The 57,671-nt window shown below is 65.7% G+C and carries 52 protein-coding genes and 2 tRNA genes (1 of these 54 running past the window's edge); 33 read left to right on the forward strand and 21 right to left on the reverse strand.

What is annotated here, in order from left to right; translation table 11 throughout:
- Positions 1-330: hypothetical protein (locus tag IHE46_RS17155; protein WP_255430902.1), on the reverse strand; the 330-nt coding region annotated here is incomplete at its 3' end.
- Between the two features lie 19 nt (positions 331-349).
- Here IHE46_RS17155 and IHE46_RS17230 point away from each other — a divergent pair.
- Positions 350-3,289 (forward strand): amino acid adenylation domain-containing protein, encoded by a 2,940-nt coding sequence (locus IHE46_RS17230; RefSeq protein ID WP_192165302.1) that lies wholly within the window; start codon positions 350-352, stop codon positions 3,287-3,289.
- Between the two features lie 582 nt (positions 3,290-3,871).
- Here the strand turns inward: IHE46_RS17230 and IHE46_RS14095 are convergent.
- Both IHE46_RS14095 and uvrB read right to left on the reverse strand, forming a co-directional pair.
- Positions 3,872-3,946: transfer RNA gene (locus IHE46_RS14095), tRNA-Val, on the reverse strand.
- A gap of 64 nt (positions 3,947-4,010) precedes the next feature.
- On the reverse strand, positions 4,011-6,026 hold the full coding sequence (gene uvrB / locus IHE46_RS14100; RefSeq protein WP_192165412.1) for an excinuclease ABC subunit UvrB: 2,016 nt from the start codon (positions 6,024-6,026) through the stop codon (positions 4,011-4,013).
- Positions 6,027-6,097: 71 nt separating this feature from the next.
- Here uvrB and IHE46_RS14105 point away from each other — a divergent pair, with 71 nt between their 5' ends.
- Complete coding sequence (locus IHE46_RS14105) at positions 6,098-6,736, forward strand: GspH/FimT family pseudopilin (RefSeq protein WP_225563071.1); 639 nt, start codon at positions 6,098-6,100, stop codon at positions 6,734-6,736.
- A gap of 62 nt (positions 6,737-6,798) precedes the next feature.
- Positions 6,799-6,875, forward strand: a tRNA-Asn gene (locus tag IHE46_RS14110).
- Positions 6,876-6,936: 61 nt separating this feature from the next.
- Here IHE46_RS14110 and ppnN read toward each other — a convergent pair.
- The 6 genes from ppnN to grxD all read right to left on the reverse strand — a co-directional run bounded on the left by ppnN (position 6,937) and on the right by grxD (position 16,748).
- Positions 6,937-8,349 (reverse strand): nucleotide 5'-monophosphate nucleosidase PpnN, encoded by a 1,413-nt coding sequence (ppnN, locus tag IHE46_RS14115; protein ID WP_192165303.1) that lies wholly within the window; start codon positions 8,347-8,349, stop codon positions 6,937-6,939.
- 237 nt (positions 8,350-8,586) lie between these two features.
- Positions 8,587-11,949: a carboxypeptidase regulatory-like domain-containing protein gene (locus IHE46_RS14120; protein WP_192165304.1), complete on the reverse strand. Its 3,363-nt coding sequence runs from the start codon at positions 11,947-11,949 to the stop codon at positions 8,587-8,589.
- Between the two features lie 315 nt (positions 11,950-12,264).
- Positions 12,265-14,763 carry a TonB-dependent receptor gene (locus IHE46_RS14125; RefSeq protein WP_192165305.1) on the reverse strand — a complete coding sequence of 833 codons (2,499 nt, stop codon included), beginning with the start codon at positions 14,761-14,763 and terminating at the stop codon, positions 12,265-12,267.
- 280 nt (positions 14,764-15,043) lie between these two features.
- Positions 15,044-15,643 (reverse strand): MarC family protein, encoded by a 600-nt coding sequence (locus IHE46_RS14130; RefSeq protein ID WP_192165414.1) that lies wholly within the window; start codon positions 15,641-15,643, stop codon positions 15,044-15,046.
- An 11-nt stretch (positions 15,644-15,654) separates the two neighbouring features.
- Positions 15,655-16,425 carry an SDR family NAD(P)-dependent oxidoreductase gene (locus tag IHE46_RS14135; RefSeq protein ID WP_192165306.1) on the reverse strand — a complete coding sequence of 257 codons (771 nt, stop codon included), beginning with the start codon at positions 16,423-16,425 and terminating at the stop codon, positions 15,655-15,657.
- Complete coding sequence (gene grxD / locus IHE46_RS14140) at positions 16,422-16,748, reverse strand: Grx4 family monothiol glutaredoxin (RefSeq protein ID WP_192165415.1); 327 nt, start codon at positions 16,746-16,748, stop codon at positions 16,422-16,424. Before grxD ends, IHE46_RS14135 begins: the two co-directional genes overlap by 4 nt.
- 109 nt (positions 16,749-16,857) lie before the next feature.
- Here grxD and IHE46_RS14145 point away from each other — a divergent pair, with 109 nt between their 5' ends.
- The 12 genes from IHE46_RS14145 (at position 16,858) to lpxB (ending at position 29,704) form a co-directional block, all read left to right on the forward strand.
- Positions 16,858-17,439, forward strand: a complete 582-nt coding sequence (locus IHE46_RS14145; RefSeq protein ID WP_192165307.1) for a Fe-Mn family superoxide dismutase — start codon at positions 16,858-16,860, stop codon at positions 17,437-17,439.
- Between the two features lie 208 nt (positions 17,440-17,647).
- Positions 17,648-18,367, forward strand: a complete 720-nt coding sequence (gene pyrH / locus IHE46_RS14150) for a UMP kinase (RefSeq protein ID WP_192165308.1) — start codon at positions 17,648-17,650, stop codon at positions 18,365-18,367.
- 81 nt (positions 18,368-18,448) lie between these two features.
- Positions 18,449-19,006, forward strand: a complete 558-nt coding sequence (gene frr, locus IHE46_RS14155; protein ID WP_192165309.1) for a ribosome recycling factor — start codon at positions 18,449-18,451, stop codon at positions 19,004-19,006.
- Between the two features lie 233 nt (positions 19,007-19,239).
- Positions 19,240-19,977 (forward strand): polyprenyl diphosphate synthase, encoded by a 738-nt coding sequence (uppS, locus tag IHE46_RS14160; protein WP_192165310.1) that lies wholly within the window; start codon positions 19,240-19,242, stop codon positions 19,975-19,977.
- 6 nt (positions 19,978-19,983) lie between these two features.
- Entirely contained in the window at positions 19,984-20,799 is an 816-nt protein-coding gene (locus IHE46_RS14165; RefSeq protein WP_192165311.1) for a phosphatidate cytidylyltransferase, read from the forward strand.
- 15 nt (positions 20,800-20,814) lie between these two features.
- The gene (locus IHE46_RS14170; RefSeq protein ID WP_192165312.1) at positions 20,815-21,990 is read left to right on the forward strand and encodes a 1-deoxy-D-xylulose-5-phosphate reductoisomerase; all 1,176 of its coding nucleotides are present in this window, start codon (positions 20,815-20,817) and stop codon (positions 21,988-21,990) included.
- A 36-nt stretch (positions 21,991-22,026) separates the two neighbouring features.
- Positions 22,027-23,364 (forward strand): RIP metalloprotease RseP, encoded by a 1,338-nt coding sequence (rseP, locus tag IHE46_RS14175; protein WP_192165313.1) that lies wholly within the window; start codon positions 22,027-22,029, stop codon positions 23,362-23,364.
- 186 nt (positions 23,365-23,550) lie between these two features.
- Positions 23,551-25,986, forward strand: coding sequence for an outer membrane protein assembly factor BamA (gene bamA, locus IHE46_RS14180; protein WP_192165314.1), 2,436 nt, complete (start codon positions 23,551-23,553; stop codon positions 25,984-25,986).
- 177 nt (positions 25,987-26,163) lie between these two features.
- On the forward strand, positions 26,164-27,195 hold the full coding sequence (gene lpxD / locus IHE46_RS14185) for a UDP-3-O-(3-hydroxymyristoyl)glucosamine N-acyltransferase (protein ID WP_192165315.1): 1,032 nt from the start codon (positions 26,164-26,166) through the stop codon (positions 27,193-27,195).
- Positions 27,188-27,661: a 3-hydroxyacyl-ACP dehydratase FabZ gene (fabZ, locus tag IHE46_RS14190; RefSeq protein WP_192165316.1), complete on the forward strand. Its 474-nt coding sequence runs from the start codon at positions 27,188-27,190 to the stop codon at positions 27,659-27,661. The genes lpxD and fabZ overlap by 8 nt, the downstream gene beginning before the upstream one ends.
- Positions 27,658-28,431: an acyl-ACP--UDP-N-acetylglucosamine O-acyltransferase gene (lpxA, locus tag IHE46_RS14195; protein WP_192165317.1), complete on the forward strand. Its 774-nt coding sequence runs from the start codon at positions 27,658-27,660 to the stop codon at positions 28,429-28,431. The genes fabZ and lpxA overlap by 4 nt, the downstream gene beginning before the upstream one ends.
- Positions 28,432-28,495: 64 nt before the next feature.
- On the forward strand, positions 28,496-29,704 hold the full coding sequence (lpxB, locus tag IHE46_RS14200) for a lipid-A-disaccharide synthase (protein ID WP_192165318.1): 1,209 nt from the start codon (positions 28,496-28,498) through the stop codon (positions 29,702-29,704).
- Positions 29,705-29,707: 3 nt separating this feature from the next.
- On the opposite strand, the gene radA is transcribed toward lpxB, so the two are convergent.
- The 7 genes from radA to IHE46_RS14235 all read right to left on the reverse strand — a co-directional run bounded on the left by radA (position 29,708) and on the right by IHE46_RS14235 (position 35,698).
- Positions 29,708-31,084, reverse strand: a complete 1,377-nt coding sequence (gene radA / locus IHE46_RS14205; protein ID WP_192165319.1) for a DNA repair protein RadA — start codon at positions 31,082-31,084, stop codon at positions 29,708-29,710.
- Positions 31,085-31,222: 138 nt separating this feature from the next.
- Positions 31,223-32,311: an alanine racemase gene (gene alr, locus IHE46_RS14210; protein ID WP_192165320.1), complete on the reverse strand. Its 1,089-nt coding sequence runs from the start codon at positions 32,309-32,311 to the stop codon at positions 31,223-31,225.
- A gap of 13 nt (positions 32,312-32,324) precedes the next feature.
- The gene (locus IHE46_RS14215; RefSeq protein WP_192165321.1) at positions 32,325-33,719 is read right to left on the reverse strand and encodes a replicative DNA helicase; all 1,395 of its coding nucleotides are present in this window, start codon (positions 33,717-33,719) and stop codon (positions 32,325-32,327) included.
- Between the two features lie 228 nt (positions 33,720-33,947).
- On the reverse strand, positions 33,948-34,400 hold the full coding sequence (gene rplI / locus IHE46_RS14220; RefSeq protein WP_192165322.1) for a 50S ribosomal protein L9: 453 nt from the start codon (positions 34,398-34,400) through the stop codon (positions 33,948-33,950).
- Between the two features lie 103 nt (positions 34,401-34,503).
- Positions 34,504-34,734, reverse strand: a complete 231-nt coding sequence (rpsR, locus tag IHE46_RS14225) for a 30S ribosomal protein S18 (protein ID WP_077483437.1) — start codon at positions 34,732-34,734, stop codon at positions 34,504-34,506.
- Positions 34,735-34,748: 14 nt separating this feature from the next.
- Entirely contained in the window at positions 34,749-35,153 is a 405-nt protein-coding gene (gene rpsF, locus IHE46_RS14230; RefSeq protein WP_192165323.1) for a 30S ribosomal protein S6, read from the reverse strand.
- Between the two features lie 218 nt (positions 35,154-35,371).
- Complete coding sequence (locus IHE46_RS14235; protein WP_192165324.1) at positions 35,372-35,698, reverse strand: iron-sulfur cluster assembly accessory protein; 327 nt, start codon at positions 35,696-35,698, stop codon at positions 35,372-35,374.
- A 162-nt stretch (positions 35,699-35,860) separates the two neighbouring features.
- On the opposite strand from IHE46_RS14235, the gene asnS reads away from it, so the two are divergent.
- From asnS to IHE46_RS14270, 7 genes are read left to right on the forward strand one after another with little or no spacing between them, the layout of a single operon-like run.
- Positions 35,861-37,261, forward strand: a complete 1,401-nt coding sequence (gene asnS / locus IHE46_RS14240; protein WP_192165325.1) for an asparagine--tRNA ligase — start codon at positions 35,861-35,863, stop codon at positions 37,259-37,261.
- 14 nt (positions 37,262-37,275) lie between these two features.
- The gene (locus IHE46_RS14245) at positions 37,276-38,148 is read left to right on the forward strand and encodes a MalM family protein (protein WP_192165416.1); all 873 of its coding nucleotides are present in this window, start codon (positions 37,276-37,278) and stop codon (positions 38,146-38,148) included.
- Positions 38,149-38,150: 2 nt separating this feature from the next.
- Complete coding sequence (locus IHE46_RS14250) at positions 38,151-38,465, forward strand: hypothetical protein (RefSeq protein ID WP_192165326.1); 315 nt, start codon at positions 38,151-38,153, stop codon at positions 38,463-38,465.
- A gap of 24 nt (positions 38,466-38,489) precedes the next feature.
- A complete protein-coding gene (locus IHE46_RS14255; RefSeq protein WP_192165327.1) occupies positions 38,490-39,278 on the forward strand; it encodes an SDR family oxidoreductase in 789 nt (262 codons plus the stop codon).
- A gap of 57 nt (positions 39,279-39,335) precedes the next feature.
- Complete coding sequence (locus IHE46_RS14260; RefSeq protein ID WP_192165328.1) at positions 39,336-40,787, forward strand: aldehyde dehydrogenase; 1,452 nt, start codon at positions 39,336-39,338, stop codon at positions 40,785-40,787.
- Between the two features lie 11 nt (positions 40,788-40,798).
- Complete coding sequence (can, locus tag IHE46_RS14265) at positions 40,799-41,470, forward strand: carbonate dehydratase (RefSeq protein WP_192165329.1); 672 nt, start codon at positions 40,799-40,801, stop codon at positions 41,468-41,470.
- A complete protein-coding gene (locus IHE46_RS14270; RefSeq protein ID WP_192165417.1) occupies positions 41,460-41,894 on the forward strand; it encodes a Rid family hydrolase in 435 nt (144 codons plus the stop codon). Before can ends, IHE46_RS14270 begins: the two co-directional genes overlap by 11 nt.
- A 116-nt stretch (positions 41,895-42,010) precedes the next feature.
- Here the strand turns inward: IHE46_RS14270 and IHE46_RS14275 are convergent, their stop codons facing one another.
- Both IHE46_RS14275 and IHE46_RS14280 read right to left on the reverse strand, forming a co-directional pair.
- Positions 42,011-42,274, reverse strand: coding sequence for a hypothetical protein (locus IHE46_RS14275; RefSeq protein WP_192165330.1), 264 nt, complete (start codon positions 42,272-42,274; stop codon positions 42,011-42,013).
- 165 nt (positions 42,275-42,439) lie between these two features.
- The gene (locus IHE46_RS14280) at positions 42,440-43,705 is read right to left on the reverse strand and encodes an FAD-dependent oxidoreductase (RefSeq protein WP_192165331.1); all 1,266 of its coding nucleotides are present in this window, start codon (positions 43,703-43,705) and stop codon (positions 42,440-42,442) included.
- A 91-nt stretch (positions 43,706-43,796) separates the two neighbouring features.
- On the opposite strand from IHE46_RS14280, the gene IHE46_RS14285 reads away from it, so the two are divergent.
- From IHE46_RS14285 to IHE46_RS14320, 8 genes are all read left to right on the forward strand, one after another.
- Complete coding sequence (locus tag IHE46_RS14285; protein WP_192165332.1) at positions 43,797-45,125, forward strand: hypothetical protein; 1,329 nt, start codon at positions 43,797-43,799, stop codon at positions 45,123-45,125.
- A 71-nt stretch (positions 45,126-45,196) separates the two neighbouring features.
- Entirely contained in the window at positions 45,197-45,583 is a 387-nt protein-coding gene (locus IHE46_RS14290; RefSeq protein WP_192165333.1) for a BlaI/MecI/CopY family transcriptional regulator, read from the forward strand.
- A 1-nt stretch (position 45,584) separates the two neighbouring features.
- Positions 45,585-46,817: a M56 family metallopeptidase gene (locus IHE46_RS14295; RefSeq protein ID WP_192165334.1), complete on the forward strand. Its 1,233-nt coding sequence runs from the start codon at positions 45,585-45,587 to the stop codon at positions 46,815-46,817.
- 91 nt (positions 46,818-46,908) lie between these two features.
- Positions 46,909-47,472 carry a C40 family peptidase gene (locus tag IHE46_RS14300; RefSeq protein WP_192165335.1) on the forward strand — a complete coding sequence of 188 codons (564 nt, stop codon included), beginning with the start codon at positions 46,909-46,911 and terminating at the stop codon, positions 47,470-47,472.
- A 58-nt stretch (positions 47,473-47,530) separates the two neighbouring features.
- Positions 47,531-48,310 carry a phosphatase PAP2 family protein gene (locus tag IHE46_RS14305; RefSeq protein WP_192165336.1) on the forward strand — a complete coding sequence of 260 codons (780 nt, stop codon included), beginning with the start codon at positions 47,531-47,533 and terminating at the stop codon, positions 48,308-48,310.
- Positions 48,311-48,350: 40 nt separating this feature from the next.
- Positions 48,351-48,767, forward strand: a complete 417-nt coding sequence (locus tag IHE46_RS14310; protein WP_192165337.1) for a ribonuclease domain-containing protein — start codon at positions 48,351-48,353, stop codon at positions 48,765-48,767.
- A gap of 262 nt (positions 48,768-49,029) precedes the next feature.
- Positions 49,030-49,461: a barstar family protein gene (locus tag IHE46_RS14315; RefSeq protein WP_192165338.1), complete on the forward strand. Its 432-nt coding sequence runs from the start codon at positions 49,030-49,032 to the stop codon at positions 49,459-49,461.
- Between the two features lie 28 nt (positions 49,462-49,489).
- The gene (locus IHE46_RS14320) at positions 49,490-49,729 is read left to right on the forward strand and encodes an RNA-binding S4 domain-containing protein (RefSeq protein ID WP_192165339.1); all 240 of its coding nucleotides are present in this window, start codon (positions 49,490-49,492) and stop codon (positions 49,727-49,729) included.
- A gap of 166 nt (positions 49,730-49,895) precedes the next feature.
- Here IHE46_RS14320 and IHE46_RS14325 read toward each other — a convergent pair whose 3' ends face one another.
- Positions 49,896-50,711, reverse strand: a complete 816-nt coding sequence (locus IHE46_RS14325) for an arylamine N-acetyltransferase (protein WP_192165340.1) — start codon at positions 50,709-50,711, stop codon at positions 49,896-49,898.
- 110 nt (positions 50,712-50,821) lie between these two features.
- On the opposite strand from IHE46_RS14325, the gene msrA reads away from it, so the two are divergent.
- Positions 50,822-51,499: a peptide-methionine (S)-S-oxide reductase MsrA gene (msrA, locus tag IHE46_RS14330; protein WP_192165341.1), complete on the forward strand. Its 678-nt coding sequence runs from the start codon at positions 50,822-50,824 to the stop codon at positions 51,497-51,499.
- A gap of 9 nt (positions 51,500-51,508) precedes the next feature.
- Here the strand turns inward: msrA and IHE46_RS14335 are convergent, their stop codons facing one another.
- Together IHE46_RS14335 and IHE46_RS14340 are read right to left on the reverse strand one after the other, a co-directional pair.
- Entirely contained in the window at positions 51,509-54,259 is a 2,751-nt protein-coding gene (locus IHE46_RS14335; RefSeq protein ID WP_225563072.1) for an EAL domain-containing protein, read from the reverse strand.
- Positions 54,260-54,451: 192 nt separating this feature from the next.
- Positions 54,452-55,228 carry an iron-containing redox enzyme family protein gene (locus IHE46_RS14340; protein WP_192165342.1) on the reverse strand — a complete coding sequence of 259 codons (777 nt, stop codon included), beginning with the start codon at positions 55,226-55,228 and terminating at the stop codon, positions 54,452-54,454.
- Positions 55,229-55,698: 470 nt separating this feature from the next.
- Between IHE46_RS14340 and IHE46_RS14345 the strand changes: the two genes are divergently transcribed.
- A complete protein-coding gene (locus IHE46_RS14345; protein ID WP_192165343.1) occupies positions 55,699-56,556 on the forward strand; it encodes a YXWGXW repeat-containing protein in 858 nt (285 codons plus the stop codon).
- A gap of 135 nt (positions 56,557-56,691) precedes the next feature.
- Positions 56,692-57,671, forward strand: partial view of a penicillin acylase family protein gene (locus IHE46_RS14350; protein WP_192165419.1) — the start only. Its footprint extends 1,225 nt past the window's final position; 980 of the gene's 2,205 nt are visible here — the first part of the coding sequence; its start codon is at positions 56,692-56,694; the stop codon falls past the right edge of the window.

Below are 57,671 nucleotides of genomic sequence, written 5' to 3' on the forward strand. Positions count from 1 at the left end.
GATGAGCGCACCTTGCTGCTGGAGACCTGGAATCAGACCGACGCACCCTACCCCGATCAGCTGTGCATCCACCAGTTGTTCGAGCAACAAGTACAGCAGCACCCCGAGGCCACCGCCCTCGTCTTCGAGGATCAGTCCCTCTCCTACGCCGAGCTCAACATCCAGGCCAATCGCCTCGCCCATCATCTGATCGATCGCGGAGTAAAGCCGGGCGAATGTGTCGTCACCCTCCTCGAACGCAGTGCCGCCCTGGTCATCACTCAGCTGGCCATCCTCAAGGCCGGTGGCACCTATGTGCCCATTGACCCGGAAGTACCGGTAGAACGCCAACAGTGGATCATCGCCGACTGTGCCGCCCGCCACNGTAAAGCCGGGCGAATGTGTCGTCACCCTCCTCGAACGCAGTGCCGCCCTGGTCATCACTCAGCTGGCCATCCTCAAGGCCGGCGGCACCTATGTGCCCATTGACCCGGAAGTACCGGTAGAACGCCAACAGTGGATCATCGCCGACTGTGCCGCCCGCCACCTTCTCACCACGGCATCTTTTGCCCTAAACGCTACTGTCTCGCCCGTACTCATCGAGCCGCTGTTGACCGAGGGTCTCGAGTCCAACCCCTCACTGCACCTATCCAGCGACAGTCCCGCTTATGTGATGTATACCTCCGGATCGACCGGCATTCCTAAGGGCGTGGTGGTGCCTCATCGGGCCGTCAATCGATTAGTTATCAATAATAGGTATGCCGAATTTGATGCTAGCTCTCGCGTAGCCTTCGCAGCCAATCCCGCCTTTGATGCCGCCACCATGGAGATCTGGGGGCCTCTGCTTAATGGGGGCGTCCTGGTTGTTATAAACCGCGCGACTTTGCTGTCACCTCAATCTTTCGTGCATGCACTACAAATCGACCAGGTCAATGTGATGTGGCTGACCGTCGGCCTGTTCAATCAAATAGCTTCCACACTTGCTCCTGTGTTGCCGAATCTCAAGGTGCTACTGGTTGGTGGAGACGTGCTCGACCCAGCCCTCATGCGAAGTGCATTGCAAGATCATCCACCGCAGCGATTAATTAATGGCTACGGTCCGACCGAAACTACGACCTTCGCGACGACCTATACGCTTCAAGGAACCGAGAATGAGGTCGCCACTGTCCCCATTGGCCGTCCGATTGCCAACACGCGCATCTACCTGCTCGATGCCCACGGCCAGCCCGTTCCTCTCGGGGTCGCCGGTGAGCTGTACATCGGCGGTGCCGGTGTCGCCCGCGGTTACTTGAACCGCCCTGACCTCACTACCGAACGTTTCCTGCCCGACCCGTTCAACGCCCTGCCCGGCGCGCGCATGTACAAGACCGGCGACCTGGCCCGCTACCTGCCCGATGGCAATCTCGTCTTCTTGGGCCGCAACGATCACCAGGTCAAGATTCGTGGCTTCCGCNTTCCTCTCGGGGTCGCCGGTGAGCTGTACATCGGCGGTGCCGGTGTCGCCCGCGGTTACTTGAACCGCCCTGACCTCACTACCGAACGTTTCCTGCCCGACCCGTTCAACGCCCTGCCCGGCGCGCGCATGTACAAGACCGGCGACCTGGCCCGCTACCTGCCCGATGGCAATCTCGTCTTTTTGGGCCGCAATGATCACCAGGTCAAGATTCGTGGCTTCCGCATCGAGCCCGGCGAGATCGAAGCGCGCCTGATGGAACATCCGGCGGTGCGTGAGGCTGTCGTCCTCGCCCGCGAAGACGTCCCCGGCGACAAACGCCTCGTCGCCTATCTCACCGTCACTCCGGAAGACACGACCGCCTCCGGTGNGTACAAGACCGGCGACCTGGCCCGCTACCTGCCCGATGGCAATCTCGTCTTCTTGGGCCGCAATGATCACCAGGTCAAGATTCGTGGCTTCCGCATCGAGCCCGGCGAGATCGAAGCGCGCCTGATGGAACATCCGGCGGTGCGTGAGGCTGTCGTCCTCGCCCGCGAAGACGTCCCCGGTGACAAACGCCTCGTCGCCTATCTCACCGTCACTCCGGAAGACACGACCGCCTCCGGTGAGCTGCCTGCGACTTTGCGCGCCCACCTCGGTGCCTGCCTACCCGACTACATGGTCCCGGCGGCCTTCGTGCCGTTGGACGCGTTGCCCCTGACACCCAACGGCAAACTCGACCGCAAGGCCTTGCCCGCACCGGGCGACACGGCCTACGCCCGTCGGGCCTACGAGCCACCCCAGGGCGAGATCGAGCAGACCCTCGCCACCCTCTGGACGGAGCTGCTCGGCCTCCAGCAGGTCAGCCGCCACGACAACTTCTTCGAGGTCGGTGGCCATTCCCTGATCGCCGTGCAACTTGTCAGCCAAGCCAAGAGCAATGGCCTCAAGCTCAGCGTAAACCAGATATTCCAAAGCCCTCAACTAAAAAATCTAGCAAAAATAATTAAAGAGGGTCCTTCGCATCCCAATGAGATTGATGCGATCCCAATTCGAACAACTGGCACTCAATCACCACTCTTCTTCTTACCAGCGGGCACAGGCGACTATTCCTACGCCTTCGAATTGACACGAGATCTCAGCATAGATCTCCCCGTCTATGCGCTGCCATGGCAGTCCATACATGAAGCGCCCCCACTTACCATGGAGGCCATGGCTGTCCGAATGGTGGCTATGATCCGAGTAATTCAACCACAAGGCCCATACCGACTAGCTGGCTACTCATCTGGTGGAATACTGACATATGCCGTGGCCCAGCATTTGCTAAGCATTGATCAGGCAGTATCATTTATAGGCTTGATCGATGTCACCCTGCCTCCCGAGAAGCTCGCTCAATCGCCAACAACAGCCGAGAAAATGGTATTCATTCAGAATGAATCAATCGAGCATCTTGACGCCCTCCATAAGTCAACCGATGATTCGCCACTCACGCAATTGACCGAAGAAACCCAACGACTGAATGCAGCTCTATCACCAAAATTTCACAACGCACAAGACGAAGCCATGTTTTGGGAACGAGCTGGTCATTTCAATTTGAACATAGTTCCATCCTATCAAGCACCCGCTCTACCTTTAATGATTCACCAATTTTATGCAATTGAAATTCCCCCATTACCGCCTGAAAGAAACCCTCACGGAGAAGAGATCACCGTGCCAGCAGCACCACAATCACCCACGAAGGGATGGGGACGCGTACTACCAATATCCAGCATTCACCTAATCCCCATTCCTGGCAACCACTTCACGATTATGACGAAACCCGGCAACCGAGCTTTTTTAGGTCATCACCTCTTCAAAATACTTAAGACGTGTTGAGCCATGGATAACTTCGACGCGAAGATCAGTAGTAATCCGCGCGACCGATGGCGAATGACCAAGATCGAGACATATTTCTACTCGATTTCGTACATGCGTGGCCATGCATGATGGAGTAGCCAGATCTCCGTAGGCCCGCACGGCCCACTCGCGTCGGGGTCCCTGACGTACATCACATGCAGATTTCGCGGGCCCAACTCTGATCATCCCCGTCCTGCAGGCCCTCTAAATAAGCTGGCTTAGCGTTTCCAGCCGACTCATCCTCACACCAGCCTCCCTCAGAAGGTCACGGCGAACGGGGCTTCAGGGTCGCACAGGCGGCCAAGAGCCCCCGCAGGGTGCAGCGTGGCCGAGCCTCGCAGAGACGAGCCCAGCCCCGTCCGTCCGACCCGTGAGCGGCAAAGCTTGTAATTCTAGGCCACAGCTTATTAGGTGCACGCCCAGATACAGCGCCGCCGTAACACGGCGAAACATCAAGAAATGCGGGCACATATTTGGGTACAGAGCAGCCCTCACAAGCACAAAAAAAGCCGACCCGCGAGGATCAGCCTTTTTCGTAATCGCCTGATTTCCAGACAAAGTTGGTGGGCGGTACAAGGATCGAACTTGTGACCCCTACCATGTCAAGGTAGTGCTCTACCGCTGAGCTAACCGCCCGATTCGCGTGGCAGCAAGCCTCGCGAGCCGCGCAGTATAGGCGACTCCCTGTCCCGCGACAAGCTCAGCGCAGCGCCTGCTCGCGCAACTGGTGGATCTGGTCGCGCAGCCGAGCCGCCGCTTCGAACTCCAGATTCTGGGCATGCTTGTACATCTGCGCTTCCAGTTTCTTGATGGCGGTGGCGGCTTTGGCGGGGTCCATCGCTTCGTAGCTAGCCGGCGATTCGGCCACAGCACGCGCTTTGGACTTGCCACCGCGACTGCGTGACGACTCGCTGCGCGCGCCTTCCATGATGTCGGCGATGCGCCGCTCCACCGTCCTGGGCGTGATGCCGTGCGCTTCGTTGTACGCGAGCTGCTTCTCACGGCGGCGCGCCGTCTCATCCATCGCCGCCTGCATCGAGCGGGTCACCTCGTCGGCGTAGAGAATGGCCTTGCCGCGAACGTTGCGGGCAGCGCGGCCGATGGTCTGGATCAACGAGCCGGTGGAACGCAGGAAGCCTTCCTTGTCGGCGTCGAGCACCGCCACCAGCGATACCTCCGGCATGTCCAGGCCTTCGCGCAGCAGGTTGATGCCCACCAGCACGTCGAACTCGCCCAGGCGCAGGTCGCGGATGATCTCGCTGCGCTCCACCGTCTCGATGTCCGAATGCAGGTAGCGCACCTTCACGCCATGCTCGGAGAGGTATTCGGTGAGATTCTCCGCCATGCGCTTGGTCAGCGTGGTGACCAGCACGCGGTCGCCCATCGCGATGCGCTTGTTGGCCTCGCCCAGCAGGTCGTCCACCTGCGTGCGCACGGGGCGCACCTCCACCTCGGGATCGACCAGGCCGGTGGGGCGCACCACCAGCTCGACGATGGCCTCGCCGGACTTCTGCAGTTCGTACTCGCGCGGCGTGGCGGAGACGTAGATCGCACGCGGCACCCGCGCCTCCCACTCCTCGAAGCGCAGCGGGCGGTTGTCGAGCGCGGACGGCAGGCGGAAGCCGAATTCCACCAGGGTTTCCTTGCGCGAACGGTCGCCCTTGTACATCGCGCCGACCTGCGGCACGGTGACGTGCGATTCGTCCACCACCAGCAGGCCGTCGGGGGGCAGGTAGTCGAACAGCGTGGGCGGCGGCTCGCCGGGCGCGCGCCGGGAAAGGTGGCGCGAGTAGTTCTCGATGCCCTGGCAGTAGCCCACCTCGGCCATCATCTCCACGTCGTAGCGGGTGCGCTGATCCAGCCGCTGCGCCTCGAGCAGCTTGTTGTCGCGGTACAGCACCTCCAGCCGCTCTTTCAGCTCGTCCTTGATGGTGTCGATGGCGTTGAGCACGCTCTCGCGGGTGGAGGCGTAGTGCGTGCGCGGATACACCGTGTAGCGCGGCACCTTGCGCACGGTTTCGCCCGTGAGCGGGTCGAACAGGGAGAGGCCTTCCACTTCGCCGTCGAACAGCTCGATGCGCAGCGCCTCGGTTTCCGATTCAGCGGGAAACACGTCGATGATCTCGCCGCGCACGCGGTAGGTACCGCGGCGCAGTTCCATCTCGTTGCGGGTGTACTGCAGTTCGGTCAGCTGGCGGATCAGCTGGCGCTGCTCGATGCGCTCGCCCTTGGCCAGGATCAGGCGCAACGACAGGTAGTCCTCGGGATTGCCCAGGCCGTAGATCGCCGACACCGTAGCCACGATGATTGCATCGCGCCTCGACAGCAGGGCCTTGGTCGCCGCCAGTCGCATCTGCTCGATGTGGTCGTTGATCGAGGCGTCCTTCTCGATGAAGGTGTCGGATGCCACCACGTAGGCTTCCGGCTGGTAGTAGTCGTAATAGCTGACGAAATACTCCACCGCGTTGTTCGGGAAAAACTCCTTGAACTCGCCGTACAACTGCGCCGCCAGCGTCTTGTTCGGCGCCATCACGATGGTGGGCCGCTGCACCTGCTGGATCACGTTGGCGATGGTGTAGGTCTTGCCCGAGCCGGTGACGCCGAGCAGGGTCTGCGCGGCCAGCCCGGCCTCGAAACCTTCGCTCAGACGGCGGATCGCCTCGGGCTGGTCGCCGGCGGGCTGGTAGGGCGCAACGAGTTCGAAGCGGTCGGTCATGGCGGATGACATGCGGGCGGATACGTGCATCTTAAAGCGCTGCTGCTGACAGCCTCTGTCAGCAGTACCCGATGCCGCTCGCCGCCGTCGGACGGCTGGCCGCATGGACGCGCCTTCCTAGCATGGCGATTCCGCCCATGCAGGAACGCACCATGGCAACACGGCAGACTCGCGGACGGCCCGCCAGGCCATATGGCAGCACGCTGATCGAACAGATCACGGTGGTGGCCATCCTCGGCGTACTTGCCGCCATCGCGATGCCTTCACTGGCCCGGCTGCATCGCCGCAGCCGGGTGCAGACCGCACAAATGGATTTCATCGCGGCCCTGCAGCATGCGCGGGGCATTGCCATTATCAGCGGCAAACCGACCCTGTTCTGCCCCAGCCGGGATGGTGCGCGCTGCAGTGGCGGAACACGCTGGGAATCCGGCTGGCTGATCGGGCACGACCAGGACCGCGACGGCCAGCCCGACAAGACACCGCTGCGTACCCAAATCGGCTACACCGGCATGACCATTCTCGGCGACCGCGGCCGTCCATTCGTGCGCTTCCGCAACGACGGCACTGCCGGCGGCACGACCAACACGTTGCGCTTCTGCGGCCGCGGCCAAGCGGATTCGGTGTTGACGGTGGTGGTCTCCAACGCCGGCCGTGTCCGCGGCGCGCCGGCTGGGGCAATGGAAACCGCCAGCTGCGCCACCGCGCATTAATCGCCGTTTGCACGGCCTCTGCTTGACAGTCCGCGACCCGAACGACAAACTACGCAGCTCCCGCCCGAATAGCTCAGCCGGTTAGAGCACTTGACTGTTAATCAGGGGGTCGTTGGTTCGAGTCCAACTTCGGGCGCCAGACACATGAAAAAGGCCGGCAGCGATGCCGGCCTTTTTGCATACGGCCCTCACCGGCTTCTTCAGCCGGTGATCACGCGATAGCACGGCACGTAGGCTGCGCCGCCAGGCAGCTTCATGCGGTGCTGCTCCACGAAGGCCTGCAGCAGCTTGTCCAGCGCCTGCATGATGTCGCGATCGCCGTCGATGTCGAACGGACCGTTCTTCTCGATGGCCTGCACGCCCTCCTCCTTCACGTTGCCGGCCACGATGCCGGAGAACGCGCGGCGCAGGTCCGCCGCCAGTTCGTGCAACGGCCGTCCGTGGCGGAGCTGCAGGCCGCGCATCGCCTCGTGGGTAGGACGGAACGGAGTCTGGAATTCCAGCGGAATGCGCAGCGCCCAGTTGAAGAAGAACGCGTCCTTGGTGTCGAGGCGGTGGGTGCGCACCTTGTCGATGCCCTTGGCCATCGCCTTCGCCACGGCAGCGGGATCGTCGACGATGATCTGGTAGTGCGCAGCCACCGCATCGCCCAGCGCGAGGCGAAGGAATTTGTCGATCTGCTCGAAGTACTCGGCGGACTGCTTCGGTCCGGTGAGTATCAGCGGGAACGGCGTGCCCGCGTTGTCCGGGTGCAGCAGGATGCCGAGCAGGTAGAGGATCTCCTCCGCCGTGCCCACGCCGCCGGGGAACACGATGATGCCGTGGCCGATGCGCACGAACGCTTCGAGGCGCTTCTCGATGTCCGGCATGATGACGAGATGGTTGACGATGGGGTTCGGCGACTCGGCCGCGATGATGCCCGGCTCGGTGATGCCGATGTAGCGGTTGTTGCGGCGGCGCTGCTTGGCGTGCGCGATGGTCGCGCCCTTCATCGGTCCCTTCATCGCACCGGGGCCGCAGCCCGTGCAGATGTCCAGGCCGCGCAGGCCCAACTGGTAGCCCACGACCTTGGTGTAATCGTATTCCGCGGACGAAATCGAGTGGCCGCCCCAGCACACCACGAGGTTCGGGTCGATGTGCGGCTTCAGGATGCGCGCGTTGCGCAGGATCTCGAATACCGCCTGGGTCAGCGCGTCGGAGGGATCGAGGTCGCTGCCGATCTGCTCCAGTTGGGTGGACACGTAGACGATGTCGCGCACCACCGCCACCAGCAGCTCGTTGACGCCGCGGATGATCTGGCCGTCCACGAAAGCCTGCGCCGGCGCATTGGCCAGTTCGATCTTGATGCCGCGGTCCTGCTGCAGCACCTGGATGTCGAAATCCGGGTACTGGTCGAGGATCGCCCGCGGATCGTCGCTGATCGTGCCCGAGGTCAGCACCGCCAGGGCGCAGCGGCGCAGTAGGCCGTGCAGGCCCGAATCGGTGGCGCCGCGCAGGCGCGCGACCTCGTGGCGGGAAAGGATGTCCAGCCCACCGGCGGGCGAAATGCGCGCACTCACGGTGGCATTGCTGCCGGCAACGCCGGCACGTGCATCACTCATTGCTATCTCCATGCCACTGTCCCGCGGGCACACGCCTGCGTGGATGCGGCAGCCCCGAAGCTTCCTGCCTCGGCCGTGACACAGTCAAGACAAGGGGCTCGTGGAACCCGCGCCATCGCAAAAACGGCGGGATGGGCGCTTTGCGCGCCCGTTAAGACATCTGCAGGCTGGCGCGCATCGATGCACGCCACAAAGAAGCCGGCGCCCTCGCAGGCGCCGGCTTACGGTGAGGCACTAACGCGCGCCGATTCAGAACGTATAGCGGACCGTCAGCATCGCCGACCAGCGCGACACCACGTTGGTCTTGGTGTACGTGCCGGCGTCGTACACCGTCAGCTGTTCCGGCTGGTAGTTGCCGTACTTGTCCGTGTAGAGCTTGTAGATGTACTTGCCGTCGGCACCCACGCCGGCGTAATCCGCCAGGTTGCGCGTCTGGTAGAAGCCCAGATCGTGCTCCTGGCCCCAACGCTTGTTGACCAGGTTCAGCACGTTGTAGACGTCCAGCCGGACCTCGCCCTTGTTGCCCTTGAAGATGCCCGGGATTTCCTGGCGCACGCTCAGGTCCAGGTCATTGACCCACGCCGCGGTGGCGGCGTTGCGCTTGGCGATCTGGCCCTGGTGCTTGCTCAGGTACGAATCGCTCTGGATGTAGCTGTAGAACTGCTTGATCTGCGCGGCCGTGGCCGGCTGACCGTTCGGCTGCACCAGGGTCGCTTCGCCGTTGCGCGGGATGTAGACCAGATCGGTACCCTGGCCGAAACCGTCGCCGTTGGCGTCGTTGCCGAAGGTCCAGCTGTACGGCTGGCCCGTGTGGCCGTCGTAGAACGCGCTGATGCTGGTGACGTAATCGCCGAAGAAACGGTGCTGCCACGTGATCGACGCATTGACGCGCTGGCGCACCGCACGGTTGGAGCGCGACACCGTCTCGTCGTTCGGGTTCACCCAGGCGCTGTTGGACAGATTCGAGCTGGCCTGGCTGGAGGTGCCGGGGTTCACTTCGGTGGAATCGCCGAAGGTCACGCCCAGGCTGCCGAACCAGTTGTCGGAGAACGGCTTCTTCAACGACAGGGTCAGCGCATCGGCATGGCCCTTGTGGGTGTTGGTGAGGTAGGTGGAGTTGTAGGTGAAGCTCTTGCTCGCATTGGCCCGCGCATCGGCGCTGGCGCCAGCCTCGCCCGGCGTCTTCCAGTACTGGTTGCGGCCGTCGGGCATGGTGCCCGTGGGCGAACCGAGGTTGAGCATCTGGTACCAGATGCCGTTGCGCACCTTGACGTACTGGTACTCGGCCGAGAACACGGTGCCCCACCACGGCAGCTCGCGATCGAACGCCAGGCTGTACTTCCACACGGAAGGCAGCTTGAAGTTCCGGTCGATGGTATCCACGCCCATCTGGCTGCTCGCCGGCGGCGGCAGGTTCTGGCCGAACGGATTCGAGCTGAATACCGGCAGGCTGTTGCCCTGCCCCGGCTGGACGCCGTAATCGTTGTACACCTGGTACACCGTGGTAGTGATGCCGTTGTTCTGGAACGGATTGGTCATCCACACCGTCGGCGGATTGGACTGGAACAGACCGAAACCGCCGCGCAGCTGCGTCATCAACTGGGTGTCGAAGGCGTAGTTGAACGACACGCGCGGCTCGACGATACGCAGGCCGTCGATGGTGTTGTTGTTCTGCAACGGCGTGACGTTGCTGCCCGACGGGTAGTTCACCACGACCTGGCCGTTCGCATCGATGCCGAAAGTCTTGGCCACAGCAGGGTTGTAGACCGGGTGGTCGCCCGTGTTGGCCTGGTCGACGCGGATGCCGTACTGCAGCGACAGGTTGTTGTTCACCTGCCAGGTGTCCTGCAGGAACAGGCTGGTCTGGCGCAGCGTCCACTGCGCCGCCACGTCATTGAGCGTATAGCCCTGCGAAGGCTGGTAGATGTTGTACGAACCGTAGATGCCCTTCTCGAAATTGTCGATGCCGTAGAAGGTGTAGGCGCCGAATTCGGTACGGCCGAACAGGTTGTAGATCTTGTTCTGCTGGAAGTCGACGCCGCCCTTGAGCGTGTGGTCGCCCAGATACCAGGTAGCCGCCTCGAATAGGCTCCAGGTCTTGATGTTCAGCACGTTGTAGTGGCTGTACTGGTCCTCGCCAAGATCGACGTACGGCGTGGAGCCGGTCTGCTTGCCCGTCTTCGGGTTCGTGCTGACGCCCAGGTCCACGAACACCTGCGGCTGCTGCTCGGCGACGTTGCGCACCTGCGAGAACTGGCGGTAGCCGAGCTTGGTTTCGGTGGAGAAATCCTCGTTCCAGTCGTCGAAGAACTGCAGCACCGCATTCTTGGTGTCGCTGTTCTTGGTGTACCAGTAGCTGGTCAAGCCGATCGAGTTGCTGGAGTTGCCCTGCACGATGGGCTGGACTTCCTTGGTGCGCTGGTAGCTGAAGCTGGCGCGGTGGTTGTTGGTGATGTTCCAGTCCAGCTTGGCCAGGTAGCGCTCGTCGAGCAGGTCCACGTTGCCGCCGCTGAAATTGCCCGGCTTCAGGCCCAGCGCGTTGGCGGCATTGATGATGCGCTGCAGGTCGCCCGGCGACACCTTGTTGGAAGTGGACGGGCCATTGCCTAGGGTGGAATCGAGGCCGTTGGCCGAATCGGCGCCGAGGCCGATGGTCTTCTCCTTCTCGTAGTTGACGAAGAAGAACAGCTTGTCCTTGACGATCGGGCCGCCAAGGGTGGCGCCCGCGGTCCAGTCGCGCTTGTAGCCGGCGTAGTCGTATCCCGGCTGGTCCTTGTTCAGCCAGCCGGCCGTGCCGACCAGCTTGTCAGCATTGCGGTAGGCGTAATACACCGAACCGTGGAAATCGTTGGTGCCGCTCTTGGTCACCGCGTTGATGTTGGCGCCCACGGTGTCGGAAGCCACGTCGAAGTTCGCCGTGGAGATGTTGTATTCCTCGATGGTGTCGGCCGAGATCGGCGAGCCGATGTACGGCATGCCGTTGGAGTTCAGGCCGAACGGGTCGCCTACGCCGGCGCCATCCACGGTGATCGAGTTGTAGCGGTTGTTCATGCCCATCGTGGAGATGGCGCCTTCGCCGCGGTCCGAGATGCTCACGCGCGGATCGAGGCGCGCGATGTCGGCGATCGAACGGCCCGGCGAGGGCGCCGCCTGCAGCTCGCGCTGCGAGACATTGGTGGACATGCCCTTGTTGTCGGGCGTGAAGGTCTGCGCCAGCGCGTTGGCCGATACGGTGACGGCCCCGAGGTTCTTCGCCTCCTTGACCTGCTCTGCCCCCAGGGTCAGGTTGACCGCCGTGTCCTGCGCCAGCTGCAGGTAGACGTTCTTCTGTTCGCCCTGGGGCATCCCGGCCTTAGACACCGTGACGTCGAACGGGCCGCCCACGCGCAGGCCCTGTGCGGTGTAGCGGCCATTCGCATCGGTGGTGGCGACCTTGGTGGTGCCCGACGGCTCGTGCACGATCTGCACGCTGGCGCCGGCAACCGGCTGGCCGCTGCCGTCGAGCACGCGACCGCTGATCGAAGCCGAGGTGTCCTGGGCCAGGATCGGCGAGGAGGCCAGCAGCGCAGCAATGGCCACCGGCAGCAGTTTGGCGCGATTGGTGTGTTTCATAGAGACATCGACCCTCATGGCGATTCGCAACAAGCAACGAAGTGAGGGCAACAGGCCGGGCCGTCCGTCGCCAGGCAGGCCTGGCGAGGTGTTGGCTCTAACTGGTGCCCCTTGGAATAAAGCGGCCACGGACGGATGCTCCGGACGGCTGCCACGCAAAAAGTTACGCGCAGGATATTACATTATCGTAACAATTTGCCGAATCGTTGCTTGTTGCGGATCGCCGGGGCGGATGGCGGCAACAAAAAAGCCGGCACCCGAAGGTGCCGGCTTCACGACCCGCGCTATGCCAGCCGCGGGCGATGGAACGCTAGATCAGCGGATCGAAACGCCGAAGGTGATCATGTAGGTACGGCTCTGCAGGATCGAGTAGGTCGCCGGCGTTGCGTAGGCCGAGGGGTTGGTGCTCTGGCCCGAAGACGCCAGGAACGGATTGGCGTAGGACCAGGTGAGCGCCTGGTGGTCGGTCAGGTTGAACGCATTGAACTTGATGTACGGCTGGGTGAAATCAACCGAGAAATCCGGCAAGTGGTAGCCCGCGCTCAGGTTGAAGGTGGTGTAGCCGCCCACCTTTTCCGTGTTCGACCAGTCACCCCAGATCGCACCGCTGTACTTCGCGCTCAGGCTGGCCCACAGCGGGCCCTGCTTGTAGTCGAGGCTCGCGTAGGCCGCATTGCGCGGCGTGTTGATCAGGGTCTTGCCCTGGGTGAAGTAGATGCCGTCGCTGCCCGAATTCACGTTGTCCTGCTGGCGGGCCACGGTGTAGGTGTACGAGCCGTACAGCGTGAACAGGTCGGTCAGCTTGACGCTGGCTTCGCTGTTCAGGCCACGCATGTGGACGCTGGGCAGGCTGGTGTACACGGTCTGGCCGCTGTTTTCGTCGTAGCCGCTGACCTGCTTATTGCGGAAGTTGGCGGCGTAGGCATCGACGCTGACCGACACGCGCGGAGCATAGAAGCGCCAGCCCAGGTCGGCACTCGTCGCCGTCTCGGGCTTGTTCACCGCGGTGAAGCTGCCCGACTCCGGATGGTTCGCGTTGAGGTCGGCCGCTGCACCGTTCTGCGCCAGCGCACCGTTGACCGGGGTACGGAACGTCCGACCCATGCCGAAGTAGAACTGGTTCTCGTCGTTCAGCTGGAACTTCGTGCCCACCGTCGGCGACCACTTGTGGTACGTGGCCTGGAACGGGCCGCCGAACTGCTGGTAGTAGTACGGGCCATAGTTCGAGCCCGGGTACTCGTAGTCGAAGCCCTTACGCTGGGCCCAGACGTAGGAGATGCCGGCGGTCACCGTCCACTGGTCGCTGGGCGTCCAGGTGTTGGTGGCGAAGGCCTTTTCGGTGGTGGTGGTGGTGTACTCGTCGTATGCCGCCTGCACGCGGCCGTCCGGGTAACGGATCAGGTCGGTCTGCGCCCAGATGTCCGACGGGGTGCCGGTGTTGGTGTCGATCGGCGTGAACACCTCGTTCTGCTGCTCGCGCGGACGCTCCCACCACACGCCGTAGACCAGCGTGTCGTTGAGGCCGAGATCCTGGCTCAACTTGGCGATGACACCCGGGCGGTAGGTGATGTTCTGGCTGAGCGAATAGACCAGACCCTTGGTGCCGTTCGTGATGCGACCGTCGCCGTTGAGGTCGGCGTTGACGTAGCCGTACTCGTTGTCGTTATAGGTGCTCTCCTTGAAGGCCGAGGCACCGCTGCCGCCGCCGTCGCCGTACTGGAAGTAAGGCACCACGGACAGGTGCAGGCTGTCGTTCAGCGTGAACTCGCCGTCGGCGCTGCCCATCCAGCTGATGTACGGATTGACGTGCAGTTGGTAGTTGCAGACGTTGTAGTTGACGCTCGGCCCGCAAGCGCTGGTGCTGGTCGACTTCACGTTCTCGGGCACCGTCCAGATGTTGGAGAAGTTGTAGTCGTAATCTGCAGCCGCCTGCGACTTGGTCGGGTGCATGTAGCTGTTCTTCACTTCCCGGTTGTACTGCATCGAGAAGGAGATCGAGTTGCGGTCGTCGATGGTCCACAGCACCTTGCCGTCGACCTTGGTCACCCTCTGCTGGCCGGGGCCGTCCCAGATGTCGGCATCGTTGTTGGAGTACGAGATCCATGCGCGCACCGGGCCCATATCGCCGGTGTTCAGGCGCACGAAGGTGCGGTGGTAGCTGTTGCTGCCGAAGGTCTGGCTGAGATCGACGCCACCCGTGTGCGACGGATCGATGGTCGCCCAGCCGATGGAGCCGCCGGCCGCGCCGGAGATCGGCTGGTCGACGTCCGGCCAGCCCTGCTGCACGGTGATGTCGCCCATGTTCTCGGCATCGCCGTACTCGGTGGCGTACACGCGATAGTTGCCGCTGTCGTTGATCGGCGCGCCGTTGACGGTGGTACCCACTTCGTCGCTGGTGAAGCCGCGGATGGAGTAGTTGCCGTCGTTCAGGCCGGTGTAGTCATCGGTGGACGTGAACACGCCCGGGATGCTCTGGATCGCCTGCACGAAGGTACCGCCCGGCGCGCCCTGCTGGATCGCCGCACGGGTGATGGTGGACACCGCCTTGGGCGCGTCCTGCTCGGACATCAGGCCACCGCCGAGGGCGGCGGCCGTCGCGGTCACCTGGACGGACTCCAGTTCGCGCGCGTGCTTGGTGGCGACCGCCGACACCTTGGAGGTGCTCGATACGCTGGACTGGCCACCGCCGCCCTGCTGGGCCGTGGTCTGCGCGGGCTGGCTGTCGGTGCCCGTCGTGGTCTGTTGCGCCAGTGCCATCGACGACACCAGGCCAAGAGAGAGTGCAATCGCTGCAGAGAGATAAGCTCGCTTCATGTGTATTCCCCGTAATGCAAGTTCAAATCGGTAATGACTGCGTCGTGACGGCAAACAAACGCGTTTCGAAAGAAAAAACGAATATTCCGGGCACAAAAAAACCCGACCCTTCCGGATCGAGTGCAAACAGCTCGTAATGCGAATTTTCTTGCGATTCCCTTTAATCGATATCGAATCGCCCGCCGTCCAAAGCCGTGGATATTGTTCCCGACTTATTTTACAGCAATTTTACATTAGTTCCATCCGTGACATTCGCCACGGTATGCCGCGGCATATAGCGTCAAAGCGCCAAGTGCAGAAACGCCGCCACGCCCCCCATGAACATCTGCACCGACAGGGCAATCAACAGCATGCCCATCACGCGTTCCAGCGCAGTCAGCACGCTTTCGCCGAGCCAGCGGAACAGGTAGGTGGAGAAAAACAGGATCAGGGCCGTGGCCAACCACGCACCGATCAGGGCGATGGCCCAATCGGCGGTACGCCCCGGCTGCGTATTGGTGAGCAGCAGCAGGGCCGCCATTGCCGAGGGGCCGGCCACGCCGGGGATCGCCATCGGCACGATGAAAGGCTCGCCGCCGCCATTCTTGCCGAAGATGCCGCCGCCGTCCGCCGGCGGGAACACCATGCGGATGCCGATCAGGAACAGCACGATGCCGCCGGCGATGCTGATCGAGTCGGGCTTGAGCTGAAGCAGGCTGAGGAGATGCTGGCCGCCGATCAGGAAGCCCAGCAGCACGCCCAGCGCGATCAGCAGTTCGCGCACCAGCACGCGGCGGCGACGCTTCGGCGGCACGTCCTTCAGCAGGCTGAGAAAGATCGGGATGTTGCCCAGCGGATCCATGATGAGGAACAACATGATTCCCGCCGACAAGGTGGTCATCTGCGTTTCCATCAGGGCTCCTCGCGCAGATCGAGCACGCATCCGCGCGCCGGCGCCGCCTGCGCGCCGAGCAGCCAGACCGTGGCCACGGCCGCGGCATCCGGCAGAGGATGCTGCAGAGTGTCTTCGCCGAAGTACGCCTGCCGGCGCAGCCGGGTGCGCATCGGTGCAGGCAACAGCGCATGCACGCGCAGCGGGCCTTCGTCGGTTTCCTCGTGCAGGATCGCCGCGAAGCGTTCCAGCGCCGCCTTCGAGGCGCCGTAGGCACCCCAGTGCGCACGCGCCATGCGTTGCGGATCGTCCAGCACGAACACCACTGCGCTGTCGGCCGCCTCCTGCAGCAACGGCAGGCAGGCCTGGGTGAGCGCGAACGGGGCATTGACGTTGACGTGCATCGCGCGCAGCCAGTCGTCGGGCTTGTGCATGGCCATCGGCGTGAGGCCGGCAAAGCTGGCGGCGCAATGCGCGATGCCGTCGAGGCGACCGAAATCGTGGCGCAGGCCGTCGGCCAGCGCGGCGTAGTCGTGCGGCGTGGCGGTTTCCATGTCCAGCGGATGGATTACCGGCTCGGCCAGGCCTTCGGCCAGCATGGCGTCGTACAGCTGCTCCAGCTGCCGCTTGCGCCTGCCGCTGACGATGACGGTGGCGCCGGCGCGCGAAGCCGCGCGCGCCACCGCGCCGCCCAGTCCGCCGCAGGCGCCGGTGACCAGCACCACCCGGCCGGCCAGCGTGTCGCTGCCGGGCATCCAGCCCGCGGGAAACCGCGCCGTCGGCAGCGTCATTCGCGCGCCGCTCCGCTCACGTCGCCAGCCATGCGCGCCAGTTCGCCTGAAGTCTCAAGGTCGACGACGATGTCGCAGCCACCGATCAGTTCACCTTCGATGAACAACTGCGGAAAAGTCGGCCAGTTCGCATAGTGCGGCAACGCGGCGCGGATTTCCGGATCGGCCAGCACATTCACCGCGTGAAACGGCGCGCCGGCCCGCTGCAGCGCCTGCACGGCGCGGCTGGAGAAGCCGCACATCGGGAACTCCGGCGTGCCTTTCATGAAGAGCACGATCGGATGCGCGGCGAGCAGCGACTTGATTCGCTCGTTTACGTCCATGGCTGGGGATTTCATCTTTACAATGCGGACAGAGCGGTATTGTATCAGCCGTCCATCGGCGTCCACCGGCCGCCGCGATCCCTTCCCAGCCACCGTCAAGGAGCCACTCATGGCGATCGAACTCCCCCCTTTGCCCTATGAAAAGAACGCACTGGAGCCGAACATCTCCGCTGAAACGCTGGAGTTCCACTACGGCAAGCACCACCAGGCCTACGTAACCAACCTCAACAACCTGATCAAGGGCACCGAATTCGAGGGCGCCGCGCTGGAAGACATCATCAAGAAGTCCTCCGGCGGCGTGTTCAACAACGCCGCGCAGATCTGGAACCACACATTCTACTGGCACTCCATGCGCAAGCCGCAGGAGAACAACTCGCCCAGCGGCAAGCTGGCCGACGAGATCAACAAGGCGTTCGGCTCGCTGGACAAGTTCAAGGAGGAGTTCACCAAGTCGGCCGTCGGCAACTTCGGCTCGGGCTGGACCTGGCTGGTGCAGCGTCCGGACGGCACGCTGGGCATCGTCAACACCTCCAATGCGGCCACGCCGATCACCGGCAGCGACAAGCCGCTGTTCACCATCGACGTATGGGAACACGCCTACTACATCGACTACCGCAACGCCCGCCCGAAGTACGTGGAGTCGTTCTGGAACCTGGTGAACTGGGAATTCGCGGCGAAGAACCTCGCCTGACGCATTCCGTACCGTAGACGTAGATCCAGGGCGGAGTCCTCGCGGCTCCGCCTTTTTTATGCCGCGGTCTTGCTGGCGGCATCCCGCAAGCGCACTAAGAACGGGAAGGCAGCCGCCCAGCCGCCTTAAGTCGCGCCCGGGTCGCTCGCCGCAAGAACGCGCCGTCGCTACAATGTGACGGTTTGCACCAACACAATCCGGAGAACTCATGAGCGACCAGCCCAAGTACCGACGCATCCTGCTCAAGCTCTCCGGCGAAGCCCTCATGGGCGAGGCCGATTACGGCATCGATCCGAAGGTGATCGGCCGGCTGGCCGACGAGATCATCGAGGTGGGCAGGACCGGCGTGGAAATCGGCGTGGTGATCGGTGGCGGCAACATCTTCCGTGGCGCAGGCCTGGCCGCCTCCGGCATGGACCGCGTCACCGGCGACCACATGGGCATGCTGGCCACGGTGATGAACGCGCTGGCCATGGCCGACGCCATCGAGAAGCGCGGCGGCTACGCCCGCGTGATGAGCGCGATCCAGATCCACGACGTGGCCGAAGACTTCATCCGCCGCCGTGCGATCCGCCACATCGAGAAGGGCCGCATCGCGCTGTTCGCCGCCGGCACCGGCAACCCCTTCTTCACCACCGATTCGGCCGCCGCCCTGCGCGCGGTGGAGATCGGCGCCGATCTGCTGCTCAAGGCCACCAAGGTGGACGGCGTGTATACCGCCGACCCGGCCAGGCACGCCGACGCCACCCGCTACGACCAGCTCACCTACGACGAAGTGATCCAGCGCAACCTGCAGGTGATGGACACCGCCGCCATCGCGCTGTGCCGCGACCACCGCATGCCGCTGCGCATCTACGACATGACCGTGCCGGGCAACCTGATGCGCATCATGCACGGCGAAGCCGTGGGCACCCTCGTCCACAACTGAGCGCCTGTTCAGGCCGGCAGGCCGGCCTCGCGACCCACGCTGCTATACTCGGCGGCTAGCCAGATCCACCGGGGAACGCCCATGATCAACGACATCAAGAACGATGCCCAGACCCGCATGGGCAAGAGCATCGACGCGCTCAGGCACGAGCTCACCCGCCTGCGCACCGGCCGCGCCAGTACCGCCCTGGTGGACGGCATCCGCGTGCCGGCCTACGGCTCGGAAATGCCGCTCAACCAGGTCGCCACGGTGGCGCTGGGCGACGCGCGTTCCATCATCATCACGCCGTTCGACAAGAGTCTGGTCGGTCCGGTCGAGAAGGCCATCCTGGCCTCGGACATCGGCATCACGCCGACCACCGCCGGCACCGTGATCCGCCTCAACCTGCCCCCGCTCACGGAAGAGCGCCGCCGCGAGCTGGCCAAGCACGTGTCGCACGAGGGCGAGAGCGCGAAGATCGCGATCCGCAACGTGCGTCGCGACGCCATGCAGAAGGTGAAGGACCTGCTCAAGGACAAGCAGATCAGCGAGGACGAAGAGCGCCGCGCCGACGACGAGATCCAGAAGCTCACCGACCGCTTCGTGAAGGACGTGGACGGCGTGGTCAAGGCCAAGGAAGACGAGTTGATGTCCATGTGACCCGGGGGCTCGGCGGCGCCGTGGCGACCGGGCAGCACGCCCACCCCCGCCACGAAGCCGCACGACACCGGGCATTCCCGCTCTTCCTCCGCGGAGAGGGCAAGGGGAAAGGGGACACATCGCGGCTCCACCGAATCCGGCTTGTCCATGGCGACATCGCGGCAAGCCCCTCCATCATCCGCCCTGCGGGGCGTCTTCGCCCCACCGGCGGGCAGGAACCAACGCCCTCGCCCATGACTGCCTCCCCCGCCATTCCACGCCACATCGCCATCGTGATGGACGGCAACGGTCGTTGGGCCAAGGCGCGACATCGCCCGCGCAGCTTCGGCCACAACGCCGGCCGCAAGGCCGTGCGCGAGGTGGTGGAAGGCTGCCTGCGCGAAGGCGTGGAGGCATTGACCCTGTTCGCCTTCTCCAGCGAGAACTGGCAACGCCCCGAAGAGGAAGTCGGCGCGCTGATGGCACTGTTCGTGCGCGCGCTGGACAAGGAAACGGACGAACTGCATGCGCAGGGCGTGCGGCTGCGTTTCACCGGCGACCTGGGCGCCTTCGACGAACCGCTGCGCGAGCGCATGCAGGCCGCGATGACGCGCACCGCCGGCAACCTCAAGCTGCAGCTCAACATCGCGGTGAACTACGGCGGCCGCTGGGACATCGCGCAGGCCGCGCGTGAGGCCGCCGCTGCGGTGGCGCGCGGCGAACTGCGCCCCGAAGCCATCGACGAGGCCGAACTGGGTCGCCGCATGTGCCTGGCCGAACTGCCGCCGCTGGACCTCTTCATCCGCACCGGCGGCGACTGCCGCCTCAGCAATTTCCTGTTGTGGCAGGCGGCCTATGCCGAACTGCATTTCACCGATACCCTGTGGCCGGACTTCGATCAGGCCAGCCTGCACCGGGCGATCGAGGAATTCGGCCGGCGCGAACGCCGCTACGGCCGCACCGGCGACCAGGTCGCCACGGACAAGGGGTAAAGGGCTTTGCTGCGCCAACGCGTATTTACCGCCTTGCTGCTCGCGCCATTGGCGATAGCCATCATCCTGCTGCTGCCCACGGCGTGGTTCGCCCTGGTGATCGCCGTGGTTTTCCTGGGTGCGTTGGAGGAATGGACGCACCTCGCCGGCGTGCAAAAGCCGGCCATGCGCATGGCATGGCTCGTGCTGGCCGCCGTATTGTTCACGCTGCTTTGGCTTCTGCGCGACGGCGCATCGACGCTGCTGCTGGGCTTGGGCGTGGCCTGGTGGCTGGTGGCCTGCCTGTGGCTTCGCCATTTCGCCTTCGGTGCCGCACCGACACCGGAAAACCGCGCACTGAAACTCGCGGCCGGCGCCTTCGTGGTGTTCCCCGCGTGGATGGCGTCGCTCGTCCTGCACGGCCGCGAGTCGCACGGCCACTGGTGGGTACTGCTGGCGCTGGTGATCGTGTGGGCGGCCGACATCGGCGCGTATTTCAGCGGGCGCAGCTTCGGCAAGCGCAAACTGGCGCCGCAGATCAGTCCCGGCAAGACCTGGGCCGGCGCGTACGGCGCGATGGTCGCCGGGGTGCTGGTGGCGCTCGCGGGCGGCTGGCTGCTCGACGTGCGCGGCATGGCATTGTTCGGCCTCGGCGTGCTGGCCACGCTGACGGTAGCCATCTCCATCGTCGGCGACCTGCTGGAGAGCCTGATGAAGCGCCACGCCGGCATCAAGGATTCGGGCAGCATCTTCCCCGGCCATGGCGGCCTGCTGGACCGGCTAGACAGCGTGTTCGCGGCGCTGCCGGTGTTCGCCCTGGGCTTGCGGCTGCTCGGGTTGTGAGATGAGGCGGCGGCCATGAACAAGGTTGCGGTACTCGGGGCCACCGGCTCCATCGGCGCCAGTACGCTGGACGTGATCGCGCGGCACCCGGAGCGCTTCCGCGCCAGCGTGCTGAGCGCGCACAGCAACGTGACCGCGCTGGCCGAACTGTGCGGGCGCTTCCGCCCCGAACTGGCGGTGATCGCCGACCCCGCGCTGGAAGGCGAACTGGCGCGCAAGCTGGCCGCCGCCGGCGTGCACTGCGAGGTGGCCAGTGGCCACGACGCGCTGACCGCCGCCGCATCCGGCGCGCTGTGCGACACGGTCGTGGCTGCCATCGTCGGCGCTGCCGGGCTGGCCTCCACCCTCGCCGCCGCGCAAGCCGGCAAGCGCCTGCTGCTGGCGAACAAGGAATCCATCGTGCTGGGCGGCCCGCTGCTGCTGCAGGCACTGCGCGCAGGCGGTGGCGTACTGATTCCGGTCGACTCCGAACACAACGCGATCTTCCAGTGCCTGCCCGGCGGCCGTCCGGATCTGGCGAAAAGCGGCGTGCGCCGACTGGTCCTCACGGCCTCCGGCGGCCCGTTCCGTGGCCGCACGCGCGCCGACCTGGCCGCGGTGACACCCGACCAGGCCTGCAAGCACCCGAAGTGGTCGATGGGCCGCAAGATCTCGGTGGATTCGGCCACCTTGATGAACAAGGGGCTGGAGGTGATCGAAGCCCATCACCTGTTCGGCGCCCCTGCCGACGCCATCGACGTGCTGGTGCACCCGCAGAGCCTGGTGCACTCCCTGGTGGAATACGTGGACGGCTCGGTGCTGGCACAGCTCGGCAATCCGGACATGCGCACCGCCATCGCCCACGCGCTGGCGTGGCCGGAACGCGTGGAAGCGGGCGTGCCGCCGCTGAACCTCGCCGCCAGCGGGGCGTTGCAGTTCGAGGCCCCCGATCTGGACACCTTCCGCTGCCTGGCCCTCGCCTTCCAGGCACTGCGCGCCGGCGGGGACGCCCCGGCGATCCTGAACGCGGCGAACGAGGTGGCCGTGGAAGCCTTCCTGGCCGGCACCCTGCCCTTCCTCGCCATCGCCGAGGTGGTGGAGGCCGTACTCACGGAACTGCCGTCGCAAACCGTGGTCGATGTGGAATCCCTCGTCGCTCGCGATGGCGAGGCGCGGGGCGCCGCCCGGCGCCTGCTGAAGCGGGCTTGCTGATATCCTGTCCACGATCGATTTCTGCCACGGCGTTTGATGACTTCCTTCTTCGGCTCGGTGTTCTGGTTGCTGGTCACGCTTGGCGTGCTGGTGACCTTTCATGAATTCGGCCACTACTGGGTCGCGCGCCGCTGCGGGGTGAAGGTTCTGCGCTTCTCGGTGGGGTTCGGCAAGGCGGTGTGGAAGCGCATCGGTCGCGACGGCACTGAATACCAGATCGCCGCGATCCCGCTGGGCGGCTACGTGAAGATGCTGGACGCGCGCGAAGGCGTGGTCCCGCCGCAACTGCAGGACCAGGAATTCACCGCTCAGCCGGTGTGGAAGCGCATCCTGATCGTGCTGGCCGGCCCGGGCTTCAACCTGATCTTCACCGTGGCCGCGCTGTGGCTGATGTTCATGCTGGGCCGCCCCGACGCGGCGCCCATCGTCACCGCCGCGCCGCAGAGCATGGCCGCCGTGGCGGGCGTTCAGCCGGGTGACCGCATCCTCGCCATCGATGGCCGCGCCATGGCCACCTGGAGCGATTCGCTGGATGCCGTGGGCAACGCCCTGCTGGACCGCAGCCCGCTGCCGCTGACCGTGCGCAGCAGCAATGGCGCACAGAAGCAGTTAGTGCTTCCGCTGGACAAGCTGCCCCCGGGTCAGACTGTCGACCAGTACCTCACCACGCTGGGCCTGGAGCTGGCGCCCCCGCCGCCGGTGGCCGCCGCCGTGCTGCCTGGCGAACCTGCCTCGCTGGGCGGCATGCAGGTGGGCGACCGCATTCTCAGCATCGACGGCAAACCGGTGCCGGATTTCGAGGCGATGAGCAAGCTGGTGCAGCAGAGTGCGGCCATATCGCCGAAACTCGCCGTCGTGGTCGAACGCAACGGCAACGTGGTTCCGCTGCAGGTCGCCGCCCGCCACGAATCGCTGCAGGGCCAGCCCCTGGCCTGGGTGATCGGCGTCAGCGGGGAAACCGCCACGCTGCGTTACGGCCCCGTGCGCGCGCTGCGCGAGGCACTGGTGGACACCTGGCGCAATGTCACGCAGACCTTCGGCATGATCGGCAAGATGCTGGGCGGCCAGGCCTCGACCAAGAACCTGTCCAGCGTGATCGGCATCGCGCAGATGGCCAACGCCAGCGCCCAGATGGGCTTCGCATGGTTCCTGCAATTCCTCGCCATGGTGTCGCTGAGCCTGGCCGTGCTGAACCTTCTGCCCATCCCCGTCTTGGATGGTGGGCACCTGCTGTATTACCTTATCGAGTTGCTCAAGGGCAGCCCGCTCAGCGAACAGGCCATGGCCATCGGCCAGTACATCGGGCTGGTGCTGCTCTTCAGCTTGATGGGCCTGGTGTTCTACAACGACATCCATCGCCTGCTGTTGTCGTGACACCGATGATCCGCAGACACGGTTCGTCGAGGTCGCAAACGTTCGTATCCGCCGCGTCCCCGCGCGGCGGTTTGTTGCATCCGGTGCTCCTCGCGGGCGCCTGTTTTTTCTCGCGGCGGGGTTCTGCCCTGTCGCGTGCGTTGATCGGGCCGGCGGCCTGATCGAAACCATCCACCGGAACCGACGATGAAGCGTATCGCCGCCCTGATTTTGCTTGCCTCCCTTTCTGTCAAGGCGTTCGCCTTCGATCCGTTCGTGATCTCGGACATCCGCATCGACGGCCTTTCGCGCATCTCCGCCGGCACGGTGTTCAACTACCTGCCGGTCAGCCGCGGCGACCAGATGACCGACGCCATGGCGCAGCGCGCGATCCGCGCGCTCTACCAGACCAAGTTCTTCAGCGACGTGGAGATGGAGCGCGACGGCAACATCCTGGTCATCAAGGTGACGGAGCGTCCCTCGATCGCCAAGCTCACCATCCGCGGCAACAAGGACATCAAGACCGAAGACCTGCAGAAGGGCCTGAAGTCCATCGGCCTGGCCGAGGGCGAGACCTTCGACCGCCTTGCGCTGGACAACGTGCAGCAGGAACTGATCCGCCAGTACTACAACCGCGGCAAGTACAGCGTCTCGGTCACCCCGCACGTGGTACAGCTGGAACGCAACCGCGTGGCCATCGACATCGAGATCCGCGAAGGCCAGGTGGCGAAGATCAAGGAGATCAACATCGCCGGCAACCATGCGTTCACCGACAAGGCGATCCGCAGCGATTTCGAACTGGGCACGCCGAACTGGATGTCCTGGTACTCCAAGAACGACCAGTACTCGCAGGAGAAACTCTCCGGCGACCTGGAAAAGCTGCAGTCCTACTACATGAACCGCGGCTACGCCGACTTCGGCGTCGACTCCACCCAGGTGACCATCGCGCCTGACAAGCAGTCCATGTACATCGCCGCCGACGTGAAGGAAGGCGAGATCTACAAGATTGCCGACGTGAAGCTGCTCGGCACCATGGTGCTGCCGGAGACCACGCTGCGCCAGCTGGTGTTCGTCAAGCCGGGCGACGTGTTCAACCGCAGCGCCATCGAAGCCAGCACCAAGGCGATCAAGGCGCTGCTGGCCAACATCGGCTACGCCTACGCCAAGGTCACGCCGTATCCCAAGCTGGACAAGGACAAGCGCACCGTCGACCTGACGCTCTATGTCGAGCCGGGCCAGCGCGTGTACGTGCGCCGCGTGATCTTCGAGGGCAACACGCTCACCGAGGACAACGTGATGCGCCGCGAAATGCGCCAGCTCGAAGGCGCCTGGTACTCGCAGGGCATCATCGACCGTTCCAAGAACCGCCTGCAGCAGCTGGGCTACTTCAAGAAGGTCGACGTCGACAAGAAGAAGGTGCCGGGTTCCGACGACCAGGTGGACGTCACCGTCAAGGTCGAGGAGCAGTCCGCCGGCAGCCTGCAGTTCGGCATCGGCTACTCGCAGTACTCGGGCATCATCCTTTCCGCCTCGGTCTCGGAGCGCAACCTGTTCGGCAGCGGCGACACCGTGTCGCTGAGCGGTTCGCGCAGCGACTACCAGACCAGCTACCAGGCCAATTACTACAACCCTTACCTCACCAACAACGGCGTGGGTATCGGTTACAACCTCACCTACACCAAGACCGACTTCAACAACGTGGATAACGGCGAGTTCGCCGATTACTCCACCAGCCAGCGCGCGTTCTCCACCTACCTCGGCTTCCCGATCACCGATTTCCAGAGCGTGCGTGCCGGCATCGGCCTGAGCAGCAACAAGGTCAACTCCATCCCGGGCTACACGCCGCAGCAATTGGTCGACTACCAGAACGAGATCGGGCACTACACGATCCATTCGACGATCGGCACCCTCGGCTGGAACATGAACACCCAGAACGGCTACTGGGCGCCCACCCGCGGTGGCCAGCTGTCGGTAAACGCCGAAGTCGGATTGCCTACCTCTACCGTGAAGTACTGGAAACTCACCGGCCAGGCGGATCACTACTGGCCGGTCGGCGGCGGCTTCGTGCTCTACCTCAAGGGCTTCCTCGGCTACGGCAAGACCTATGGCCAGAACGGCATCAGCGATGCTCAGTTCGACCAGCTCAAGGCCACTTACGCCGCAGCGGGAGTGCCTGCGCCGGCGGACATGCGCAACGACTTCCCGTTCTGGGACAACTTCTACTCCGGCGGCGTGACCGACGTGCGCGGCTTCCAGGACAACACCCTGGGTCCGCGCCTCTGCGGCGGCACCGGCACCGTTGCCGGCAATACCGGCAGCTACTGCAACAACAGCTACTACAACTACGCCCAGCCCATCGGCGGTGCGATGAAGGTGCTGGGCACGGCCGAGCTGTACCTGCCGCTGCCCTTCCTCAAGGACATCAACACCGCGCGCGTCTCCTGGTTCGTGGATACCGGCAACGCCTACGCGAACTGGAACAGCTTCTCCGCCAGCACGCTGCGCGCGTCCACCGGCCTGTCGCTGCACTGGCAGTCGCCGATGGGCCCGATGATCATCAACTTCGCGCTGCCGTTCCGCACGCAGCCGGGCGATGGCTACTACGAGGAACGTATCCAGTTCACCTTCGGCTCCACGTTCTGACGTCCCCGGTCGTCCGGATGGATCGGCGAAAAGCGCGGCTTGCCGCGCTTTTCGTTTTTCGGCTGGCCAGCGCTCCCATCAGGCCGCCGATACGGGGGACCGACATCGCTTTCGGTGATTTTGAAGGCAATGCCGCGGCGCTGCCGATACAATGACGCCCTTGCCGCGGAGAAGCTCTTGAGCGCCCATCCCAGCCACACCCTCGCCGAACTGGCCGAACGTTTCGGCCTGCGCCTGCGCGGCGACGGCCATCGACGCATCGAAGGCATCGCCACACTGGCGAATGCCGGCAATGGTCAGCTGACGTTCCTTTCAAACAGCAAGTACGGCGCGCAACTGGCCGCCACCGGCGCCGGCGCGGTGATCCTGCGCGAGGAAAACCTCGCGGACTGCCCGGTCGATGCCCTCGTCGCCGCCGATCCCTACGTGGCCTACGCCAAGGTCGCCGCGCTGTTCGAGCGCCTGCCCGCCAGCGCGCCCGGCATCCACCCCACTGCGGTGGTGGACGCCGACGCGAAAGTCAGCGCAAGCGCGAGCATCGGCCCCTGCTGCGTGATCGAACGCGGCGCCGTGGTCGAAGACGGCGCCGTGCTCGGCCCGCATTGCATCGTGGGCGAGGACTGCACGGTGGGCGCGCAGTCGCGCCTGGTGGCGCGGGTGACGCTGGTGACGCGGGTGACGCTGGGTAAGCGCGTGCTGGTACATCCCGGCGCGGTGATCGGCTCGGACGGCTTCGGCCTCGCCTTCGAGCGCGACCACTGGGTGAAGATCCCCCAGCTCGGCGGCGTGCGCATCGGCGACGACTGCGAGATCGGCGCGAACACCACCATCGACCGCGGCGCGCTGGACGACACCGTGCTGGAAGAGGACGTGCGGCTGGACAACCAGATCCAGGTCGCCCACAACGTCTTCATCGGCGCGCACACCGCCATGGCCGGCTGCTCCGCGGTTGCAGGCAGCGCCAGGATCGGCCGCTGGTGCCAGATCGGCGGCAATGCCGGCGTGCTGGGCCATCTGGAACTCGCCGACCGGGTTACCATTACCGCCAAGAGCCTGGTCACGCATTCGATACGCGAGCCGGGCGAGTATTCCTCGGGCACGCCGCTGCAGGACAACCGCAGCTGGCGCAAGAACGCCGCCCGTTTCAAGCACCTGGACGATTTAGCGCGCCGGCTCGCGGCGCTGGAGAAGGAAAAGAACGATGAGTGACGCCCCCGCCCCCGTGACCTTTCCGGTGAACGTGGAACAGATCCAGCAGTTGCTGCCGCACCGCTATCCGTTCCTGCTGGTCGATCGCGTGATCGAACTGGTGCCCGACCAGAGCGCCGTGGCGATCAAGAACGTCACCATCAACGAACCGTTCTTCAACGGCCACTTCCCCGGTCATCCGGTGATGCCGGGCGTGCTGATCGTGGAGGCCATGGCGCAGGCCGCCGGCCTGCTCACCCAGCTCAGCAACCGCATGAAGGGCAACAACGGCAGTCCGCTGTTCTACCTGGTCAAGGTGGACAATGCGCGCTTCAGCGCCCCGGTGGTTCCGGGCGACCAGCTGCGGTTGGAAGTGTCGGTGAAGCGCGTGATGCGCGGCATGGGCCTGTTCGTCGCGCGCACCCTGGTGGACGGCAAGGAAGTGGCGAGCTGTGAGCTGATGTGCGCGGCGAGGTCCGACAAATGATCCACGCCACTGCGCAGATCGACCCCACGGCGAAGATCGGCGCCAACGTCAGCATCGGCGCCTACAGCGTGATTGGCGCCGAGGTGGAGATCGGCGACGGCACGGTGATCGGCCCGCACGTGGTGGTCGAAGGGCCCACCAGGATCGGTTGCGACAACCGCATCGCCCAATTCGCCTCCATCGGCGGCGACCCGCAGGACAAGAAGTGGCGCGGCGAGCGCACCGAGCTGGTGATCGGCGACCGCAACCTGATCCGCGAATTCGTCACCATCAACCGCGGCACCGGCGAAGGCGGCGGCATCACCCGCATCGGCAACGACAACTGGCTGCTGGCCTACGTGCATATCGCGCACGACTGCCAGATCGGCAACCACGTGGTGTTTTCCAACTATTCGGCGCTGGCCGGCCATGTGGAGATCGGCGACTGGGTGATCATCTCCGGCTACGCCGGCGTGCATCAGTTCGGCAAAGTGGGCGCGCACGCCTTCATCGCGATGGGCTGCCTGGTCGGTGCCGACGTGCCGCCGTTCCTGATGATGGCCAACGAGCAGACCGGCCGCCCGCGCGGCATCAACAGCGAAGGCCTGAGACGCCGCGGCTTCGACAACACGCGCGTCGCCGCGATCAAGCGCGCCTACCGCACGCTGTACATGGCCGGCCTGTCGCAAGCCGAGGCGCGCGAACAGCTTGCCACGCAGGCGCAGGACAGCGCCGACGTGCGCGCGATGCTGGACTTCATCGAGCGCAGCGAACGGTCGCTCGCCAGATAAGCGCTGCCGATATGCGTCCCGCATATCGGCAAATCAGGCACGGGTCTTTGTTCTTGCACTACGCATGACCAACACACAGCCCCCACTCATCGCCCTCCTCGCCGGCGAAGACTCCGGCGACCAGTTGGGCGCCGACCTGATCGCCGCCCTGCGCGCGCGCTACCCGGACGCGCGCTTCGTCGGCATCGGCGGTGCGCGCATGCAGGCGCAGGGCTTCGAGTCCTGGTACGACATCCGCGAACTGTCCCTGTTCGGCTTCGCCGAAGTGGTCTCGCACCTGCCGCGCCTGCTCAAGCTCCGCAAGCAGCTGGTCGCGCGCCTGGTCGCCGCCAAACCGACGCTGGTGGTCGGCATCGACGCGCCGGATTTCAACCTCGGCGTGGAAGCGCGGCTGCGCCAAGCCGGCCTGCGCACCGTGCACTACGTCAGCCCGTCGGTGTGGGCATGGCGCGAAAAGCGCGCCGAGAAAATCGGCCGTTCGGCCGACCGCGTGCTGTGCCTGTTTCCGATGGAGCCCGCGATCTACGCGAAGCACGGCGTCGATGCCCGCTTCACCGGCCACCCGCTGGCCGACCGTTTCCCGCTGGTATCCGACCGTGCCGCCGCGCGCGAAACGCTGCAGCTGCCGCAGGACGCCCCGGTGCTGGCCGTGCTGCCCGGCAGCCGCGGCAGCGAACTGGCCCGGCTGGGCGAACCCTTTCTCGACGCCGCGCGACGCGTCGCCGCTGCGCTGCCTGGCCTGCGCGTGGTGATACCCGCCGCCAACCCGCGCACGCTGGAGTCCTTGCGCACCCTGCTCGCCAAGGCTCCGCAGGGCGCTGCCACGCCGCAACTGCTGGACGGTCACGCCCATGAAGCCATGCAGGCCGCCGACGTGGTGCTGCTGGCGTCGGGCACGGCCACGCTGGAGGCCATGCTGGCCAAACGGCCGATGGTGGTGGGCTATCGCGTCTCGCCGGTGAGCTACCGCATCGCGAAATTGCTGCGCATGCTCAAGACCGACGTCTACGCCCTGCCCAACATCCTCGCCCGCGCCTGCGGCATGGGCGACCGCATCGTGCTGGCCCCCGAACTGATGCAGGACGACTGCACCGCCGCGAAACTCGCCGATGCCGTGCTCGCGCTGTTCAACGACAGCGAGCGGCGCGGCGCCATCGTCGGTGCGTTCGAACAGCTGCACCAGGCCTTGCGCGCGAACCTGGCGGGCGATGCGGCGGATGCGGCGGCGGAAGCGATCGGCGAATTGCTGGAAGCGCCCGCGGCGCCCGGCTGACGGTCAACGGCAGGCGTCGATCGCCTGCGCCAGACGCTCCACGCCCACCACTTCGAGCTCGCCCACGCGTCCGGATTTCGGCGCGTTCGCCTTCGGCACGATGGCGCGGCGGAAGCCGTGGTGCGCCGCCTCCTTCAGGCGTTCCTCGCCGTTCGGCACCGGGCGGATCTCGCCGGACAAACCCACTTCGCCGAACGCGACGGTCTTTTCCGGCAGCGGGCGGTCGCGCAGCGAAGACAGCACCGCCAGCAGCGCGGGCAGGTCCGCTGCCGTCTCCTGCACGCGGATGCCGCCCACCACATTGATGAATACGTCCTGGTCGTAGGCCGCCACGCCGCCGTGCCGGTGCAGCACCGCCAGCAACATCGCCAGACGGTTCTGCTCCAGGCCCAGCGCCACCCGGCGCGGATTGCCCAGGCTGGACTGGTCGACCAGCGCTTGCACCTCGACCAGCAGCGGTCGCGTGCCTTCGCGCGTCACCATCACCGCACTGCCCGGCGTGGGGCCGGCATGCGCGGAGAGGAAGATCGCGGAAGGATTGGGCACCTCGCGCAGGCCCTTGTCACCCATCGCGAACACACCCAGCTCGTTGACCGCGCCGAAGCGGTTTTTGAAAGCGCGCAGCACGCGGAAGCGGCTGCCGGATTCGCCCTCGAAATACAGCACCGCGTCCACCATGTGCTCCAGCACGCGCGGGCCGGCGATGCCGCCCTCCTTGGTGACGTGGCCGACCAGGAACACGCTGGTGCCGGTTTCCTTGGCGAAGCGCGTGAGCCGTGCCGCCGACTCGCGCACCTGCGACACCGAGCCCGGCGCGGCGGTGAGCAGCTCGGTCCAGATCGTCTGGATCGAGTCGATCACCAGCACGCGCGGCTTCACTACCGCCGCTTGCTCCAGGATGCGCTCGATGCAGGTTTCCGCCAGCGCCTGCAGCGGTGCCAGCGGCAAGTCGAGGCGCTGCGCGCGCGCGGCCACCTGTGCCAGCGATTCCTCGCCGGTGACATAGACGCTGGGCAGCTGTACTCCCAGCGTGCCCAGCATCTGCAGCAGCAGGGTGGACTTGCCGATGCCCGGGTCGCCGCCCACCAACACCACCGAGCCCTCGACCAGGCCGCCGCCCAGCACGCGGTCCAGCTCGCCGATGCCGGTGAGCGTGCGCGCCTCGGCCGTCAATGCCACCTCGGTCAGCGGCATCACCTGGCTGGCACCCGCTGCCTTGCCCGCATAACCGCCGCGCGCAGCGCCGGCCGACTTCACCGCGGGCTGCAGCACGATCTCGGAAAGCGTGTTCCACGCCCCGCATTCGACGCACGAGCCCTGCCACTTGGGATGCTCGGCGCCGCAATCGGTGCAGACGTAGGCGGTCTTGGCCTTGGCCATCGAAAAGCTCCGGGATGAACAGTGCGGCATGGATGCCGCCTCCTGACCTGCATGCTCATGGACGAGCACGCAGGCGATGCTTGCAAGCTTAGCCGCCAGCCATCGCAGGGAGCGAGACGCGACCGCCGCGCTGCGGCGTCAGCCTTCGTCCTCGACGAACAGCACGCGCCGCGTCATGCCGCAGGTGAGGTCGTAGCTGATGGTGCCGGCATGGGCCGCGACGGTTTCCGCTGGCAGGCCATCGCCCCACAGGGTGACGCGATCGCCCACCTTCGCCTGCGGCGCGGCGCGCAGATCGAGCGTGACGAGATCCATCGAGACACGACCGACCAACGGCACCAGCGCATCGCCCACCCGCACCGGCGTACCGCTGGCCGCGCTGCGCGGATAGCCGTCGCCGTAGCCGATGGCGGCCACGCCCACCGGCATGTCCTCGGGGCAGATCCACGTGCCGTTGTAACCGATGCGCTCGCCCTTGGCCGTCCGATTGATCGCGATCAGCCGCGTGGACAGCGTCATCGCGGGACGAAACCCGAAATCCACGCCGCTCTTGCCGTCCACCACCGACAGGCCGTACAGCAGGCCACCGGTGCGCACCCAGTCGGCGCGCGCCTCGGGCCAGCCCAGCACGGCAGCCGAATTGGACAGCGAACGCGGGCCATTGAGGCCGCGGGTCACGTCGTTGAACCGCGCGATCTGCACGCGCGTGACGTCGCCGTCGAACACCTCCGATTCCGCGAAATGCGTAAGCAGGCCGATCTCGGGATCGACGCCGGGCATCCCGGCAAGCCGCGCATGCGCCTCGGCCACGCGCTCGGGCGCAAAACCCAGCCGATGCATGCCGCTGTCGATCTTCAGCCAAACGCGCAGGCGGCCGCGCGTCGCGCTGGCCTCGGACAACCATGCCAGCTGTGCCTCGTGGTGGATCGCCGCCTCCAGCCCCAGCCGCTGCATCTCGGCGATGTCGCCAGGCTGGTCGGGGCCGGACAGCACCACGATGCGCTGGCGGTGCCCCGCCGCGCGCAGCCGCAGGCCGTCGCCCAGCGCGGCTACCGCGAAGCATTCGGCATCGGCGTCCAGCGCACGCGCCACGCGCTCCAGGCCATGGCCGTAGGCATCGGCCTTGACCACCGCCATCACCCTGGCCGGCGCGGCCATGGCCTTAATGCGGGCGAGGTTGTGGCGCAGGGCGCCGAGATGGATGGTGGCGACGGTGGTGCGGCTCATGCGCGGCGGGTGCTTACTCGAACCCGCCCACGAACGAGTCGGCGGCGTAGTTTTCGAACTTGGTGTAGTGGCCGAGGAAGGTCAGCTTCACCGTATCGGTGGGGCCATTACGCTGCTTGCCGATGATGATCTCGGCCAGGCCTTTGTCCGCCGATTCCTTGTTGTAGTACTCGTCGCGGTAGATGAACATGATGACGTCGGCGTCCTGCTCGATGGCGCCCGACTCGCGCAGGTCGGACATCATCGGACGCTTGTCGGCGCGCTGTTCCAGCGAGCGGTTCAACTGCGAGAGGGCGATCACGGGCACGTTGAGTTCCTTGGCGAGCCCCTTCAGTGAACGCGAGATTTCTGAAATCTCGGTGGCGCGGTTCTCCTTGTTTCCGGGCACCTGCATCAGCTGCAGGTAATCGATCACGATCAGGCCCAGGCCGCCGTGCTCGCGATGCAGGCGGCGCGCGCGCGAACGCATCTCCACCGGCGACAGGCCCGGCGTGTCGTCGATGAAGATCTTCGCCTCCGAAAGGATGGCGATGGCGTTGGAGACGCGCGGCCAATCCTCCTCGTTGAGGTCGCCGTTGCGCAGCGCCTGCTGGTGGATGCGGCCCACCGAGGAGATCAGGCGGAACGCCAGCTGCGAGGCGGACATTTCCATCGAGAACACCGCCACCGCCTTCTTCGCGCGCAACGCGGCGCTCTCGGCGATGTTCAGCGCGAACGCCGTCTTGCCCATCGAGGGACGCGCGGCCACGATGATGAGGTCGGAGGGCTGCAGGCCCGAGGTGAGGTTGTCGAGGTCGGTGAAGCCGCTGGTGATGCCGGTGAGCTGGCCCTTGTTCTCGTAGCGCTCGGTGAGCAGCCGGAAGGCGTCCTTCACCGCCTCGCGCATCGAGACGGAATCCTTCTTGCCGCGCGCACCGGACTCGGCGATCTTGAACACCGACTGCTCGGCGTTCTCCAGCACCTCCTGCACGCTCTTGCCTTCGGGACGGTAACCGTCTTCGGTGATCGCCGTGCCGGCGTCGATCAGCTGGCGCAGCACCGACTTCTCGCGCACGATCTCCGCGTAGGCGGCGATGTTCGCCGCGCTGGGCGTGCTGTTGGCCAGCTCGATCAGGTAGCTCGCGCCGCCGACCATTTCGGCCAGGCCGTTGGCCTCGAACCAGTCGCCCAGGGTCACCGCGTCGCAGGGCATGCCCTTGTTCGCCAGCTCGGTGATGGCGCGCCAGATCAGGCGGTGGTCGCGACGGTAGAAATCCTCTTCGCCGAGGCGGTCGGCCACCTTGTCCATGGCGTCGGGCGCCAGCATCAGGCCACCCAACACCGCCTGCTCGGCATCGATGGAATGCGGCGGCACGCGCAGCGCTTCGATGGCCGGCGACGAAGGCTTGCGTTCGGGCACGAAGGACATCGGGCTACCTCTGTAGGACAAAGCGGCCGCGGCTGCGGCATATACGGACACACGGCAACGCGCCAAGCCCACATGATGCGCGGCGGCGTCTCACGGGTCGAGATGGAATCTTGTGGAAAACCTGGGGAAAGCTGGGGATAAACCGGCGTACTTGGCCGCTCCCCGTTTCCAGCCGCCAAAACAAACGGGCGCCCGAAGGCGCCCGTTCGTAGGCATGCAGCGGCGGTCTTACTTCTTCTCGCCGACCACGATGACCTTGACGCTGGTCTGCACGTCGGCGTGCAGGTGGATGGCCACCTCGAACTCGCCCACGTTGCGCAGCGGGCCTTCACCCAGGATCACTTCACCCTTGTGGATGTCGTGACCGACGGCCTGCAGCGCCTCGGCGATGTCGCGCGGACCCACCGAGCCGTACAGCTTGCCTTCGGGGCTGGCGTGCGCCTCGATCGTCACCGACACGTCGGCCAGCTTGGCCTTGCGGGCCTCGGCCTCGCTCAGCATGTTCTTGGCCTTGGCCTCGTACTCGGCGCGGCGCTGCTCGAACGCGGCCAGGTTGGCGGCATTCACGCGCACGGCCTTGCCCTGCGGGATCAGGAAGTTGCGGCCGTAACCCGGCTTCACGCTGACCTTGTCACCGAGGTCGCCGAGGTTGCGGACTTTCTGCAGAAGGATGAGTTCCATGGGTATTCCTTTTCGTTAGCGCCGGGATGGCCGGCGCAGCCGTGGACGGGTGTCCGAAGATTTCCATTCCCCCTCCGCTGGCGGAGGGGGAATGAAGGCACGATCAAACGTCGTGGTTGTCGGTGTACGGCAGCAGCGAGAGGAAGCGCGCGCGCTTGATCGCGGTCGCCAGCTGGCGCTGGTAGCGCGCCTTGGTGCCGGTGATGCGGCTCGGCACGATCTTGCCGTTCTCGGTGACGTACTGGCGCAGGGTGTTGAGATCCTTGTAATCGATCTCCTTCACCTTCTCCGCGGTGAAGCGGCAGAACTTGCGGCGGCGGAAAAACTTGGACATGGTCGTGGCTCCTCTCAGTCTTCGCTGTCGCTGTCGTTGTCGCGACCGTCAACGTCGTCGTCGCGGCGACGCGACGAACGGGCGTCGTCCTTTTCCTTGCTCTTCAGGATGAAGGACTGGTCGGTCTCGGCGCCGTCACGCTTGATGACGAGGTGGCGCAGCACGGCGTCGTTGAAGCGGAAGCCCGACTCCAGCTCGTTCAGCGCGTTCTGGCCGACTTCGATGTTCAGCAGCACGTAGTGCGCCTTGGCCAGGTTGACGATCGGGTAGGCCAGCTGACGGCGACCCCAGTCTTCCAGGCGGTGGATTTTGCCGCCGTCGGCCTCGATCAGCGACTTGTAGCGCTCGATCATGGCAGGGACCTGCTCGCTCTGGTCAGGGTGGACCAGAAACACGACTTCGTAATGTCGCAGGGACATCGTGGTTCGACTCCTTGTGGATGCGGCCGGAATGGCCTCGCAGCCTCCCGCCGGATGCGGTGAGGCAAGTGTCCGTCACGCCCCTTGCGGAGCAGACAGAAGCGGGATTGTACGCGGAACGCGGGATCGACCGCAAGTGACTGAATTTGAAGAGTGCGGCCATGGATGGCCGCCCCTTTGATCTTCGCGCTCACGGATGGGCGCACAAGCGCCCCCGCTCACCCCACGGTGAAGCTTTCGCCGCAGCCGCACTCGCCGGTGGCGTTGGGGTTGTGGAACACGAAGCTGGCGTTGAGGCCCTGCTTCTGGAAGTCGATCACGGTGCCGTCCACCAGCGGCAGGCTCTTGTCGTCCACCACCAGCGGCACGCCGTCGATGCTGACCAGCCGGTCGCCCTCGCCCAGCGACTGGGCCAGGTCCACCACGTAGCCGAAACCGGAGCAGCCGGTGCGCTTCACGCCGAAGCGCACGCCAGCCGCTTCCGGCGACTGCGCAAGGAAGCGGCGCATGCGTTCGCTGGCGGCGGGGGTGATCGTGATGGTCATGGCGGTCGGCAATCGTGCGAAACGTGGAAAGGCACATGCCATTTCGGTCGCGGCACGTGCGGGGCCTAGATTATCATGCGGGTTTGTCCACGCGCCCCACAGGACGCGCGTTCCCCTACTAAATGCGCCCGCTGCGGCGCATTTCAACAGGAGTTTCCATTCATGACGGTGGTCAGCGTCAAACAGGCTCTTTCCGGTGCCATCGAGGCCGGCAACGTGGTTACGGTGCGCGGCTGGGTGCGCACGATCCGCGATGCCAAGGGCGGCCTGTCCTTCGTGAACGTGACCGACGGCTCCTGTTTCGACCCGATCCAGGCCGTGGTCACCGACAAGCTGGCCAACTACGAGGCCGAGGTGAAGCACCTCACCACCGGCGCGGGCGTGATCGTCACCGGCACGCTGGCGCCGTCGCAGGGCAAGGGCCAGCGTTTCGAGATCCAGGCCGAGACGGTGGAAGTCACCGGCTTCGTGGACGACCCGCTGACCTACCCGATCCAGCCCAAGCCGCACACCATGGAGTTCCTGCGCGAAGTGGCGCACCTGCGCCCGCGCACCAACCTGTTCGGCGCCGTGACCCGCGTGCGCCACACCATGATGATGGCGATCCATCGCTGGCTCACGAGCCAGGGTTTCTTCTGGATCAACACGCCGATCATCACCACCTCGGATGCCGAAGGCGCCGGCGACATGTTCCGCCTGTCCACGCTGGACCTGGCCAACCTGCCGCGTACGCCGGACGGCAAGGTCGACTTCCGCAAGGACTTCTTCGGCCGCGAGGCCTTCCTCACCGTGTCCGGCCAGCTCAACGTGGAGGCCTACTGCCTCGCGATGAGCAAGGTCTACACCTTCGGCCCCACCTTCCGCGCGGAGAACTCCAACACGCCGCGCCACCTCGCCGAATTCTGGATGGTGGAGCCGGAGATCGCCTTCGCCGACCTCAACGACAACGCCGACTGCGCCGAAGGCTTCCTCAAGGCCATCTTCAAGGCCGTGCTGGAGGAGCGCGCGGACGACATGGCGTTCTTCGCCGAGCGCGTATTGCCGGAGGCCGTCACCCGGCTGGAGAACTTCATCGCCCAGCCGTTCGAGCGCATCGACTACACCGATGCCGTGGAGATCCTCAAGAAATCCGGGCAGAAATTCGAATACCCGGTGGCCTGGGGCATCGACCTGCAGACCGAGCACGAACGCTACCTCGCCGAGAAACATATCGGCCGCCCCGTTGTCGTAATGAACTACCCCGAGGCGATCAAGGCCTTCTACATGCGCCTGAACGACGACGAGAAGACCGTGGCGGCAATGGACGTGCTGGCGCCCGGCATCGGCGAGATCATCGGCGGCGCCCAGCGCGAGGAACGCCTGGATCATTTGGACGCCCGGATGGCCAAATTCGGTCTCGATCCTGCCACTTATGGCTGGTACCGTGACCTCCGCCGTTACGGCACCGTACCGCACGCGGGCTTCGGCCTCGGTTTCGAGCGCCTGCTGGTCTATGTGTGCGGCCTTTCCAACATACGCGATGCCATTCCCTATCCGCGCGCGGCGGGGACGGCCGAATTCTGAGTTACCTGATGCGAATGAAGCGCCGGTTCCCCGCCCTGCCCCTCATCCTCGCCGCCGGCATGCTGCTGGCCGGTTGCCATACCGTGAAGAACCTGGTGCCGCCGAACCTGCGGCCCCCGGAGAACACCGACGACCCGCTCAAGCAGGCGCAACAGCGCCTGCTCGACGCGTCGCCCTGCTGCACCAGCTTCGCCGACTTCTCCTACCAGGACCTGCTGCCCTGGCAGCCGCAGCCCTATACGCTGGGCAGCGGCAGCAGCGTGGCCAACATCAACGGCACGCACAGCTACTTCCTCGCCTTCCGCCTGCCGGAAGGCGCCAAGCTGCCCTACCGCGTGGCGTTCAAGTCCGAATTGAACGGCCGCTGGCTGAAGTCCAGCTACCTGTTCGCGCCTACCGTGGTGATGCTCGACAGCGGCTTCCAGCCGATCGGGTCCGACGACATCTCCCTGTGCGAACACATGGGCTGGAGCGACGCGAGCTCGGGCGCGTTCGGCGCCTACACCGTCAACAGCAAGCAGGCGCGCTATCTGCTGATCTACAGCTCGGCCGACCAGCAGAAGGGCAAGACCTACTGGGAGCAATCCCCTACCGCGTTCTCCACCCAGAACACCCAGGCCACGCTGGGCATGGACGCCAGCGGCACCTTCAGCGTGCCGCATGGCCCCGACGGCACCATCTGGGTGGGCATGATGGACGCCACCTACGCCAAGGCCGTGGACAACGCGATCTGCAAGAAGCCCGAGAGCGGTGACGGCGTGCTGAATACCCTGCGCACGGCCCTGCCCTGGGGCGACGGCAATGTCCACAGCCCTGGCAGTGCCACCGGCAACGGCGGCACGGGAACGAATCCCGTGCCCGATACCAGCAAGGCCGCGGGGAGCTGAGCGTGCTGGCCATCTACCTGGCCCTGCTGGCCGCTGGCGTCTTCTTGTTCGTGCTTTCCTACGTGGCACCGTTCCGTGCAGCCGCGCTGATGCGCGAGCGCCATCCGCAGCACTGGCAGGTAGTGAGCGAATCGGAGCGGGGCAAGATCGGCCCGCTGCGAACCTGGATGCGCATGCAGTACGTACTGCGCTCCCCCGCGCTGGCCCTGCTGGACGACCTCGACATCAACCGCTGGCGCGTCATATGGCGCTACAGCCAGTGGCTGGGCTGGCTATGCTGGCTTGCCGCGCTGGCGATGCGTCTTCGCTGGGGTTGATCGACACACCGGGAGCAAGCACCCATGCAATTGAATCTCGATGGCCGCCACGCCCTCGTCTGCGGCGCCTCGCAAGGCATCGGCCGCGCCGCTGCGATCGAACTCGCGCTGCTTGGGGCCAACGTCACACTGCTGGCACGCCGCGCCGACGTGCTGGAAACTCTTGCCGCCGAACTGCCCCGCACGTGCGCCGGCCAGCGGCACGGCTTCGTCGCCGTCGACGTGAGCGACACCGCCACGCTGCGCACGCGAGCCGAGGCCCTGGTCGCCGACTCTCCCGTGCACATCCTGGTCAACAACAGCGGCGGCCCGGCGCCGGGCAGCGTGCTCGACGCCACGCCGGAAGACTTCCTCGCCGCCTGGCAACAGCATCTGCTGGCCTGCCATACCCTGGCGCAAACCGTAGTTCCCAGCATGCGCGCAGCCGGCTGGGGGCGCATCGTCAACGTGATTTCCACCTCGGTGCGCGAGCCCATCCCCGGCATCGGAGTGTCCAACACCACGCGCGGCGCAGTGGCGAGCTGGGCGAAGACGCTGGCCGGCGAACTCGCGCCGTTCGGCATCACCGTCAACAACGTGCTGCCCGGCTCCACCCGCACGCCGCGCATCGAGCAGATCGTCGCCGCACGCGCGCAGAAGAGCGGCAAGCCGCTGGCCGAAGTGCAGCAGGCCATGGAAGCCGAGGTGCCGATGCGCCGCTTCGCCGATGCGGCGGAGATCGCCGCCGCCGTGGCCTTCCTCGCTTCGCCTGCCGCGAGTTACATCACCGGCGTAAGCCTTGCGGTGGACGGCGGCCGGATGCGCTCGCTCTGATCGCACGTACCCACGCGTCCGGTGCAATCCCCGGGTGCGTGGCGTAAGCTTCGGCGGATGTCCATCACACGTCTTGCCAACCTGATCGACGGCCGCCTCGTGCCGCCCTTGGCCGATCGCTGGCTCGACGTGTACGAACCCGCCATCGGCGAAGTCTTCGCCCAGTGCCCCGATGCCGATGCGGCCGACGTGGCTGCCGCCGTCGATGCCGCGCAGCGTGCCGCACCAGTCTGGGCCGCCGCGCCCGCCGAGCAACGCGCCGGCCTGCTGCACAGGCTGGCCAACCTCATCCACGAACGGCTGGACGAATTCGCCGAGCTTGAATCGCGCGACAGCGGCAAGCCGGTGTCGCTTGCGCGGCAACTCGACATCCCGCGCTCCATCGCCAACCTGCGCCATTTCGCCGCCGCCGCCCTGACCTGGAGCAGCGAATCGCATCCGATGGAAGGCAGCGCGATCAACTACACGCTGCGCCAGCCGCTGGGCGTGGTGGGCTGCATCAGCCCATGGAATCTACCGCTGTATCTGTTTACATGGAAAATCGCGCCCGCGCTGGCCGCAGGCAACACGGTGGTGGCCAAGCCATCGGAAATCACGCCCTGCACGGCAGCGCTGCTCGGCGAGCTGGCTATCGAAGCCGGCTTCCCGCCCGGCGTGCTGAACATCGTGCACGGCCGCGGGCCTGCGGTAGGCCAGGCCATCGTCGAGCATCCGCGCATCAAGGCGGTTTCCTTCACCGGCAGCACCGCCACCGGCACGCACATTGCTGCGGCCGCGGCCACGCGATTCAAGAAAGTGTCGCTGGAAATGGGCGGCAAGAACCCGGCCATCGTGTTCGCCGATGCCGAGCTTTCCGACGCCAACCTCGACACCGTCGTGCGCTCGGGCTTCGCCAACCAGGGCGAGATCTGCCTGTGCGGTTCGCGCCTGCTGGTGCAGCGCTCCATCTACGAGAATTTCCGCGAGCGTTATCTCGCGCGCGTGCGCGCGCTGCGCGTGGGCGATCCGAACGATGCCGCCAGCGACCTCGGGGCGCTGGTGTCGAAACCGCATTTCGACAAGGTGATGGCCTGCATGACGCTGGCGCGCAGCGAAGGCGGCCGCGTGCTCTGCGGCGGCGAAACCGTGACGGTACCCGGCCGCTGCGAACAGGGCTGGTTCGTGGCGCCCACGGTGATCGAAGGCCTACCGAACGAAGCGGCCACCAACCAGCAGGAAATCTTCGGCCCGGTGGTGACGCTGATTCCGTTCGAGGACGAAGCCGAGGCGCTGGCTATCGCCAACGGTACCGGCTACGGCCTCGCCGCTTCGCTGTGGACGAGCGACCTGTCGCGGGCGCATCGCCTCGCCGGTCAGCTCGACTTCGGCATCGTGTGGATCAACTGCTGGATGCTGCGCGACCTGCGCACGCCATTCGGCGGCATGAAGCATTCCGGCCTCGGCCGCGAAGGCGGCAACGAGGCGCTGCGCTTCTTTACCGAACCCAAAAACATCTGCATCCGTTATTGAAGGAACGCACCGTGAAAAGCCCGCTGCAATCCCTGCTCGACAGCAACCGCCGCTGGTCGGCCGCCGTGACCGCGCAGGACCCGCATTTCTTCGAGCAGCTGGCTCAGCAGCAGTCGCCGAAATACCTGTGGATCGGCTGCTCCGATTCGCGCGTGCCGGCCACCCAGATCGTCGACCTGCCGCCCGGCGAGATCTTCGTGCAGCGCAACGTTGCCAACGTGGTGTCGCACACCGACCTCAACTGCCTGAGCACGATCCAGTTCGCCGTGGACGCGCTCAAGGTGGAGCACATCATCGTCGTCGGCCACTACGGCTGCGGCGGCGTGCAGGCGGTACTGGACGACCGCCGGGTCGGCCTGGTGGACAACTGGCTGCGCCACGTCGGCGACGTGGCGCGCAAGCACGGCGACCTGCTCAACTCCCTCGACCTGATGGATATGCGCAACGCGCGCCTGTGCGAACTCAACGCCATCGAAGGCGTGGTCAACGTATGCAACACCACGATGGTGATGGATGCGTGGGAGCGCGGGCAGAAGCTCTCCGTGCACGCCTGGTGCTACAGCCTCGCCAACGGCCACATCAACGACCTCGGCATGCATGTAGACGCTCGCGACGCGCTGTGGCCGTCCTACGAGCAGGCGCTGCAGCGGATCACCCGCCTGCCGGAACCGCATCGTGGTTGACGTCATCCGCACCGAGGCCGCACCCGCGCCGGTGGGTGCGTATCCGCATGCGCGACGTGTGGGCAATCTGCTGTTCCTCTCCGGCGTGGGGCCGCGCCAGCCGGGCAGCAACGCGATCCCCGGCAATGTGCATGACGACGACGGCAAGCTCGTCGCGTACGACATCGAGGCGCAGTGCCGGCAGGTGTTCGCCAATGTGCGCGCGGTGCTGGAAGCCAGCGGCGCACGCTGGACGGACCTGGTGGACGTCACCGTGTTCCTCACCGACATGGCGCGCGATTTCGCGACCTACAACCGCCTCTACGCCGAGTACTTCGCCGGCGTGGATGCCTGCCGCACCACGCTGGGCATCACCGCACTGCCCACGCCCATCGCGATCGAGCTGAAATGCGTGGCGGCAATCGATGCTCGCGACTGTTCCTGAGCGCGGGAATCAGAGCGCGGCCTGACCGTACTTCCCCCGAAACCCTTGCGCGTGATCCCATAAAAAAACCGCCGGCGAACCGGCGGTTTTTTTTTATGTTGCCTGAGCCTTGGCTATCAGCCCCCGGCGGCCGGCGCGGCAGCGTCGGTCTTCTTCGTGGACTTCTTGTGGCTCTTGCTGCTGTGATGCTTGCTGCCCGACTTGTGATGCGCGGTCTTGGTACCGGCGGCGTCGGCTGCAGGAGCAGCGGCGGGAGCGGCAGCGGGAGCAGCTGCCGGCGTGGTCTGCGGGGCGGCCGCAGGGGCGGCCTGCTGGGCGAACACCGAAGCGGACAGGGCCACACCGGCAACGAGCAGGGAAGCGATCGCGAACTTACGCATGATGGCAAACCTCGATAATTTTTTGTTGTATCGCAGGCCCGGCCGGAACCCGACACCTCGGGCGTTGCGACGTAACCACAATAACAGCACTACAGGGGTACCGAGACTGAACAACGCACAGCTTTTCCGTTTTGTGCGGACGGCGGATAACCGAGCTTCAGTCTGTCAAAGACCGAAGCGCGCGGGTGCGTAAGGCTGCGGATCGATCGCCGGCGTGCCGCCATACAACTGGTCGGCCACCAATTCGCCGGTGGCCGCCGACATGCTCACCCCCAGCATGCCGTGTGCCGTGGCCATATGCAGGTTGGACCAGCGTCCGCTCGGACCGATGATGGGCACTTCGTCCACGCTCATCGGCCGCCAGCCCCACCATTCCTCCAACTGCTGCGGCCCTTCGGGTTCGTGCAGGCCGGCCGCCGCGCCGCTGCGCAAGGCATCGAGACGGGCGCGGTTGAGGCCTTCGGCATAACCGGAGAACTCCATCGTGCTGCCCAGCCGGTAACCGCTGGCCCAGGTGGTGACGCATACCTGCACCTCGCGCAGCACCAGCGCATGGCGCGGCGCACGCGCGGGGCGCGTGTAGGTGATCGAATAGCCCTTTCCCGGCTGCATCGGCAGGCGCAGGTCCAGCGAGCGCGCCAGCAGCGGCGACCAGGCACCCAATGCCAGCAACACGCGCTCGCCCGCGAAGGCGCCTCGCGAAGTGCGCACCTGTGCGATGCGCTTTCCGTCGGTCTCGAAGCCTTCGATGCGCGTACCGCTTTCGATCACGCCGCCCAGCTCGAGCACGCGGCGCGCCAGCTCCGCAGCATAGCGGTCCGGGCGCAACCGCGCGTCGCCGGGATGGAACAGGCCGCCGGCCACGCCAGGCTTCAATGCCGGTTCCCTCGCCTCCACCGTATCGCCGCGCAGGCGCTGCACTTCGATGCCCAGACGGTCGAGCACGGCCGCATGGTGACGTTCGTCGGCCGCCATCGCCCGGGCAGTGCGGTACACGTACAGCTCGCCTTCCTCGGCGAACTCGCAATCCAGCCCTTCGTCGCGCACGAGTTCGGCCAGTCGCCGGCGTGAACGCTGCAGGATCGCCGAACGCGCGGCTGCCGCGCGATGGAAGTCCGTCCAGTTGCAGTGCCGTGCGAAGCCCAGCAGCCACCGCAGGCGCGGGCCGTCGAGACGGGGATTGAGGTAGAGCGGCGCGTCGGCGTGCAGTATCGAACGCATGGCCACGCCCAGCGTGCCCGGCATCGCCAACGGCGCGGCGTGGCTGGGCGTGATCGTGCCGCAGTTGCCGTGGGAGGCGCCGCATCCCGGCGCGCCCTGCTCCAGCACCCGCACCGTTACTCCCTTGCGCAGCAGGTGCAGCGCGCAGGCCAGGCCGATCACGCCACCGCCAAGTATCAGTACATCTACATCCGCACGAGTCGCATTCATGGGGCGATTGTAGCCGGCTGCCGCGTTGCAGCATGCGTATGACAGGGACTGCGGGCACCATGCGCCAAGCCCACTAACCCAAGGCATCGGCGTGCATCTCAAACTCGCCATTCGTGATGTCCTTTTCGTCGCCCTGCTGGTTTGCACCAGCGGCCACGCGCAGTCGTTCAATCCTTCTGAACTGAGGCTGCTGCACGAGATCGGGAGTGCGCCGAACACCCTGGCCCGCTACCAGTACCTGGTCCGCGAAGTGCCATCGTTGTCGCCCAACGATCGCGTGCTCGGACTGCAATTCCTGTCTTTCTCGCAGGACGAGCTCGGCCTCTACGATCAGGCCGTCTTCAGCTTCCCGCTGAAGGACAGCTTGCCCGCCGACCTGGCCCTGCCGTCACCCGCAGACTGGAAAGCGGCCGACGCCGTCGATGCCATCGCCACGCTCGCCGCGCAGCAGCGCATCGTGATGGTCAACGAGGCGCATCACAACGCGCACACCCGCATGCTCACGCTGGCGCTGCTGCCACGACTGCACGCGCTCGGTTTCAATTACTTTGCCGCTGAGGCGTTGAGCGACAACGACCCCGACCTGGCCAAGCGCGGCTACCCCATCCGCAAGAGCGGCACGGAATACCTGCTCGATCCGCTGTATGGCGATATCGTCCGCGAAGCGATCCGGCTGGGATTCGTCATCGTGCCCTACGACAACGCGCTCACCGGACAGGCTCGCGAAGATGCGCAAGCGAAGACCCTGTACAAACAGGTGTTTGCGAAAGATCCCCACGCGCGGCTGTTCGTGCATGCCGGCTATGCCCACATCGACAAGGTTCCGGGGCGTCTGGGCGAATTGCATCCGATGGCCATGCAACTGGAAAAACTGACCGGCTTGGTCCCGTTGTCCATCGACCAGACTGATTTCATCGAAACCGGCGTCGACGCCTCGGATGCTTATCACCAGCTCGTACGCGCGTTTCCATCCAACGAGCCCGAGATATTGCTCAACCGCCAGACCGGCCGACCGTGGACAGCACGCCCGACTGCCTATGACGTCAACGTGATCCTGCCGCCCGCCCTGAGCATCAACGCCTTCGGCAAGTACAAATACGGCTATTCGATCAACGCCATTGACGCCGGCCTGCCCCACATCCACGACCAAAATGCCATGCAACGGGCAACCTGGCTCACGCTGGGCGGAACGCGGCATCCGTATCCGATCAGTGCAGCGCTCTGCCGCGGGGCCATTCCCTGCGTGGTCGAGGCCATACACGCCGGCGAACCGGATGATGCCATCTCTGCCGACCGCTACGCCTTCATGGGCTTCAACGAAACCGCTGATCTTTATCTGTACCCCGGGCACTACCGGTTGCGTGCATGGACCACCGACGGCAGCACGCGGTCGGAGCACGACTTCGACGTCTCTCCATAGCCATTGTTTGCATTTGAGAAGTGACGCACGTAGTGTGTGAACCACACTCGTAATCCAATGCGGGCAAGCTTATGGCCAACCCCAAGACCCCGATCAGCGAAGCCGAAAGCCGCGTCATGGAGGCGCTGTGGCGCAAGGCGCCGCAGAGTTCGGAGGACATCGTCGCCACTGTGCAGCAGGACAGCGACTGGCACGAAAAGACCATACGCACCCTGCTCGGCCGCCTGCTCGGCAAGGGTGCGGTGAGCGCGGAGAAGGATGGCCGGCGCTACCTGTATTCGCCCATGCTGACCCGCGAACAGTGGCAGTCGCAGGAAAGCCGCAGCCTGCTCGATCGCGTGTTCGGCGGTCGGCTCAGCCCCTTGCTGGCGCATTTCAGCGAACACGAAAAGCTGGCGGCGAAGGACATCGCCGAACTGCGCAAATTGCTGGATGCCATCGAGAAGAAGGAGCGCTGACATGGAAGTCCTGCCGCTGCGCAGCCTGCTGTTCGTCACCCTGGCGTTGATGTTGGTCTTGCTGATGCGGCGCCCTGCACGGCTCCTTTTCGGTGCGGGTCCGGCCTTCGGTCTATGGCTGTTGCCGGTGACGGCGCTGCTGCTGCCATACCTGCCCGAGCTGCCCGCGCACTGGTTCGTGCTGCCGGCCATTCGCGCGCTGCCCGAGACCATCGCCCGCATTGCTGTCGCACCGCAGACCACCGGATCCACGCCTTGGCTGCCGTGGCTGTGGCTGGCCGGCACGACTGCGATGGCACTGCGACTGGTCGTGCACTACCTGCGGCTGCGCCGCCAAAGCCGCCCCATGCCGGTGGCGATGACCATGCACCTGCGGCACGATCTGGCGGGCCTCGATCCGCGCCGGCTGCGCCTGCACCCGGCCGGCCCCGCCCTGCTGTGGGCGCCGCGCAGCCTGCTGCTGTTGCCGGCGGATTTTCTCGAGCGCTTCGATGCCAGCGAGCGCCGCATGGTGCTGCGCCACGAATTGACCCATCTGCGCCGCGGCGACGCGCTGTGGAGCCTCGTTGCCGAGCTGGCGTTCGCGTTGCTGTGGTTTCACCCGCTGGCGTGGCTGGCGCGTCCGTGCTTCCGGCTCGACCAGGAACTGGCCTGCGACGAGCGCGTGCTGCGCGACGCGCCACGCGACGAAGCCGGCTATGCCCACACCTTGCTGCATAGCGTCGGCCTGGCCCCCATGCCGGCGTTGATCCCCTGGTTCGACCGGCCCCAGCTGAAAGAGCGGCTGGTCATGATCCAGCGCCAGCGCCCCGGCGCCGCGCGCCGCCGTGCGGGCTATCTCGTGCTCGCCGCGCTGTTGGCGGCCAGCGCGTTTGTCGTGCAGGCCGCCACGAAGGCCCAGGAAAACCAAGCACCCGCATCGGATCTCGCCTTCAACGCGCGGATTACGCCGCACTACCCCGAGTCGGCGATCAGGAACAAGGAACAGGGCACGGTCGTCCTCAAGATTCTGGTCGGCAAGGACGGCAGCCCGCTCACGATCACCATCGATCCGGCGACGGAGGCTTCACCTGTACTTGCCAGGGCAGCCATCGAAACCGCCGAACGGTGGCGTTTCAGCCCGGAGACGGTGGATGGCAAGCCGGTCAAGGGTTACGCACGCGTGCCTGTCACATTCGTCCTGAATCCGCTGCCCGACAAGCCCGCCAAAACTTCCCCCAGCGCCGCAAGCTGAGAAACGAGCTTCAAAACGCCCCAAAGTCAATTGATTTGAATATGTTTTATCACCCTGATAACCTCGGCGCAGCCCACGCCGAGGTTGTCCGGTGAACCCGCCGTCCGTCGCCCGATCCGCAGCTTCACCCACGCGCATCGCCCGCCTCGCGCTGCTGGTCGTCGCCATCGTCCTGCTTGCCGCGTGCGCCAGCGCGCCGCGCCGCGCCGCATCCATCGCCGCCACCGAATCCGCCCTCGCCAACGAACCGGCACGCGGCCCCGAAGGCGAGACCGCGGCTGCCAACGACGTGCTGTTCCGCGCCATGGCCCTGGTCGGCACGCCCTATCACTGGGGCGGCAATACGCCAGCAGGCGGCTTCGATTGCAGCGGCCTGGTCGGCTACATCTACCGCAACGCCACCGGCCTGCAGTTGCCGCGCACCTCGGGCGAGATGGCCGACATGGACGTGCGCAAGGTCAAGCGCATGACGCAGCTGGTCAGCGGCGACCTGGTGTTCTTCGGCAGCCGCGGCCGCATCAGCCACGTCGGCGTCTACGTGGGCAAGGGCCGCTTCGTGCACGCGCCCAACAGCGGCGGCACCGTCCGTCTGGACGACATCGACGGGCCGTACTGGCGCGACCATTTCGCCTACGCGAGACGAGTGCTGGATTGAGCTTGCTCCGCCCGGCAAGCTTCGTCACTTTCTTTGCACTCGGACAGAACACGTTTTGATGGAATCCCTGCCTTTCTGGATCGGCCAGCACGTATTGATGCTGTGGGCGCTGGTGCTGATCCTTGCCTTGCTCTCCGGTGATCTTGTCTGGCGCATGGTGCATCGCCGCCAGCTGGCCGCCGCCCACAAAAGCGGCAGACTCGCATTGCGGCCGCGCACCGCGCTTGTGCTGATGGCGCTGTTCGGCACGCTGTTCGCGCTGCTGTTCCGGGCGGTGTGGAAGCAGACGGCGCTGGTCGATTTCGATGCCGCGCTGGCGCAGTCGCTGCACGATCGGCTCCCGACGGGCGTGCTCATCGTGGTCGCCATCGTCACCCACATCGGCGAGCCCGCACTGCTGGCCGTCGCCGGCGCCGTGGTGGCCGCATTGCTGGCATCGCGACGGAACTGGCGGATGTGCATACCCTGGTGCGTGGCGCTGGGCGGCGCGATCATCAGTGGCGAATTGGCGAAACACATCGTGAAGCGTGCCCGCCCTTTCGACGGCCACGCCTTCGTGGTGGAAACCGGTTACAGCTTTCCCAGCGGCCATTCCTTCATGAGCATGGTGTTTTTCGGCATGCTGGCGTGGCTGCTGCTGCGCGCATTGCTGCCACGCCATCACCGCATCGCGGTCGCCGTCGCCGTAGGGCTCGTCACCGTCGTCGGCATCAGCCGCGTGGTGCTGCAGGCGCACTACCTCAGCGATGTCCTGGCCGGCTATGCGCTGGGTGCGTTCTGGCTGGTGCTGGGGATCGCGATGGCGGAGTCGATGCGCCGGGACGCCGGGGCGCGGTAGTTGCCTTAAACTCGCCTCCTGCCCGCCATTGGACATGCGCATGCGCTCCTGGAAGCCGCTGCTCACGCTAGCAGTCGTCGTCATCGCCGTGCTGCTGTGGAACCGGTTCACGGGCACGCCGCCGCCGGCGGCACCCGCATCCGCGGCTGCGACTGCGGCGAGCTCCAGCGACACCAGCACACTGCCCGGTTTCCTGCCGCCCGAAGCGCGCGACACGCTGGCGCTGATCGCGCGTGGCGGCCCGTTCCCGCACAGCCAGGACGGCGTGGTGTTCGGCAACTACGAACACCTGCTCCCGGAACAGCCGCGCGGCTACTACCACGAATACACGGTGGAAACGCCGGGAGCGCGCACGCGCGGCACGCGCCGCATCATCACCGGTGGCACACCGCCCGAGGCGTACTACTACACTGACGACCACTACCGCAGCTTCCGCCAGTTCTCGGTTCCCCGATGAACGTACAACCGCCAGGTCCCGCCCATGTTTTCCGAGCTCGCCTCGCGGAGAACCATGGGCGCGCAGATCCGGTGAGGACGGACGAGTGGCTCCCTGTTCATTGCCGTGCCGTGGCAGTCAGGCAAAGAAAGCCGGCTTGCGCAGCGACCCTCGCAACACGGCCATGCAGCGGCATACGGCTTGGCGTGGCGGTCAGCGAGGCGTGGCACTACGCATCAGCATCGAACGACCGCCCGATGGCAGCGCACGGGACGGAAAGGCCATGAACAGGCCCTGGGATCCCGACCTCACCCGCCCCAGCCAGAACGGCGTGTATTTCGTGGCCGATGCCGATCTCGTGCGTCTGGCCGATACCGCCACGCATGCGGAACTGGCCGTGTACCGCACCGACCTCGCCGGCTGCTATGGCAAGACCGGACTGCTGCAGCGGCTTGCCGCTTCACTGGCCCTGCCGGCGGATTTCGGCCACAACTGGGATGCGCTGGCCGACAGCCTGCGCGACCTCGACAATCTGCCGGCGCACGGCCGCGTGCTGCTGTTCGAACATACCGACGAGTTGCACCACAACGCGGAGCAGGATTTCGACGTGCTCCTGGGCATCCTCGACGACGCCGCCACCTTCGCGCAGGACGCGGACCGCCCGTTCTTCGCCTTCCTCGCCCTGCCCGAAAGCTCTGCCGGCGCTGGCCGATAGCCGCGCCCGGCCCTCCATCAGGAACCCCATGAGTACCCACGACTTCGAACTGCACGGCGACCACGTCGAGCTGAACCTGCTGCTGAAACTGGTGGGCCTGTGCGACAGCGGCGGTGCCGGCAAGCACTTGGTAGCCAGCGGCGCGGTGCGCGTGGATGGCACCGTCGAGCTGCGCAAGACCTGCAAGATCCGCGCGGGTCAGCATGTGTGCATCGGCGCCGAGGAAATCCGCGTGCTGGCCGATCCGCGCGAACTCGCTCGGCGTTGAGTTCGCATCAGCGTCGGCACGCCATGATCATCCCCGCAAACCGGACCGCGAAATCGCGGATCCGGCTCGGATGTTCGGCGATCGTCCTGCGATAACGCTCGCGACATCGGAGCGACGATCATGCCCGCGGCCCTGCAGCCGCAGCACCCAGACCACGCGGACTGTCCTAGCTGGGCAACGAGGCCAGCTTGCGCTCCAGCAGCGCATCGTCGGGGACGCGCAACCCGAACTCTTCCTGCAACACCTGGCGGATTTCCGCCACATCGCGCAGATTCCGCCGCACCGGCTCGGCGTCCACACGGCGCACGGTGAACTCGCGGTCACGCAGGGTGAGCCGGCGATCCGGCAGAGTGCGCGCCACGGTGAGGTGATCGACAAAATGCGACTGCGGGTGCGTGGAAACGTAATGGTTGGCCACCACGTAATCGATGAAATCGCGCGGCTGCAGGTCGAAGCGGTAAATGGTGAGCCACGTGCCGCGCACGCAAGCCTGCATGCGCCACTCGCCACCGCGCTCCAGCAAGCGGAACGGTTCGAGCGCGGTAGGCTGCGCGATGCCGGGTACCAATCGCAACGCGCCGGCCAGCGTCATGCTGCCGAAACCCACGTCGGCCAGCCAGCACTCGGCCGCCACCTGCACCTTGAGCAGCATGTGCGTCTGCGCGGTGATCGCATCCTCCGGCTGATTCCACAACACGCGCGCGATCAATCCCTGCACCTCGAAGCCGACTTCGCGCAGCGCAGCGGCAAGCAGCAGGTTCTGCTCGAAGCAATAGCCGCCACGCTGCTCATGCAGCAGCTTGCGTTCGAGCGCGGTGGACTCCAACCGTACTGGCACGCCGCGCAGCGGATCGAGATTCTCGAACGGGATCGCCGCCGCATGCATGGTCGTCAGCGCTTGCAAGGTCGGCAAATCGGGCGCGACCGCGCCACGATGTCCTATGCGTCGCAGATAGGCATCCAGATCGATTGCAGCCGACATGCAAGGGGCTCCGACAGGGGAACGCCACGGTAACACCGCGTGCGGAATGCAGGTAACCGGATGGGCGTGGCCAGCGAAGTATCCGTCGAGCCACCATCGCGAGGTCCGCCATGTCCGTCAGCCGCCGTCCATCCCGCATGCTGTTCGCCACGCTCGCCGTGAGCCTGCTCGGCGCCTGCACGCTGCCACCCGCGGCCGTGGCCGCCACGAAGCTGCCGGCACCGCTGCTGGATGCGCCGCGTGCCGCCGCGCATGGCCAACAGATCGCGGTGTTTGCCGGCGGCTGCTTCTGGGGCGTGCAGGACGTGTTCTCGCACGTCAAGGGCGTGCGCAAGACCTGGGCCGGCTACAGCGGCGGCAGTGCCGCCACCGCGCATTACAGCCAGGTCAGCGAGGGCGACACCGGCCATGCCGAGTCGGTGAAAGTGCTGTTCGATCCGTCCCAGGTCAGCTACGGCCAGTTGCTGCAGGTGTTCTTCTCGGTCGCCACGGACCCCACCGAACTCGACCGGCAGGGGCCGGACAGCGGCACGCAATACCGCTCGGTGATCTTCTACGCCAGTCCAGCGCAACAGCGCATCGCCGACGCCTACCTCGAGCAATTGAGCAAGGACCACATCTACGCCGCCCCCATCGTCACTCAACTGGTGCCGCTCTCGGCCTTCTACCCGGCTGAGAGCTGGCATCAGGATTACGCCAGTCACCATCCGGACGATCTCTACATCGCGATCAACGACGCGCCGAAAGTGCAGAACCTGCAGCACCAGTTCCCTGCGTTGTACTGGTGACGCCCTGGATCAGCTGCGCTTCGGCGGCACCAGGCTCAATGGCGTAGGCCCTTGCCGGGGGCGCGGGAGGAGCATGCGCTCGATGGCCGCCGGCGGCAGCGCGGCAGCGTACAGATAACCCTGGCCTTCGTCGCAGCCGATGCGCAGCAGAAAGTCGTGCTGGGCCTCGGTTTCGATGCCCTCGGCAATGGTGGCCAGGCCCAGGCTGCGCGCCATCGCCATGATCGCCTCGACGATGGCCACGTCGTTGACGCCCTGCGGCAGGCCGGTGACGAAGGAACGGTCGATCTTCAGCCGCGTCACCGAAGGCAGCTTGAGATAGGCCATCGAGGAATAGCCGGTGCCGAAGTCGTCGATGGCCACTTCCACGCCCAGCGAATGCAGCGCGCGCATGGTGCGCTCGGTGTCGTCGCCCAGACGCAACATGGTGCCTTCGGTGATCTCGAGCGCCAGCCGCCCCACCGCCACGCCATGCGCCTGCAGGGTACGGTCGAGGTGGGCGACGAAACCCGCATGCCCGAACCAGCGTGCCGAGACGTTCACGGCGACGCGGATCGGCGGCATGCCGGCACGGTCCCATGCGCGGATCTGCGCGCAGGCCGACTGCAGCACCCATTCGTCGATGCGACGGATCAGGCCCAGGCTTTCCGCCGCAGGGATGAATTCCGACGGCGGCAATTCGCCGCGCTTGGGATGCTGCCAGCGCAACAACGCCTCCACCGCGACGATGCGCCCGCTGTGCATCTCGATGCTGGGCTGGAAATACAGCTTGAATTCGCCCTCGACCAGTGCGCGCCGCAATTCCGACACCAGCAGCAGGCGCTGGCGCGCATCCGCTTGCATGATCGGCGTGTAGAAGCGGAAGGTGTTGCGCTCGCTGTTCTTCGCCGCGTACATCGCGGCGTCGGCGTTGGCGATCAGGGTCAGCGCATCACCGCCGTCCAACGGGTAGCCGGCAATGCCGATGCTGGCGCTCAGCACCAGCTCGCAGTCATCCACTATCACCGGCTCGGACAGGCTGGCGAGCAGGCGTTCGGCCACCGCGCCGGCGTCCTCGCGCAGCTCGAGACTGTCGAGCAGCACGGTGAATTCGTCGCCGCCGATGCGGCCCGCGACATCGCCGTTGCCGAGCTGGCGCCCGATGCGTTCGGCGACCTTCTGCAGCAGGCGGTCGCCCATGGCGTGGCTGTAGCTGTCGTTGACGACCTTGAACGCATCGAGGTCGACGAACAGTACGGCCACCGCGGTACGCGTGCGCGCAGCCGCGGCGATGGCCGACTCGCAGCGGCGCTCGAATTCGGAACGGTTGAGCAATCCGGTCAGCGCGTCGTGGCTGGCCATGTGCTCCAGGCGCCGCCGCTGGGCTTTCAACGCGTGGATGTTGCTGAACACTGCCACGTAATGCAGCACCTGGCGCTGCGCGTCGCGGATCGCGCTGATGCTGAGCTGTTCGGGATAAGTGCTGCCGTCGGCGCGCCGCCCCTGCACTTCGCCGCTCCAGTGGCGGCCGCCGGCGATGCCCGACCAGATCGATGTGGGCAACGGCGTTCCGTCGGGCATGCTGCGCAATGCGTCGAAGCGCACGCCTTCCAGCATCTGCGCGGTATGGCCGGTGATCTCCACGTGCGCCGCATTGACCGAAATCACGCGCCGCTCGGCGTCCGCGATGATGACGCCTTCGGCGATGCTGGCCAGCGCTTCGGCCGCCACGCGCCGTTCGCGTTCCAGCGCCACGCGCTCGGAAATATCGCGCATGATCACCTGGCGCACGGTGTGCCGCCCCCACAGGGTATGGCTCAGCTGCATTTCCACCGGGCGCTGCGAACCGCTGCCGCCGACCAGCGTGGCCAGCAGCGCGGGGCCGACCGTGTGGGTCGAACCGGGCACGAACAGTTCGTCGAAACGCGCACCGAGCAATGAAGCCAAGTCGCGCCCCGTCCATGCCGAGGCGAGCCTGTTCGCCTCCAGGATGCTGCCGCTCGCCTCGTCCACCATCACGATGGCCGCCGATGCGCTCTCGAACAGCAACCGGTAACGCTCTTCGCTGCCGCGTATGCGATTGAACACGCGCCGCGCCATACCCAGCCACAACGCGGCGACCAGCAGCAGCGCCAGCAGCGCCGCCGCAAACAGCATGCGGCTCAGCCACACCGCGCCGCTCACCATCTGCAGCGAGAAACGGTTGCTGCGCGGCTCGATGTCCGCATTGATCGCCACGATGCTCTCGCGCCAGCGGTCGACTTCCGCAGGATCGGGCTTGCCCTTCGCGTAGGCGCGCTGCAGCTCGTCGGCGATCACGTTGAGCTTGTCGATGGAGGCATCCGTGGAGCGCCAGGCACCGATGGCCTGGGCCATGTAGGGCGCATCCGAGAAATGCGCCAGCATGAAGGTCATGCCGCCCTCGGCCGCCGGCAGCATATTGCCCTGCACGAACACCTGATGGACGCGCGCGGCGTCGTAGTTGCCGCCCATGATCGCGTCGCGCCCCCAGCGATCGGCAGCGAGGACCTTGTAGTTGCGGCGGAAGCCCGCCAGATCGTTCGGATCACCGAGCGCGGCATAGTGGTCCAGGTCGATCACCGCCTGTTTCTGCGCCTTCGACCACACGCTTTCGCTGTTGAGGAAACCGGCGAGCGTGACCTGCACCTGCAGCACGCCCCAGGTCAACGCAAGCAACAGCACGACGGCAGCCGCCAGCCCCCAGGCCAACGGCATCAGGCGTCGCCACAACGGCTGCTGCAAATTTGCGATCAAAGGCATGCCCCCTGCTGCGGAGCTCCAGATCCGCAGCATGACGTTTTCCGCGACCTGGCGGGCCTAACTCTACCCGCACCCGACCTCGCCGCCTGGACATCAGCGTGCCACATCGCAGGCGGCACGTCCCTGTGCCGACCCGCATACCTGGGTTCTCAATACACCTAAGTGGGCGATCCGTCACCCCCCAGCCGCTTTCTAGGCCGCCACGCCTTCCAGGATCTGCCCTTCGCGGTGCGTGCGGATGCAGCGGTCGCCCAGCAGGATCATGCACATGTAGCTGCGTTCGATGCACTCGCGCAGATGCGCCACGTCCGCCGCCAAAGGCGTGCTGCCCAGAACGGTGCAGACGATCTCCAGCGCCTCCCACGGGTGGGTATCGTCGTAGGCCGCGTGCAGCTTGAGCCAGCGCAGGCTCGCGGCGCGCACGTCCGGCGCAAAGCTGTCGCAGTACTTCTCGCTGGCGTACACCAGGTGCGCCCAATCGCCGGTGGCGCCCTCGATCGCGTAGTTGGTGGCCGCCATGCCTGCCGCCAGCGAGCCGTGCGAGCTGATCTCCTCGCACCAGCGATACAGCCCGTCGGTGCCGGCCGGCGCCGGCTTGCGCAGTAGGTCCTCGCGCGGCACTCCGGCGCCTTCGGCCCAGTCCAGCCAGTACTCGGCATGGTTCTGCTCGACGCGGATATTGCGCACCAGCCAGCGCCGCGCCTTGTCGTCGCCTTCGCTGCGGCCATAGCGCGTCTTCAGCAAGTTCAGCGCCATGTAGCTGGGGAAACGTTCGATGAAAGGCCACAGGCCGGCCATGAAGTTGTACGTGGACTCGTCGTCCAGCTCGAGCGCGATCATCCGCGCCCAGATTTCATGTTCCAGCACCTTGCGGCGCGTAGCTTCGCAATCGCTCACCATGTCCTGCGCCCATTGCGGGTAACTGGCGAGTTCGGTCAGCGGACCGTTACGTTCGAATCGGGTATACATAGTCCTTTCCTCTGTTTGTCGTGGGTGATGTACTGGTTGCTTGGTGCATCACACGACCGGCAGGGGAACCAGAACCACGGGCCGGCCGCGATTGCGCGGCGCGCAGCGGCGCCACGGAAATCCGCCCCTCCATCCCCGGAAACCGTCCTTGCGATCCTTCGCGCGCGAGGCCTGGTGCTCGCGGCTTCCGTCATCGATAGCAAAGGGCGAGCATAGAACTTGTTCGCGGCCGCCAAATGGGCACGGCTGGCCCCGGCGAACCAGCTATCGTGCGCAAACCACGGTATGCGGCACGCATTCAGTCACCATACGGAATGCCGCCAGCCGTTGCCCCGCAAGGCTTCCGGGGGCGCGGGCGGGATCAGCGGACGGCCCCGCGCTGAACGATGCCCAACGTATTGCCGACCGGCCGTCGCCACGGCGGCCACAAGTGCGTTATTGATCCCACACGAGCAACCCGGGAGGTCACCATGAACACCAACGTCGTCACGAGCAACTTTTCTCTGCGTCGCCACTGGCTGGCGCGTGGCGCGGCGTTCCTGCTTGCCGCGACCATCGCCAGCGCCATGCCAGGCCGCGCCCATGCGGGTGTGTTCGTCTCGGTAAACATCGCCCCGCCACCGCTGCCGGTCTATGTGCAGCCGGCCATCCCTGCGCCGGGCTACATCTGGACGCCGGGCTACTGGGCCTGGAACGGTGACGCGTACTACTGGGTGCCTGGCGCCTGGATCCTGCCGCCCTACGTCGGCGCGCTGTGGACCCCGGGCTATTGGGGCTGGAGCGGCGGCGTGTATATCTTCCACACCGGCTACTGGGGCCGCACCGTGGGCTACTACGGCGGCATCAACTATGGCTACGGCTACGGTGGCCACGGCTATGACGGCGGCTACTGGCACGGCGGCGGCTTCTACTACAACCGCTCGGTGAACCACATCACCAACCACATCACCAACGTCTACAACAGGCCGGTGGCCGGCGGCTATGCCAACCGCGCCAGCTTCAACGGCGGCCCGGGCGGCGTACGCTATGCACCGCGGAACAATGCGGAACTGCGCTCGGCCAACTACGCGCCGCGAAGCGGCGCCGCGGACTACCGACCGACAACCAACGGCAGCTATCGCCCGACGCATTACCAGCCGCAGAACTACTACCACGAACAGGCCTATCGTCCGGCGCCGCAGGCGTATCGCCCCGCTCCGCAGGCATACCGTCCGGCACAGGGCGGCTATGCCCGACCTGCCTACCAGCCAGCGGCTCGCCCGGCGCAGTACTCGCACCCTGCGGCGCGCAGCAATGGCGGCGGCGGACAGGAACATCACCACAACTGACCTGCTGCGACGGCACGCATAACGAACAGGCCCGCCACATGGCGGGCCTGTTCGTTGAAGGCAGGTTGCATGCCTTGCCGGATCGCCATGGCAGCCGCAAGATGCCCCGACGCCAACAGCAGCGACGCCGCACGCATGCCCACCCGCGATTCGACTTCCGGCCCGCGCCGTACCCGACCCTGGCTGGCCCTGCTCGCCATCGGCCTGTCCGCTGCGGCATCGGCACAAAGCGCCGAACACGCGCGCCTGCAGCAAGAGGCCGCAGCGGCAACCATCACCCGCGACGACTGGGGCATCGCCCACGTGCACGGCAAGACCGACGCCGACGCGGTGTTCGGCATGGCCTATGCCCAGGCGGAGGACGATTTCAACCGCGTGGAGACGAACTACCTCACCGCGCTGGGCTGGACCGCGCAGGCCGAGGGCGAATCCGCGATCTGGCAGGATCTGCGCCAGCAGCTGTGGACCGACCCGGTCGAGCTGAAGAAGCTCTACGCACAGAGTCCCGCCTGGCTGCAGAAATTGATGGACGCCTGGGCCGACGGCCTCAACTGGTATCTCGCCACGCACCCGGACGTGCACCCGAAGGTGATCACGCATTTCGAGCCGTGGATGGCGCTCTCCTTCACCGAGGGCAGCATCGGCGGCGACATCGAGCGCGTCTCGCTCAAGCGGCTCGCCGCGTTCTACGGCGACGCGCACCCGCAACTGGCGCAGGCGACCCCGCCGAGCTGGGCCGAGCCCACCGGTTCCAACGGCATCGCGATCGCGCCGAAGCTCACCACCGACGGCCACGCCCTGCTCTGGATCAACCCGCACACCTCGTTCTACTTCCGTTCGGAACTGCAGATGTCCAGCGACGAAGGCCTGGACGCCTATGGCGCGGTGACCTGGGGGCAGTTCTTCGTCTACCAGGGCTTCAACCAGCACATCGGTTGGATGCATACCTCCACCGGCCTCGACGCGGTGGACGAATTCGCCGAGACCATCGTGCGCAAGGACGGCAAGCCGTTCTACCGCTACGGCAAGGAGCTGCGGCCGGTGACCGAGCACGCGATCGCCGTGCGCTACCGCGCCGCCGACGGCTCGATGAAAACGCGCAGCTTCACCGCGTA

The organism is Rhodanobacter sp. DHG33 (assembly GCF_014843005.1).
Taxonomy (GTDB): Bacteria; Pseudomonadota; Gammaproteobacteria; order Xanthomonadales; family Rhodanobacteraceae; genus Rhodanobacter_A.

Excerpts from the sequence above, each read along its gene's own strand:
- bamA (WP_192165314.1), top strand. The coding sequence starts at position 23,551 with ATGAAGCGTATCGCCGCCCTGATTTTGCTTGCCTCCCTTTCTGTCAAG.
- lpxA (WP_192165317.1), top strand. The coding sequence starts at position 27,658 with ATGATCCACGCCACTGCGCAGATCGACCCCACGGCGAAGATCGGCGCC.
- IHE46_RS14340 (WP_192165342.1), bottom strand. The coding sequence starts at position 55,228 with ATGTATACCCGATTCGAACGTAACGGTCCGCTGACCGAACTCGCCAGT.
- IHE46_RS14125 (WP_192165305.1), bottom strand. The coding sequence starts at position 14,763 with ATGAAGCGAGCTTATCTCTCTGCAGCGATTGCACTCTCTCTTGGCCTG.
- ppnN (WP_192165303.1), bottom strand. The coding sequence starts at position 8,349 with ATGGAGATAGCAATGAGTGATGCACGTGCCGGCGTTGCCGGCAGCAAT.
- IHE46_RS14290 (WP_192165333.1), top strand. The coding sequence starts at position 45,197 with ATGGCCAACCCCAAGACCCCGATCAGCGAAGCCGAAAGCCGCGTCATG.
- IHE46_RS14255 (WP_192165327.1), top strand. The coding sequence starts at position 38,490 with ATGCAATTGAATCTCGATGGCCGCCACGCCCTCGTCTGCGGCGCCTCG.
- IHE46_RS14325 (WP_192165340.1), bottom strand. The coding sequence starts at position 50,711 with ATGTCGGCTGCAATCGATCTGGATGCCTATCTGCGACGCATAGGACAT.
- rplI (WP_192165322.1), bottom strand. The coding sequence starts at position 34,400 with ATGGAACTCATCCTTCTGCAGAAAGTCCGCAACCTCGGCGACCTCGGT.
- IHE46_RS14280 (WP_192165331.1), bottom strand. The coding sequence starts at position 43,705 with ATGAATGCGACTCGTGCGGATGTAGATGTACTGATACTTGGCGGTGGC.
- IHE46_RS14105 (WP_225563071.1), top strand. The coding sequence starts at position 6,098 with ATGCCGCTCGCCGCCGTCGGACGGCTGGCCGCATGGACGCGCCTTCCT.
- IHE46_RS14335 (WP_225563072.1), bottom strand. The coding sequence starts at position 54,259 with ATGCCTTTGATCGCAAATTTGCAGCAGCCGTTGTGGCGACGCCTGATG.
- fabZ (WP_192165316.1), top strand. The coding sequence starts at position 27,188 with ATGAGTGACGCCCCCGCCCCCGTGACCTTTCCGGTGAACGTGGAACAG.
- IHE46_RS14275 (WP_192165330.1), bottom strand. The coding sequence starts at position 42,274 with ATGCGTAAGTTCGCGATCGCTTCCCTGCTCGTTGCCGGTGTGGCCCTG.
- msrA (WP_192165341.1), top strand. The coding sequence starts at position 50,822 with ATGTCCGTCAGCCGCCGTCCATCCCGCATGCTGTTCGCCACGCTCGCC.
- IHE46_RS14120 (WP_192165304.1), bottom strand. The coding sequence starts at position 11,949 with ATGAAACACACCAATCGCGCCAAACTGCTGCCGGTGGCCATTGCTGCG.
- lpxB (WP_192165318.1), top strand. The coding sequence starts at position 28,496 with ATGACCAACACACAGCCCCCACTCATCGCCCTCCTCGCCGGCGAAGAC.
- IHE46_RS14130 (WP_192165414.1), bottom strand. The coding sequence starts at position 15,643 with ATGACCACCTTGTCGGCGGGAATCATGTTGTTCCTCATCATGGATCCG.
- IHE46_RS14135 (WP_192165306.1), bottom strand. The coding sequence starts at position 16,425 with ATGACGCTGCCGACGGCGCGGTTTCCCGCGGGCTGGATGCCCGGCAGC.
- IHE46_RS14215 (WP_192165321.1), bottom strand. The coding sequence starts at position 33,719 with ATGTCCTTCGTGCCCGAACGCAAGCCTTCGTCGCCGGCCATCGAAGCG.
- alr (WP_192165320.1), bottom strand. The coding sequence starts at position 32,311 with ATGAGCCGCACCACCGTCGCCACCATCCATCTCGGCGCCCTGCGCCAC.
- radA (WP_192165319.1), bottom strand. The coding sequence starts at position 31,084 with ATGGCCAAGGCCAAGACCGCCTACGTCTGCACCGATTGCGGCGCCGAG.
- frr (WP_192165309.1), top strand. The coding sequence starts at position 18,449 with ATGATCAACGACATCAAGAACGATGCCCAGACCCGCATGGGCAAGAGC.
- rpsR (WP_077483437.1), bottom strand. The coding sequence starts at position 34,734 with ATGTCCAAGTTTTTCCGCCGCCGCAAGTTCTGCCGCTTCACCGCGGAG.
- uppS (WP_192165310.1), top strand. The coding sequence starts at position 19,240 with ATGACTGCCTCCCCCGCCATTCCACGCCACATCGCCATCGTGATGGAC.
- IHE46_RS14245 (WP_192165416.1), top strand. The coding sequence starts at position 37,276 with ATGAAGCGCCGGTTCCCCGCCCTGCCCCTCATCCTCGCCGCCGGCATG.
- asnS (WP_192165325.1), top strand. The coding sequence starts at position 35,861 with ATGACGGTGGTCAGCGTCAAACAGGCTCTTTCCGGTGCCATCGAGGCC.
- IHE46_RS14345 (WP_192165343.1), top strand. The coding sequence starts at position 55,699 with ATGAACACCAACGTCGTCACGAGCAACTTTTCTCTGCGTCGCCACTGG.
- rseP (WP_192165313.1), top strand. The coding sequence starts at position 22,027 with ATGACTTCCTTCTTCGGCTCGGTGTTCTGGTTGCTGGTCACGCTTGGC.
- IHE46_RS14295 (WP_192165334.1), top strand. The coding sequence starts at position 45,585 with ATGGAAGTCCTGCCGCTGCGCAGCCTGCTGTTCGTCACCCTGGCGTTG.
- IHE46_RS14315 (WP_192165338.1), top strand. The coding sequence starts at position 49,030 with ATGAACAGGCCCTGGGATCCCGACCTCACCCGCCCCAGCCAGAACGGC.
- uvrB (WP_192165412.1), bottom strand. The coding sequence starts at position 6,026 with ATGACCGACCGCTTCGAACTCGTTGCGCCCTACCAGCCCGCCGGCGAC.
- IHE46_RS14235 (WP_192165324.1), bottom strand. The coding sequence starts at position 35,698 with ATGACCATCACGATCACCCCCGCCGCCAGCGAACGCATGCGCCGCTTC.
- IHE46_RS14310 (WP_192165337.1), top strand. The coding sequence starts at position 48,351 with ATGCGCTCCTGGAAGCCGCTGCTCACGCTAGCAGTCGTCGTCATCGCC.
- grxD (WP_192165415.1), bottom strand. The coding sequence starts at position 16,748 with ATGGACGTAAACGAGCGAATCAAGTCGCTGCTCGCCGCGCATCCGATC.
- IHE46_RS14170 (WP_192165312.1), top strand. The coding sequence starts at position 20,815 with ATGAACAAGGTTGCGGTACTCGGGGCCACCGGCTCCATCGGCGCCAGT.
- IHE46_RS14145 (WP_192165307.1), top strand. The coding sequence starts at position 16,858 with ATGGCGATCGAACTCCCCCCTTTGCCCTATGAAAAGAACGCACTGGAG.
- pyrH (WP_192165308.1), top strand. The coding sequence starts at position 17,648 with ATGAGCGACCAGCCCAAGTACCGACGCATCCTGCTCAAGCTCTCCGGC.
- IHE46_RS14320 (WP_192165339.1), top strand. The coding sequence starts at position 49,490 with ATGAGTACCCACGACTTCGAACTGCACGGCGACCACGTCGAGCTGAAC.
- IHE46_RS14260 (WP_192165328.1), top strand. The coding sequence starts at position 39,336 with ATGTCCATCACACGTCTTGCCAACCTGATCGACGGCCGCCTCGTGCCG.
- IHE46_RS14305 (WP_192165336.1), top strand. The coding sequence starts at position 47,531 with ATGGAATCCCTGCCTTTCTGGATCGGCCAGCACGTATTGATGCTGTGG.
- rpsF (WP_192165323.1), bottom strand. The coding sequence starts at position 35,153 with ATGTCCCTGCGACATTACGAAGTCGTGTTTCTGGTCCACCCTGACCAG.